At 33.7% G+C, this 57,671-nt stretch carries 54 protein-coding genes (1 of these 54 cut by a window edge); 26 read left to right on the top strand and 28 right to left on the bottom strand.

Annotated features, from left to right (window positions below; translation table 11 throughout):
• Positions 1 to 743 precede the first annotated feature (743 nt).
• A complete protein-coding gene (locus tag GQS07_RS11505; RefSeq protein WP_158210937.1) occupies positions 744 to 1,583 on the bottom strand; it encodes a 1,4-dihydroxy-2-naphthoyl-CoA synthase in 840 nt (279 codons plus the stop codon).
• A gap of 71 nt (positions 1,584 to 1,654) precedes the next feature.
• Between GQS07_RS11505 and GQS07_RS11500 the strand changes: the two genes are divergently transcribed.
• The 4 genes from GQS07_RS11500 to GQS07_RS11485 all read left to right on the top strand — a co-directional run bounded on the left by GQS07_RS11500 (position 1,655) and on the right by GQS07_RS11485 (position 5,919).
• Positions 1,655 to 2,770: a C1 family peptidase gene (locus GQS07_RS11500; RefSeq protein WP_158210936.1), complete on the top strand. Its 1,116-nt coding sequence runs from the start codon at positions 1,655 to 1,657 to the stop codon at positions 2,768 to 2,770.
• 64 nt (positions 2,771 to 2,834) lie between these two features.
• Complete coding sequence (locus tag GQS07_RS11495; RefSeq protein WP_233269271.1) at positions 2,835 to 4,025, top strand: serine hydrolase domain-containing protein; 1,191 nt, start codon at positions 2,835 to 2,837, stop codon at positions 4,023 to 4,025.
• A 9-nt stretch (positions 4,026 to 4,034) separates the two neighbouring features.
• The gene (locus tag GQS07_RS11490) at positions 4,035 to 5,078 is read left to right on the top strand and encodes an NAD(P)H-dependent flavin oxidoreductase (protein ID WP_158210935.1); all 1,044 of its coding nucleotides are present in this window, start codon (positions 4,035 to 4,037) and stop codon (positions 5,076 to 5,078) included.
• On the top strand, positions 5,071 to 5,919 hold the full coding sequence (locus GQS07_RS11485; RefSeq protein WP_158210934.1) for a GNAT family N-acetyltransferase: 849 nt from the start codon (positions 5,071 to 5,073) through the stop codon (positions 5,917 to 5,919). The genes GQS07_RS11490 and GQS07_RS11485 overlap by 8 nt, the downstream gene beginning before the upstream one ends.
• Here the strand turns inward: GQS07_RS11485 and ygiD are convergent.
• From ygiD to GQS07_RS11425, 12 genes are all read right to left on the bottom strand, one after another.
• Complete coding sequence (gene ygiD, locus GQS07_RS11480) at positions 5,916 to 6,749, bottom strand: 4,5-DOPA dioxygenase extradiol (RefSeq protein ID WP_158210933.1); 834 nt, start codon at positions 6,747 to 6,749, stop codon at positions 5,916 to 5,918. The two genes, GQS07_RS11485 and ygiD, sit on opposite strands and share 4 nt — an antisense overlap.
• 2 nt (positions 6,750 to 6,751) lie before the next feature.
• Positions 6,752 to 7,435: a potassium channel family protein gene (locus tag GQS07_RS11475; RefSeq protein ID WP_158210932.1), complete on the bottom strand. Its 684-nt coding sequence runs from the start codon at positions 7,433 to 7,435 to the stop codon at positions 6,752 to 6,754.
• Positions 7,436 to 7,447: 12 nt separating this feature from the next.
• On the bottom strand, positions 7,448 to 9,229 hold the full coding sequence (locus GQS07_RS11470; RefSeq protein WP_158210931.1) for a TrkH family potassium uptake protein: 1,782 nt from the start codon (positions 9,227 to 9,229) through the stop codon (positions 7,448 to 7,450).
• 1 nt (position 9,230) lies between these two features.
• Positions 9,231 to 9,605, bottom strand: a complete 375-nt coding sequence (locus tag GQS07_RS11465; protein ID WP_158210930.1) for a DUF3037 domain-containing protein — start codon at positions 9,603 to 9,605, stop codon at positions 9,231 to 9,233.
• Positions 9,592 to 10,386 carry a HipA family kinase gene (locus GQS07_RS11460; RefSeq protein ID WP_158210929.1) on the bottom strand — a complete coding sequence of 265 codons (795 nt, stop codon included), beginning with the start codon at positions 10,384 to 10,386 and terminating at the stop codon, positions 9,592 to 9,594. The genes GQS07_RS11465 and GQS07_RS11460 overlap by 14 nt, the downstream gene beginning before the upstream one ends.
• Positions 10,387 to 10,517: 131 nt before the next feature.
• Positions 10,518 to 11,066, bottom strand: a complete 549-nt coding sequence (locus GQS07_RS11455; RefSeq protein WP_158210928.1) for a DNA-3-methyladenine glycosylase I — start codon at positions 11,064 to 11,066, stop codon at positions 10,518 to 10,520.
• A 3-nt stretch (positions 11,067 to 11,069) separates the two neighbouring features.
• Positions 11,070 to 11,471 (bottom strand): hypothetical protein, encoded by a 402-nt coding sequence (locus GQS07_RS11450; RefSeq protein WP_158210927.1) that lies wholly within the window; start codon positions 11,469 to 11,471, stop codon positions 11,070 to 11,072.
• A gap of 102 nt (positions 11,472 to 11,573) precedes the next feature.
• The gene (locus tag GQS07_RS11445) at positions 11,574 to 12,164 is read right to left on the bottom strand and encodes a hypothetical protein (protein ID WP_158210926.1); all 591 of its coding nucleotides are present in this window, start codon (positions 12,162 to 12,164) and stop codon (positions 11,574 to 11,576) included.
• Positions 12,165 to 12,316: 152 nt separating this feature from the next.
• Positions 12,317 to 12,922 carry a hypothetical protein gene (locus tag GQS07_RS11440; protein ID WP_158210925.1) on the bottom strand — a complete coding sequence of 202 codons (606 nt, stop codon included), beginning with the start codon at positions 12,920 to 12,922 and terminating at the stop codon, positions 12,317 to 12,319.
• Positions 12,923 to 13,034: 112 nt separating this feature from the next.
• Positions 13,035 to 14,438 (bottom strand): dihydrolipoyl dehydrogenase, encoded by a 1,404-nt coding sequence (gene lpdA / locus GQS07_RS11435; RefSeq protein WP_158210924.1) that lies wholly within the window; start codon positions 14,436 to 14,438, stop codon positions 13,035 to 13,037.
• Positions 14,439 to 14,553: 115 nt separating this feature from the next.
• The gene (locus tag GQS07_RS11430) at positions 14,554 to 15,432 is read right to left on the bottom strand and encodes a diacylglycerol/lipid kinase family protein (protein WP_158210923.1); all 879 of its coding nucleotides are present in this window, start codon (positions 15,430 to 15,432) and stop codon (positions 14,554 to 14,556) included.
• A 150-nt stretch (positions 15,433 to 15,582) separates the two neighbouring features.
• Positions 15,583 to 15,891, bottom strand: a complete 309-nt coding sequence (locus tag GQS07_RS11425) for a rhodanese-like domain-containing protein (protein ID WP_090409777.1) — start codon at positions 15,889 to 15,891, stop codon at positions 15,583 to 15,585.
• Positions 15,892 to 16,013: 122 nt separating this feature from the next.
• Between GQS07_RS11425 and GQS07_RS11420 the strand changes: the two genes are divergently transcribed.
• Positions 16,014 to 16,676 (top strand): thiamine diphosphokinase, encoded by a 663-nt coding sequence (locus GQS07_RS11420; protein WP_158210922.1) that lies wholly within the window; start codon positions 16,014 to 16,016, stop codon positions 16,674 to 16,676.
• Positions 16,677 to 16,792: 116 nt separating this feature from the next.
• On the opposite strand, the gene GQS07_RS11415 is transcribed toward GQS07_RS11420, so the two are convergent.
• The 4 genes from GQS07_RS11415 to GQS07_RS11400 all read right to left on the bottom strand — a co-directional run bounded on the left by GQS07_RS11415 (position 16,793) and on the right by GQS07_RS11400 (position 19,759).
• Entirely contained in the window at positions 16,793 to 17,374 is a 582-nt protein-coding gene (locus GQS07_RS11415) for a hypothetical protein (RefSeq protein WP_158210921.1), read from the bottom strand.
• A gap of 83 nt (positions 17,375 to 17,457) precedes the next feature.
• Positions 17,458 to 18,000: a hypothetical protein gene (locus GQS07_RS11410; RefSeq protein WP_158210920.1), complete on the bottom strand. Its 543-nt coding sequence runs from the start codon at positions 17,998 to 18,000 to the stop codon at positions 17,458 to 17,460.
• Position 18,001: 1 nt separating this feature from the next.
• Positions 18,002 to 18,613 carry a bifunctional nicotinamidase/pyrazinamidase gene (pncA, locus tag GQS07_RS11405; RefSeq protein ID WP_158210919.1) on the bottom strand — a complete coding sequence of 204 codons (612 nt, stop codon included), beginning with the start codon at positions 18,611 to 18,613 and terminating at the stop codon, positions 18,002 to 18,004.
• A gap of 144 nt (positions 18,614 to 18,757) precedes the next feature.
• Positions 18,758 to 19,759, bottom strand: coding sequence for an NAD-dependent epimerase/dehydratase family protein (locus GQS07_RS11400; RefSeq protein ID WP_158210918.1), 1,002 nt, complete (start codon positions 19,757 to 19,759; stop codon positions 18,758 to 18,760).
• Positions 19,760 to 19,914: 155 nt separating this feature from the next.
• Here GQS07_RS11400 and GQS07_RS11395 point away from each other — a divergent pair, with 155 nt between their 5' ends.
• Positions 19,915 to 20,457: a DUF1697 domain-containing protein gene (locus GQS07_RS11395; protein WP_158210917.1), complete on the top strand. Its 543-nt coding sequence runs from the start codon at positions 19,915 to 19,917 to the stop codon at positions 20,455 to 20,457.
• A 57-nt stretch (positions 20,458 to 20,514) separates the two neighbouring features.
• On the opposite strand, the gene rocD is transcribed toward GQS07_RS11395, so the two are convergent.
• Entirely contained in the window at positions 20,515 to 21,756 is a 1,242-nt protein-coding gene (rocD, locus tag GQS07_RS11390; protein WP_158210916.1) for an ornithine--oxo-acid transaminase, read from the bottom strand.
• Between the two features lie 526 nt (positions 21,757 to 22,282).
• Here rocD and GQS07_RS11385 point away from each other — a divergent pair.
• Positions 22,283 to 22,864, top strand: a complete 582-nt coding sequence (locus GQS07_RS11385; RefSeq protein WP_158210915.1) for a porin family protein — start codon at positions 22,283 to 22,285, stop codon at positions 22,862 to 22,864.
• Positions 22,865 to 22,964: 100 nt separating this feature from the next.
• On the top strand, positions 22,965 to 23,417 hold the full coding sequence (gene smpB, locus GQS07_RS11380) for an SsrA-binding protein SmpB (protein WP_090409763.1): 453 nt from the start codon (positions 22,965 to 22,967) through the stop codon (positions 23,415 to 23,417).
• A gap of 61 nt (positions 23,418 to 23,478) precedes the next feature.
• On the opposite strand, the gene GQS07_RS11375 is transcribed toward smpB, so the two are convergent.
• On the bottom strand, positions 23,479 to 24,120 hold the full coding sequence (locus GQS07_RS11375) for a protein-L-isoaspartate(D-aspartate) O-methyltransferase (protein ID WP_158210914.1): 642 nt from the start codon (positions 24,118 to 24,120) through the stop codon (positions 23,479 to 23,481).
• 150 nt (positions 24,121 to 24,270) lie between these two features.
• Here GQS07_RS11375 and GQS07_RS11370 point away from each other — a divergent pair, with 150 nt between their 5' ends.
• From GQS07_RS11370 to GQS07_RS11335, 8 genes are all read left to right on the top strand, one after another.
• Positions 24,271 to 25,236 carry a Gfo/Idh/MocA family protein gene (locus tag GQS07_RS11370; protein ID WP_158210913.1) on the top strand — a complete coding sequence of 322 codons (966 nt, stop codon included), beginning with the start codon at positions 24,271 to 24,273 and terminating at the stop codon, positions 25,234 to 25,236.
• 28 nt (positions 25,237 to 25,264) lie between these two features.
• The gene (locus GQS07_RS11365; protein WP_090409757.1) at positions 25,265 to 26,152 is read left to right on the top strand and encodes a 3-hydroxyacyl-CoA dehydrogenase family protein; all 888 of its coding nucleotides are present in this window, start codon (positions 25,265 to 25,267) and stop codon (positions 26,150 to 26,152) included.
• 243 nt (positions 26,153 to 26,395) lie between these two features.
• Positions 26,396 to 27,613 carry a DUF1015 domain-containing protein gene (locus GQS07_RS11360; RefSeq protein WP_158210912.1) on the top strand — a complete coding sequence of 406 codons (1,218 nt, stop codon included), beginning with the start codon at positions 26,396 to 26,398 and terminating at the stop codon, positions 27,611 to 27,613.
• A gap of 12 nt (positions 27,614 to 27,625) precedes the next feature.
• Positions 27,626 to 28,297: a YggS family pyridoxal phosphate-dependent enzyme gene (locus tag GQS07_RS11355; RefSeq protein WP_158210911.1), complete on the top strand. Its 672-nt coding sequence runs from the start codon at positions 27,626 to 27,628 to the stop codon at positions 28,295 to 28,297.
• Positions 28,298 to 28,314: 17 nt separating this feature from the next.
• Positions 28,315 to 29,664 (top strand): exonuclease domain-containing protein, encoded by a 1,350-nt coding sequence (locus tag GQS07_RS11350; protein ID WP_158210910.1) that lies wholly within the window; start codon positions 28,315 to 28,317, stop codon positions 29,662 to 29,664.
• A 12-nt stretch (positions 29,665 to 29,676) separates the two neighbouring features.
• Complete coding sequence (locus GQS07_RS11345) at positions 29,677 to 30,528, top strand: ion transporter (protein WP_090409748.1); 852 nt, start codon at positions 29,677 to 29,679, stop codon at positions 30,526 to 30,528.
• On the top strand, positions 30,512 to 31,429 hold the full coding sequence (miaA, locus tag GQS07_RS11340; RefSeq protein WP_158210909.1) for a tRNA (adenosine(37)-N6)-dimethylallyltransferase MiaA: 918 nt from the start codon (positions 30,512 to 30,514) through the stop codon (positions 31,427 to 31,429). The genes GQS07_RS11345 and miaA overlap by 17 nt, the downstream gene beginning before the upstream one ends.
• Before the next feature lies 1 nt (position 31,430).
• Positions 31,431 to 32,165, top strand: a complete 735-nt coding sequence (locus GQS07_RS11335) for an acyl-[acyl-carrier-protein] thioesterase (RefSeq protein ID WP_158210908.1) — start codon at positions 31,431 to 31,433, stop codon at positions 32,163 to 32,165.
• A 210-nt stretch (positions 32,166 to 32,375) separates the two neighbouring features.
• Here GQS07_RS11335 and glyA read toward each other — a convergent pair whose 3' ends face one another.
• The gene (gene glyA / locus GQS07_RS11330; protein WP_158210907.1) at positions 32,376 to 33,650 is read right to left on the bottom strand and encodes a serine hydroxymethyltransferase; all 1,275 of its coding nucleotides are present in this window, start codon (positions 33,648 to 33,650) and stop codon (positions 32,376 to 32,378) included.
• A gap of 110 nt (positions 33,651 to 33,760) precedes the next feature.
• On the opposite strand from glyA, the gene fahA reads away from it, so the two are divergent.
• Complete coding sequence (fahA, locus tag GQS07_RS11325; RefSeq protein WP_158210906.1) at positions 33,761 to 35,044, top strand: fumarylacetoacetase; 1,284 nt, start codon at positions 33,761 to 33,763, stop codon at positions 35,042 to 35,044.
• A 56-nt stretch (positions 35,045 to 35,100) separates the two neighbouring features.
• On the opposite strand, the gene GQS07_RS11320 is transcribed toward fahA, so the two are convergent.
• Complete coding sequence (locus GQS07_RS11320; RefSeq protein ID WP_158210905.1) at positions 35,101 to 36,030, bottom strand: hypothetical protein; 930 nt, start codon at positions 36,028 to 36,030, stop codon at positions 35,101 to 35,103.
• Between the two features lie 109 nt (positions 36,031 to 36,139).
• Positions 36,140 to 36,325 (bottom strand): hypothetical protein, encoded by a 186-nt coding sequence (locus GQS07_RS11315; RefSeq protein WP_090408321.1) that lies wholly within the window; start codon positions 36,323 to 36,325, stop codon positions 36,140 to 36,142.
• Between the two features lie 190 nt (positions 36,326 to 36,515).
• On the opposite strand from GQS07_RS11315, the gene GQS07_RS11310 reads away from it, so the two are divergent.
• Positions 36,516 to 36,953, top strand: coding sequence for a hypothetical protein (locus GQS07_RS11310; protein WP_158210904.1), 438 nt, complete (start codon positions 36,516 to 36,518; stop codon positions 36,951 to 36,953).
• A gap of 151 nt (positions 36,954 to 37,104) precedes the next feature.
• Entirely contained in the window at positions 37,105 to 37,647 is a 543-nt protein-coding gene (locus GQS07_RS11305; RefSeq protein WP_158210903.1) for a hypothetical protein, read from the top strand.
• 56 nt (positions 37,648 to 37,703) lie between these two features.
• Here the strand turns inward: GQS07_RS11305 and ytxJ are convergent, their stop codons facing one another.
• Entirely contained in the window at positions 37,704 to 38,042 is a 339-nt protein-coding gene (ytxJ, locus tag GQS07_RS11300) for a bacillithiol system redox-active protein YtxJ (protein WP_158210902.1), read from the bottom strand.
• A 156-nt stretch (positions 38,043 to 38,198) separates the two neighbouring features.
• On the opposite strand from ytxJ, the gene clpB reads away from it, so the two are divergent.
• Positions 38,199 to 40,790: an ATP-dependent chaperone ClpB gene (clpB, locus tag GQS07_RS11295; protein WP_158210901.1), complete on the top strand. Its 2,592-nt coding sequence runs from the start codon at positions 38,199 to 38,201 to the stop codon at positions 40,788 to 40,790.
• A 275-nt stretch (positions 40,791 to 41,065) separates the two neighbouring features.
• Here the strand turns inward: clpB and GQS07_RS11290 are convergent, their stop codons facing one another.
• The 4 genes from GQS07_RS11290 to GQS07_RS11275 form a co-directional block, all read right to left on the bottom strand.
• A complete protein-coding gene (locus GQS07_RS11290; protein WP_158210900.1) occupies positions 41,066 to 43,696 on the bottom strand; it encodes a hypothetical protein in 2,631 nt (876 codons plus the stop codon).
• A 71-nt stretch (positions 43,697 to 43,767) separates the two neighbouring features.
• Complete coding sequence (locus GQS07_RS11285) at positions 43,768 to 46,215, bottom strand: hypothetical protein (RefSeq protein WP_158210899.1); 2,448 nt, start codon at positions 46,213 to 46,215, stop codon at positions 43,768 to 43,770.
• A gap of 18 nt (positions 46,216 to 46,233) precedes the next feature.
• Positions 46,234 to 47,676 (bottom strand): hypothetical protein, encoded by a 1,443-nt coding sequence (locus GQS07_RS11280; protein WP_158210898.1) that lies wholly within the window; start codon positions 47,674 to 47,676, stop codon positions 46,234 to 46,236.
• Between the two features lie 336 nt (positions 47,677 to 48,012).
• Positions 48,013 to 48,204 (bottom strand): hypothetical protein, encoded by a 192-nt coding sequence (locus tag GQS07_RS11275; protein ID WP_158210897.1) that lies wholly within the window; start codon positions 48,202 to 48,204, stop codon positions 48,013 to 48,015.
• Between the two features lie 307 nt (positions 48,205 to 48,511).
• On the opposite strand from GQS07_RS11275, the gene GQS07_RS11270 reads away from it, so the two are divergent.
• Positions 48,512 to 48,730: a putative signal transducing protein gene (locus GQS07_RS11270; protein WP_158210896.1), complete on the top strand. Its 219-nt coding sequence runs from the start codon at positions 48,512 to 48,514 to the stop codon at positions 48,728 to 48,730.
• Positions 48,731 to 49,097: 367 nt separating this feature from the next.
• On the opposite strand, the gene GQS07_RS11265 is transcribed toward GQS07_RS11270, so the two are convergent.
• Positions 49,098 to 51,020 carry an LTA synthase family protein gene (locus GQS07_RS11265; protein ID WP_158210895.1) on the bottom strand — a complete coding sequence of 641 codons (1,923 nt, stop codon included), beginning with the start codon at positions 51,018 to 51,020 and terminating at the stop codon, positions 49,098 to 49,100.
• A gap of 132 nt (positions 51,021 to 51,152) precedes the next feature.
• Between GQS07_RS11265 and GQS07_RS11260 the strand changes: the two genes are divergently transcribed.
• The 5 genes from GQS07_RS11260 to GQS07_RS11240 form a co-directional block, all read left to right on the top strand.
• Positions 51,153 to 52,928 carry an AMP-dependent synthetase/ligase gene (locus tag GQS07_RS11260; protein ID WP_158210894.1) on the top strand — a complete coding sequence of 592 codons (1,776 nt, stop codon included), beginning with the start codon at positions 51,153 to 51,155 and terminating at the stop codon, positions 52,926 to 52,928.
• Positions 52,929 to 53,017: 89 nt separating this feature from the next.
• Entirely contained in the window at positions 53,018 to 53,455 is a 438-nt protein-coding gene (locus GQS07_RS11255) for a MarR family winged helix-turn-helix transcriptional regulator (protein WP_158210893.1), read from the top strand.
• Positions 53,456 to 53,507: 52 nt separating this feature from the next.
• Positions 53,508 to 55,913 (top strand): 3-hydroxyacyl-CoA dehydrogenase/enoyl-CoA hydratase family protein, encoded by a 2,406-nt coding sequence (locus GQS07_RS11250; RefSeq protein ID WP_158210892.1) that lies wholly within the window; start codon positions 53,508 to 53,510, stop codon positions 55,911 to 55,913.
• Between the two features lie 29 nt (positions 55,914 to 55,942).
• Positions 55,943 to 57,124: an acetyl-CoA C-acyltransferase gene (locus GQS07_RS11245; RefSeq protein WP_158210891.1), complete on the top strand. Its 1,182-nt coding sequence runs from the start codon at positions 55,943 to 55,945 to the stop codon at positions 57,122 to 57,124.
• A 29-nt stretch (positions 57,125 to 57,153) separates the two neighbouring features.
• Positions 57,154 to 57,671, top strand: the 5' portion of a protein-coding gene (locus GQS07_RS11240) for an acyl-CoA dehydrogenase family protein (RefSeq protein WP_158210890.1). The gene runs 1,276 nt beyond the window's last position; the window shows 518 of its 1,794 coding nt (coding positions 1–518); the start codon lies at positions 57,154 to 57,156; its stop codon lies off the right edge, out of view.

Genomic DNA, 57,671 nt, shown 5'->3' with positions numbered 1-57,671 from the left:
TAGATATCCCCCTACTTTTAAAAGTATAAATAGGGCGCCTTTTTATGATTCCCTACTCTCCTCTATTAGATATAGAATCTTTTTTATAGAGACTCCTATTTTTCCAGGTTGGATTAAATATTTTAGTTTTTCTAAAAAAGAGCTTGCTTGTGTTTCGATAATGGTCTTGATTTATTTACCTGTTGTTCGAATTTGATAAACTGTTTTTATTTATTGTCTCGAGAGAGAAAGTAGAAATACAACTGATAAATGAAATAAGTACTTCTAGAGGTACTTTATTGTTTAGCTATACGTTTGGGTGTTTTCAAATGGTTTTGCGTGTTTAAACTCTTTATTTAGGGTTTTAGCTATATGTTTACATTGCAAATGAAAAGCTGTTTTCCGTACGAACTAAAAGAACAAACTTTAGAATAACGCTATTTATCCTCTTTTTAGGTTCGTTATACTTATTTGCTTTTAGTTTACTCATAGCTTTATTATGTAAAAAGTATGAAGGTAGGTAACTATCCCTATAATTCTTATTTGCTCAGGAGGTGGGGTTGTAATTTGTAAAACAACACCAGCTATGTTATTTCATTACATTCTGAAGTAGGAAGAAAAGTTTCGTGGAGTATTTTAATATGGGATTATAGACTCAAAGAAGGTTTCTGCATTTGGATTAAAGTAATGTTTAAACAAAAAAAACCGACTTCATAAGTGAAATCGGTTTTAAATATTGTAAAGCAATCGCTTTTATATTCTTATTATGGAATCCATTTTTTAGGGAAGTTAGGTTTACGTTTTTCTAAGAACGCATTTCTACCTTCAATTGCCTCTTCCGTCATATAAGCAAGACGAGTAGCTTCTCCTGCAAATACTTGTTGCCCCACCATTCCGTCATCTGTTAAGTTCATTGCAAACTTCAACATTTTAATAGATGTAGGTGATTTTGCTAATACTTCTTGAGCCCATTCGTACGCAGTATCTTCTAATTCAGCATGCGGAATTACAGCATTAACCATTCCCATTTCAAAAGCTTCTTGAGCACAGTAATTTCTTCCTAAGAAGAAAATTTCACGTGCTTTCTTCTGTCCAACCATTTTTGCTAAATACGCAGATCCGTATCCACCATCAAAACTTGTAACATCAGCATCAGTTTGTTTGAAAATAGCGTGTTCTTTACTCGCTAATGACATATCACAAACTACGTGTAAACTGTGTCCTCCACCAACTGCCCATCCAGGGATAACAGCAATAACTACTTTAGGCATAAAACGAATCAAACGTTGTACTTCTAAAATATTTAAACGGTGCATTCCATCTTCTCCTACGTATCCTTGGTGACCTCTTGCTTTTTGGTCTCCTCCACTACAAAATGAATAAACTCCATCTTTTGGCGAAGGTCCTTCTGCTGATAAAAGTACTACACCGATTGATGTATCTTCTTGTGCATCATAAAAAGCACGATATAGTTCGCTTGTCGTTTTTGGTCTAAAAGCGTTACGAACTTCTGGTCTATTGAAAGCAATACGAGCTACTCCACCACATTTTTTATATGTAATGTCTTCAAACTCGATCGCTGTTTCCCATTGTATCTTACTCATAATCTTTTTGAATTTAGGGTAAAAATAACCTATTTTTTGCATTATATTGCAATACTTAAAGATTATACCTCATGAAAAAACTTATAATTTCTATGTCACTGTTATTTGCAGTGATGAATTCTTACGCTCAACAATATGAATTTCAAAATATTATAGACATTGATGCGAATCCTGTAATCAGTCAAGGAAACACAGGAACTTGTTGGAGTTTTAGTACTTCTTCTTTTTTAGAATCTGAGATTATTAGAATAAAGGGCAAGCATATTGACTTATCTGAAATGTACACGGTGCGTAATACGTACCCAAAGAAAATAGAGAATTATATCTTAAGACAAGGAAAAGCACAGTTTGGTGAAGGTGGTCTTGCTCACGATGTAATTAATAGCGTACGTGATTATGGTATTGTACCAATTGAAGCATATTCTGGCTTAATGGGTGAAGAAACGTATAATCACAGTGAAATGTTTAAAACGCTTCAAAGTGTTATTGATGCTTATGCTAAAAGTAACGGACCTATTTCTATGCATTGGAAAAGTATCACTGAAAACATTCTTGATACTTATATGGGTAAGCAAGTAAAAGAGTTTACTTATGAAGGAAAGAAATATACGCCTGAATCATTTTTAAAAATGACAGGAATTAATCCAGACAACTACGTAACAGTTACTTCTTTTGCAAACCAGAAGAATTATACTCCATTTATTTTAAATATTCCTGATAACTTTTCTAACGGGAGTATGTATAACCTTCCTTTAGACGAATACATCAAAAATATTGACAATGCACTTGATAAAGGATTTACTCTTTCTTTAGATTGTGATGTTTCTGAAGCCACTTTCTCATCTAAACACGGTGTGGCTTTTGTAGCTACTTCTAAAGAAGATGAAAAGAAAGGTTTAACGGAGATAATCACTGAAAAAGCTGTGGATGCTGAGCTTAGATTAAAGGACTTTTATAGCTTTGATACGCAAGATGACCACTTAATGCATATTGTTGGAAAGGTAAAAGACCAAAAGGGAAATATTTATTACAAGGTTAAAAACTCTTGGGGAGGAAATAGTGAACGCATTGGAAACGATGGTTACATTTATATGAGTGTTCCTTATATGAAACTTAAATCTATTTCTGTATTAGTACATAAAGATGCCTTGGTTAAAAGTACAAAAGACCAATTAGGGATTAAATAAAAATAAAAGAATAGACAATTAGCCAGTTGCCTGTAAAAGGGCAACTGGCTTTGTATTTACAATAATGATGATTAAAACAAACAAACTAACAATATCAGTACTAACCGCGCTTTGTTTTTGTGCGTGTAATAATTCTAATAAATCAAAGGATTTAGCGATTAATACGGCAATTAATAAAGAGCATAATATACTTGTCGAAAACCCTTATACTGTAGAGTTTGAAGAACTCTCAAGTAGTTATATTGAAAAACAAAGAAAGGAAGTAGAAGAATTTTATCACAATAATATTAAAACGGGTGATTACACCGGAAGTTTTCTTGTTGCTAAGAACGGAAAGATTATCTATGAAGACTATTCTGGAGTTTATGACCGTACTGGTAAAAAGAAGATTACAAGTGATACTCCCCTCCACGTTGCTTCTGTCGGAAAAGTAATTACGGCTACTACTGTGTTGAGATTAGTAGATCAAGGCAAAATTAGTTTAGATCAGAGTGTTTCCGAGATTATTCCTCGTTTCCCTTATAAAGAGATTACCGTGCGCACTTTGTTGAGTCATCGCAGCGGATTGCGTTATTATGGATACTACGACAATGTATGGGACAGAACTAAAACGATTAGCAATAGCGATGTTATCAAGGTAATTGAAGAACAGACGGTAGCGTTAGACTTTAAACCCAATACTCGCTTTGCATACAGTAATACTAACTATGTTGTATTAGCAGAAATTGTTGAGAGAGTAACACAAAAACCTTTTAAAAAGGCAGTGGCAGAGTTGATCTTTGAACCACTTGGTATGACGCATAGTTTTGTGTTTGATGATATTAGTAATAAAAACAAGGTATCACAATCCTTTACAAGTAAGATGCGATTGATGGATTGGGATTATATGGATGGTACGTATGGGGATAAAAATATCTTTACTACTCCCCGTGATTTCTTAAAGTTTGATACGGCTATGTACTCTGACGAGTTTTTAAGTAAAAAAGTAAAGGATCAAATTTATCAAGGATATAGTTTTGAAAATCCAGGTATAAGAAATTACGGATTAGGTATTCGCCTAATAGAAATGCAAAATGGTCAGTTTTATACTTATCACAATGGATGGTGGCGTGGAAACACTTCGTCATATATTCGTTTAGCTAAAGACAATACGTGTATTATTCTTTTCTCAAACAAATACTCGAGAACTACATATAAGACAATTAGTTTATCTCACCACTTTGGCGATTATCCTGTGGGCGATATTGAATTGTAAACTATTGATATGGAACAAACATCGTCTATATTTAATATAAAATATCCCATAATTCAAGCACCTATGCTTGGCGTTACTTCTCCTGAGATGGTAGCTGCTGTGTGTAATGCAGGTGCAATAGGCACTCTTTCTCTGGGTAGATTGCCTATTGCTATTTGCGAAGAGTTGATCTTAAAAACCAAGTCATTGACCAACTGCCCTTTTATTGTTAATCTATTCTTACATCCTATTGTTACTATTAATAAGGATGAAATGGATGCAATGCAAGATGTTCTAAGTGAATTGTGTTCCACTATCGGCTATGCGTATGATTATAGAGATAACGTTGAACAACCTTCTTACAGTGAGTTATTAGCACTTGTACTAAAGCATAATATTAAACACATTGCTTTTACATTTGGATGTTTTACAGAGGAAGAAATTTTTATGTTACATCAAAAAGGCGTAAATTTAATAGGAACAGCAACAACGCTTGATGAAGCCGTTTATTTAGAGCAAAAGAAGATTGATGCAATTGTTTTACAGGGTATTGAGGCTGGCGGACATAGAGGAAGTTTTTTAAGTGATGATATACATTTGAATTTATCTCTGAACGATTTATTTCTCCAAGTTAAAGAAGCAGGAATAAAAAGTAAACTTATTGTTGCAGGTGGATTGTATAATGGTGATGTTGGTGCAGCTTATTTAAAAGCAGGTGCTGACTTTATTAGTTATGGCTCATATTTTATCACTGCTGAAGAAAGTTTAGCTTTGTCTTACCAAAAAGAGCTTTTAAGTCAAGGTCAACCTGTTAAAACAGTTCTAACAAAAGCTTTTTCCGGGAAGTGGGCTCGAGGAATTGCTAATGATTTTGTGATATTAATGGGAAAAAGTAAGGTTTCTGTGCCAAATTTCCCTATTCAGAATGTTTTAACAGAAAATGTAAGAAAATTTGCAAAGAGAAAAAATATTTATAACTTTAGCTCATTATGGTGCGGTATCAATGCACACCATTCTAAAGTAAATAAAACAAGCTTTTTAATTAATAATTTGATTAAAGAAATCTATGAGTAGCAGTTTTCAATTTAAGTTTTTAAAAAATGTAAAGAAAGAAGAGTTTTTAGAAGTATTTAATAATGCTACTTCAGAATTCTTTGTTCCAACTACTTTAACTAAAGATCAGTTGGGTGAAAAAATTAAAACAGAGGGCATTGATTTAAGTTTATCTGTAGGAGCTTATCATCAAAAGAAATTAGTTGGTTTTATTCTACACGCTAAGAACAATAAGAAACTTTATAACGCAGGTACAGGTGTATTGAGTGATTTTAGAGGAAATAATCTTACCGCTAAGATGTATGATTATGCTATACCCCTTTTTAAAAGTTTTCAAATGGATAAAGTAAGTTTAGAAGTTGATTCTTCTAACGAATCTGCTATGCGTACTTATAGAAAGATAGGTTTTAAAAAATGGAGAACCGTGGAATCTCTTAAAGGGAGAACAAGGATCAAAGTTAAAGATAATTTACACAATGCTTTAACAATGGGAGACTTACCTTATTACGAATATTTAGTGTCTTATATAGAAAAGGATTTAATACCTACGTGGCAAAATAATGAGTTTTGTATTAATAATAATGACCGCGTTGTTATGCGTAAAAAAGTAATGCTTGATAAAACAACTATAGGCTACATTATTTATAATCCAATTGAAAAAAGATTATTGCAAATTTGGGTCAAAGATACCTATAGACGTAAGGGAATTGCCTCATTTATGATGCATGAAGTTTTTGGAAATAATGTTTCTTTTTATGTAACTAATATAGATGGCCAAAACTTTGGAATTCATTCTTTCTTTCGCTCAATCGGTGCTGAGTCATACCAAGAGCAGGTTGAAATGGAACTCTATTTATCTTAAGAATTAAATAAAAAGGATGTCATACTCAAAGAGCCTCCCACATATTTATCATTGAATGTAGTTACTTCATCTTTTTTAGTAACTACGCCTAAAACATATAATAGTGGAAAGTAGTGATCAGGTGTTGGTATAGCAGACTGTACAGCAACGCCAAGCTTATCATAGCTAAGCAAATTAGAAAATTGTCTTGAATAAACAGTTTCTTTAATTAACTCATTACTTTCTATTGCCCAATCAAAGCCATAATTATCTTCGTGCATTTTGTGCCAGTCTATAGCTGATAAATTATGAACTATATTTCCACTTCCAATTATTAAAACACCTTTATTGCGAAGTCGTTGTAATTGCTTACCTATTTCAAAGTGATAGTTTGCTTCTTTGTAGTAATCTATGCTCAACTGTATTACCGGAATATTTGCCTCTGGAAATAGGTGTACAAGTATTGACCAAGCCCCGTGGTCTAATCCCCAATCAAGGTTTTCGTGTATATCAACTGAAGATGTAACAATGTCTTTGGCTAATGCTGGTGACCCCAATACATCGTATTCTACATTAAAAAGTTCTTGAGGAAAACCTCTAAAATCGTGTATTGTTTCCAAGGTGGTATTAGAGGTTATGTGCGTTCCTTGAGTTAACCAATGTGCAGATATAACAAGAATAGCTTCCGGTTTAGGTAATTGTTTACCTAATTTTTTCCAATAAAGAGAAAACTCATTTTCTTCAATGGCGTTCATAGGAGAACCATGCCCTATAAATAATGCAGGCATAGTAAACCCTTTATCCGGAAAGGATAAAAGGTTTTCTATTTCTTGTTTTTGCTTTATTACCATATTTAAGATGCTAAAATCTTTTTAATATCCTTATTGTCACCATAGATTACCATAATGTCTCCTTTGTTTAAAACGGTCTCGTAAGATGCTATTCCTTGTACTTCGTGTATTTTTTTAGATAAACCTAAGAAGTTTGTCTCTTCTCTAATTTTTAAAGTTGTTAGTACAACTAAGTTATAGTTTGTTCTAAAACCAATCTCTCCTAATGTTTTACCTGCAAAACGTTCTGATACAGTGATTTCAACGATACTGTATCTTCCGTTAATTTCGTATGAGTCCACTACTCCTTTTATACACAGTTTTTTAGCCCAACGCTCAGCTGTTTCTTCTTCTGGGTGAACAATCTCATCTACTCCTATCGCTTGTAATACGTTTTCGTGTAAAGGGGTAATTGCTCGACTAATCAAACGCTTTACATTTAGGTTCTTTAATACAGCCGTAGTCATAATATTTGCTCCTTGGTCTTCACCAATGGCTACAATAACAATATCCGTATTTGCTAACGGTAATCCCGACATCATATATTGATCTGTTGAATCAAGACAAATAGTATGTGAGATCATATCTTTATTAGCATCTACACGTGCCATGCTTTTATCTACACCGATAACTTCATTCCCTTGCTCTGTCAATTTTTTTGCCAATGAAGCACCAAAGTTTCCTAAACCAATAATTATATATTTCATTCTCTAAATGTCTTAATTTATCAATATTTCTTCTGTAGGATATCTGTAGTTTACTAAAGTCTCTTTTTTGCTAATTGCAATTAAGATAGTAAGCATACTCACACGTCCTATAAACATAAGCATGATTAACGTTACCTTACTTGGGTCAGTTAATTTAGCTGTAATTCCTGTACTTAATCCTGATGTACTATAAGCTGAAAAAGCTTCATACGCCAGTTTTATCAAATCTATCTTTGGCTCAAAAAAGGAAAGCGCAAATATGGCAATACCAATTACAAATAAAGATAGTATAATAATGGCAAAGGCACGTTGAACAGATAGTTCGTCTACTTCTCGTCTATATACTTCAATACGTGATTTACCTTTCATCAAAGTCCAAATATTCAGTACTGCAATGGCAAATGTACTCGTTTTAATACCCCCACCAGTTGATATTGGCGATGCTCCAATCCACATTAAAAAGATGATTAGTAGAAAGGTAGATACACTAAAAATATTATTATCTACCGTAGCAAAACCAGCAGTACGTGGCGTTGTTGCAGTAAAAAATGCAGTAACTAACTTTCCAACTCCTTCGTGTTCGGCTAAAGTATTGTTGTACTCTAAGACATAAACTAAGAATGTACCACCTACAATTAATGCAATGGTTGTAATTAAAATAATACGTGTACTTAAGTTAATTACCCTTGGTAAGTAAGTACTTGCTTCCTTCATACTAAAAGGAAGAAGTCTGTTTATTATAAGGTGCTTAATGTATTTGTAAACATTGAAAACAATAGGAAAACCAAGTCCTCCCATAATAAACAATCCTGCAATAATTAAGTGTAAAGGGTAATTAAATCTATATTCTAAGGTGTAAAGGTTTTCAGGTAAAGTAGAGAATCCAGCATTACAGAAAGCTGATACAGCGTGAAATATAGAGAAAAATATACGTTGATAGATTGATGTAAATTCTTGGTGACGAATACTGATAAAAATTCCCACCATACCAATGAACTGAATAATACCTGAGATAATGATAATGCGTTTTAAGGTAGCAAATACATCTCCCAATTTGTCTATATAAGACATATCTTTCAGCACTAATTGATTTCCATACGATGCTTTTCCCCGGAAGAAATAACTAAAGTAACTCGCAATAGTCATAATTCCCAATCCCCCACATTCCATCAAGAAGATCATTACTGTTTTTCCAAATATAGTAAATTGACTTCCGATATCCACGGTTGATAATCCTGTTACACAAACAGCACTTGTCGCTGTAAATAAGGCGTCTATATATCGTAAACTACCTGGTGTAACTGTTGCCTTTGGAAAAGATAGCATAAACGCTCCAATAAAAATAATCAGTAAAAAACTGACTATAAATAATTGCGCTGGATTCATTCTTGTTTGCTTAAGGTTAAGCTGAAGCATAGAGAACTCCCGCACAACCATTAAGAATACACCGAAGAATATTACAGCGCTACTGTCAAAGAATCTATTGGTGTGTTCTGGTTGCCACCGCGCTATGATAAGTATTAAGAATAGAACAACGCTAAATATGTCGAATATCTTAACACCTAAACTCTCATAGTTATCTTTGCTAAAATATCTACGAGCAATAGCTATCATCCCTATAGATAAACAGATATTATACAGAGAATTTAGCTGAGCGTGGTAATCGTTTAAAGTATTAAACCCTAAGTCATAAATTAAAATGAATAAGGTTATAAAACTAATGACAAAAGGTAAACGTATTAAGGCATACGTTAGTTTCTTTTGTATGTTATCTTTTAAGTAATATAGTGGCATTTTATAAAACTAATTCTTGATAAAGATTTTTAAACAATACTTCTAAATCCGTTGTCATCCCAGGATGAGGACGCGAAGCCTGAATACACGAACTCTTAACTGCAGTTAACCACCTAAATCTTTCGTCTACTTCAAGAGTAGCGATGGGATTATTGGCTGATGTCCCTAAAGCTATTGCTTCAAAAGCTTTCACGTGCTTCTGAAGTATTTCAAAATCTATTTCACTTGAAAAACAAGTTATCTTCTTTTCATCTAAATGAAACTTTGCTAATAGTTTTCTTTTTGATTTAGAAAAAACAAGCAAGCCTATATTGATAAACTCCTCTCGCTCTACCTTAGGAACAAATCTTATGATTGAATACTCATATACGTGCATCTTGAAATTTTTTAGCTTCGTTAACGAATAAATGAGAATTTTCTAATCTTGTTTTTAAGAACAAAAAGTATACCTCTCTAATTTCTTCTGGAGTTAAATCTACGTCTTCCCACTCTAACCAGTCTGTAGGAATTGTATCTGTTATTTCTTTCAGATCTTTTTCTGTAAGAAGTTGTTTAAAAGCGGTATCTACTTCATCAAGTTCTTTTGCTTGTGGAAGTAAAACGTGATCTTTTATAAATGAAAATGGTGTCAAAGCACTTTTTTCCCAATTGGTAAATGAATGATGAAAATAGAAAGCTGCTCCGTGGTCAATTAACCATAACTCTTTATGCCAAATTAGCATATTTGTGTTTCTAAATGTTCTATCTACATTTGTTATAAATGCATCTAACCATACAATCTGAGAAGATAATTTTGGGTCAATCGTCAATGCTTCCGGATCATAAGTTAATGCTCCTGATAAAAAGTGTAAAGCTAAGTTTAATCCCTTACTAAATTGAAGTAAGTCTTGAATCTCTTCATCTGCTTCTGTTCTACCAAAAGCTTCATCAAGCTCAGCGAATACGAGTTCAGGAACTTTTAATCCTAATTTCTGTGCAATTAAACCTCCAAGTAACTCGGCAATTAGGGCTTTTACCCCATGACCGGCACCTCTGAATTTAAGTACATATTTAAAATCATCATCTGCTTCTGCTAAGGCAGGTAATGATCCTCCTTCTCTCAAAGGAGTGATGTATCTTGTTACCGTTACTGTTCTTAGCTTAGATAAATTACCCATTAATTATCTTGTTTTTCTTTAAAACTATCTTGCAATATTAACCAAAAAACCCTCATCGCAAATCACGATGAGAGTTAATTTTTTTCTTTTTTATTTATTTACTTGTTATATCTAAGTAAAACAATATTATTTTAAAGCTTTTTATGAAATTTTGTATTTTTATATATAGGACAGTTCTCTAAATGTGCTCCATCTAAATATCCTGTACTCATTAAAAATTCATTGACAATTTCTTTACCTACAAACTTGAATTGTCTTTTAAATAATTTTAGCCATTGTTCTAAATCGTATTGTATATGCAAATCTAACCAATTTTTGAAACTTCCAAACTCTTGTTGTAATTCAATGATTTTCTGTGCATTGTAAATCGCAGCATTAACCTTTAAACGATTACGTATGATACCGCTGTCTTGTAAAAGAGTAGCTATTTTCTCTTCTGAAAAATTGGCAACAGTTGGTATGTCAAATTCTTCATAAGCTTTTTTAAAGTTTGCTCTTTTTTGTAGAATCGTATTCCAACTTAATCCTGCTTGATTTATTTCTAAGATTAAACGTTCAAATAATTCAGTATCATCTGATAATTCGAAACCATATTCGTAATCGTGGTAGTATTTGTTTGGATTGTCTGTGCTTTCAGGCAATTCATTACAAAAATCACAATAGTGCTTTTTTACTGCCATATACTAATTTGTTACTTTTATTTTAGCATCAGTTAATACTTTTTTAAAGGCAGTGCGTTGTTCAGCTGTTTTCAAACCGAAAACGTCTCTTGATTTTTTATTGTTTAATTTGATTACTGCTTTTGTAGCTAACCCTTTAGGTAGTTTAACATACTTGATAGCAGTTTTGTCAATCTTATTATCTGCTGTTTTTAATAAGAAATTTTTGACTGTTACATATAAAAAATAAGCGACAATACCAGTAAACACATAGTCCATTTCTTTTGGTGTATTCCAATTGGCAGTAGTAAGTCTTACAATTCCCATAACAAGAATAAAGGTAGACATTATCCTTGAAGAGGTTAATCTACCTTTATAGTTGTCATTTATTTCTAATTGCTTAGTGTCTTTATTAAATGAAATCATTTAGCTGTTTTTTGTCTTTGATTAAAAAACAAATCTAACAATAAATCAGACATAAATTAGCTAATAGAATGTTAGTATTTAGAATATTTAAATTCTGAAGTACTACATTTTTTTAAAGTATAAATATGGTTTTGAAGCTGTCTGTGTCCCATATTTAAAGTTACTTAATCTATCTTCAATTCTTAAATAGCCAGCTTGTTCACCAATTTCTAAGTTACCAGAATAAATACCTTTACGTCTTAATTCTTGTATTGGACCTGAATTTTCATCTGCTCCATAAAATTCATAGTAATCTTCAGTTATATTTGTTTTTATAACACCTATAGCAACAAAATTATTCATTCTTAATACACGAGGCACATCATTTACTAACGGACATTCTAAATCATTAAATTGAGTAATAACTGGAGTATGGCTATAATATAAAATACTGTCAATTTTTTGACTTGTATTTTTATATATATAAATATAATCTCTCTCTTTACAAGTCCCCGAAGCTTTTTTAGCTATACCAACTTTCCCATTTCCAAGATCGTTACCTATATATTGATACTTACCTTCTGATAAATCTTCAATACTTTTTAATGGTGTATATACTTTACTTGATATAGGATCTTCTGGAACACTATTGTCACTATTTGAGCAAGCAGTTATTGCTGCTATAGAAGCGATTAAGAATAAATATTTTTTCATAGTACAATTGTTAAGGGATTGTTAATTGCTAATATATATAAATGTTGTCAATAAAAAAAGGTTTAAACTATTTAGTTTAAACCTTTTGTATGATTAAGAAAACTTATATTTTATTATCATTATCAAAATTTAGAGGATAATAATAATAGTATTTATTCATTTATTTTTTTGAAGTATAAATATGGTTTCCCTTTTATTTGAGATCCTGGTTTGTATCCAGATAAATGATCTTCAATTCTTAAATAACCTCCTTGCTTTCCTATTTCAACTGTCCCTTTATAAATAAGATTACGTTCAACTTTAAACTCTTTTCCTGGGTTTTCTTTTTTTTCTTCTTCAGTCAATGGTATCTTGGCATCTTCAGTCATTTGAGTACTTAAAACTCCAGTAGCGTTTAATCTGTTATTTCTTAATACTCGATCATATTCTCCACCAATCTTTTCACATTTTACTTCGTTTTTTTTACCTAAAACAGTTTTATAATTAGCATAAGTTATACTGTCTAATTTTTGGTCTGTTTTATAAACAATTAATAAATCATTCTCTTTACAAGTCCCCGAAGCAGGGTTCACTATCCCAACTTTGCCATTACCTATATCATTTCCTACATATTGATATTTTCCATTTTCCAATTCTGTTAAACTTGTTAATGGATTATATGGCTGTGAGCTTATAGGATCTGAAGGTGAATTATCATCACTGCTTGAACATGAAGTTATTAAGGCTAATGTGGCCAAGAATAGAATAGACTTTTTCATTGTAATTTCTTAATTAGTTGTTAATGCAAATATAACTAAAACTAAAGGACATAAAAAAAGGTTTAAACCGTTAAGTTTAAACCTTTTTTATATTGACTATAATTTTTTACAATTATGAGTGAATTGCTCTGTTGTCAGTTGCAGCTAATGCAGCTTCTTTAATAGCTTCTGCAAAAGTTGGGTGAGCGTGAGACATTCTTGCTAAATCTTCAGCAGATGCTCTGTACTCCATTGCTACTACAGCCTCAGCGATTAAATCAGCACAACGAGCTCCGATCATATGGATACCTAAGATCTCGTCAGTGTTTTTATCAGCTAAGATTTTCACTAATCCATCAGTGTCAGCACTTGCTCTTGCACGTCCTAAAGCTCTGAATGGGAAACTTCCTGCTTTGTACTCTACTCCTTCAGCTTTTAATTGCTCTTCTGTTTTTCCAACAGCAGCAACCTCTGGCCAAGTATAAATAACACCAGGAATTAAGTTATAGTTAATGTGTGGTTTTTGACCAGCTAAGAATTCAGCTACCATCACACCTTCTTCTTCAGATTTGTGAGCTAACATAGCACCACGAATAACGTCACCAATAGCATAAACATTTGGTGCAGTAGTTTGTAAGTGATCATTAACTTCTACTTGTCCTCTTTCTGTTAATTTGATTCCTGCTTTTTCAGCATTTAATCCATCAGTATAAGGACGACGACCTACAGCTACTAAAGTGTAGTCACCTTCTAAAGTTACTAATTCTCCTTTTTTATCTAACGCAGAAACTTTAACTACATCTCCTTCACGCTCAACACCTTGAACTTTGTGAGTAGTGTAGAATTTCATTCCTTGTTTTTTCAATACTTTTTGTAATTCTTTTGACAAAGCACCATCCATAGTTGGTAAAATTCTGTCAGCGTACTCAACTACAGAAACTTGAGCTCCTAATCTTAAGTAAACTTGCCCTAATTCAAGACCAATTACTCCACCACCAATAATGATTAAGTGTTTAGGTACTTCAGGTAATTTTAATGCTTCAGTAGAAGTGATGATTCTTTCTTTATCTAAAGTGATAAATGGCAATGTAGATGGTTTAGATCCAGTTGCAATAATCGTGTTTTTAGCAGTGATTGTTTCAACAGATCCGTCATTTTTAGTTACATTGATAGTAGTTGCATTTTCAAATGCTCCAACTCCTTCAAAAACAGTGATTTTGTTTTTGTCCATTAAGAACTTAACACCAGCACAAGTTTGATCTACTACCGCTTGTTTGCGCTCGATCATCTTAGCTAAATCAACTTTTAAGTCTCCTGCAACTTCGATTCCATGATCAGCAAAATGTCCGAACTCCTCTACTAAGTGAGAAGAAGATAATAATGCTTTTGATGGAATACATCCTACGTTTAGACAAGTTCCTCCTAATGTTGGATACTTTTCTACAATTGCTGTTTTAAATCCTAATTGTGCACAACGAATAGCAGACACATATCCTCCAGGTCCAGAACCAATTACAACTACGTCAAATGAATTCATAATATATTTTTTTCTTTTTTTGTTGTTTTACTTAATTCTACAAAGTTACACTTTTTATATAAGTAAAGGAAAATAATAGGCTAAAGTTTACCCTTAAATGGTAAGAAAAACCCTATTAACACAAGACTTTCAGTGCTCCTTGTAAAACTTTTATTTCAAATTTATTTGTGTCATATTCATAATACTCTCCATCCATTTGTAAACCATTCTTTTCTTGGTCTACTATCTCTACTTGTATTACATCTGTTTGAACGTAATCTGTCTTTCTAAACTTTTCTGTTTTTTTAAGTAGTACGTACAAACCAAAAGTTAATTGTTTTAATAGCCCAATTCTTGGAACCATTAAATAATCTAATTTTCCATCTGTCAAACTCGCTTTTGGAGTTAACGACATACTGTATCCCATTTCATTCGAATTTGAAATGAACAGTAATAATGGGTTTACTTCTTTTGTCTCTCCATTATAGGTAACAAGCATTTTTTTTGCTACGTATTCTTGTGCTGAGTTTAAGGCAGCATTGATATACGCACCTAATTTGCGTTTCCCTGACTTTTCATACTTATCAATAATAGTTGCATCTATTCCGAAGCCCATATTACTAAAGAAATACTCACCATTAACACTTCCTACATCCATACTAAAGATTTTACCATCTCTAACGCGCTTAATTGCTTGTTCGATGTCTTTAGGAATAGAAAGGTTTGAGGCAAGCCCATTTCCAGAACCAACAGGTACAACACCAAATGCAATATTTGTGCCAACTAATTCTGTTGCTACTTCGTGAATGGTTCCATCTCCTCCACAAGCCACAATTACATCTGCTTGTGCAGCAATCGCTTGTTGTGTTAATTCGATAGCGTGCTTCTTATAAGTAGAAAATGATACGTGTATATCATATTGAGATTCATCAAAAAAAGGCTTGATGTAATCTAATGTAATATTGTGTTTGCCTTTTCCTGATATAGGATTAACGATAAAATATATTTTTGTCATAATTACTAATACTAAAGCATTGAAATCTGTAAAACACGTTTATTTATGCTTTGATCGAGCAAATATACAAAGGCAAAATTGTATATGCTACTTAAAAAAGATAATAGAACTAAAAAGAAAAAAAGTCAACCGAAGTTGACTTTTAATACTTTATTTAATTGGTCCTTCCCACTCTGTAATTCCTCCTAAAAGGTTGAAAGTGCTGTCAAAACCTAATTGTCCCATTAATAAACAAGCTTGGTTACTTCTTCCTCCTGATTTACAGTAAACGTAGTAACTTTTTGTCTTGTCTAATTTTTCGATCTCGTCTAAGAATCCTTGTCCTTGGTAGATATCTATGTTGATTGCTCCAGGAATTGATTTTTCTTCTACTTCTTCTTCTGTACGAACGTCTAATATAACAGCGTTAGCGTCTGCTTGCGCATTTTCCCACCACTGCTCTTGTGATAAATTTGCCATTTTTTCAAATCTAATGTTAAGTATCCAAATATAAAGTTATTCTGTTGTTTGGCGAATTTTTTTTTATTTTTTTGAGTAAATGTTAACCTTTATACTTTAATTTGCTTTTTAAAATTAAGACAATGTCATCACATCATATCGTCAGAGACGACCAAGAGCCTGCTTTAATCATTGCTAATGGAGAGGCCTGCGACCGAAATTTAATGGATCAACTATTAGAATGGTCTCCTCTTGTGGTAGTATTAGATTCTGCTATTGAGAGGGTTATAGAATTAGGGATTAAGATAGATGTTTTAATCGGTGATTTTGATAGAGGGTTTGATGCAGATGCTTATCGCGAAAAACAATACCCTATTGAGATTGTACACGTGGCGGATCAGGAGTCAACTGATTTAGAAAAAGCATTTAGATATTTGATCAAACGCGGTATTCCTGCTGCAAATGTTATTTGGGCAACGGGTAAGCGTGCTGATCACACAATTACGAATATTACGAATATTGTAAAGTTTAAGGATCAACTTAAGATTACGTTGTTTGACGATTATTCAAGAATATATCCTTTGCCAAAATTGTTTAAGAAATGGTATGAAAAGGATACTATTATCTCTTTAATTCCCATTGGTACTGTAAATGGAATTATCACTGAAAACTTGTTGTATCCGTTGAAGAACGAATCTCTTGTTTTGGGTGATCGTACAGGAAGTAGTAATTCTGTTTTGGCAGATGGACTCGTTACAATCGCTTATGAAGAAGGTGATTTGCTAATGATGGAATGCCACGATTAAGAAAGGTTTATTGTATTTTATATAATTTTTCAAGAAACATAGTAGCGCTATAAAACTAAAAAGCCCGACTGCATAAGTCGGGCTTTCTAATAATAGTATTCTATTTATTTCAATAATTATTTCCCTAAGAAAATTTGGAAACCAACAGCAACACCTAAACCACTTTGTTTAGCTACTGTTCCTTTGTCAGATTTACTGTAGTTGTATCCAAGTGTAGCTTCTAAAGCAACGTTACGACTTACAAAGTGAGAATAACCTCCTGCAATTCCAAATGCGAAAGAAACATCGCTATCAGTTGCTGAGTAACCAGTTACACCAACATCACCTTGTCCAAAGAATCTACCTGTAGCACTTGCTCCTTCTGGGAAGTAGTATCTTACAAACGGTGCAAATTTATAGTTCCAGATGTTATCTCCATCTTTTACTGTTTCAATTCCACCACCTACTTCTAAACCAATTGCAATTCCGTCAGACACGAAGTACCCTGCTCTTGGCATAACATCAAGACTGAAGCTTTCTTTTTCGAAGCTATATCCTGTAGAACCAACAGATGCACCAACTAACCAGTTTCCTTTTTTGATTGGAGTTGTTCCAACTTTTTCAGACAATTTTGGAGTCTCTACTGGTAATTTGCTTTGCGCATTAGAAGTTAAAATTCCACCTACTAATAAAGCTGCTAATAAAGTAATTTTTTTCATAAATTTCAATGTTTAGTTTTTAATCTGTGTTTTAAACTTAAAAGTAACGAGTGCTAATTTACTGAAAATAATTGTTAGATTAACTAATTTTGTGACAATAATTCTTTTTTAAGCAATAAAAAGTCCTTATTGGTATTGATTAAACCTTCAATAAAATATGCTCTTGCTTCTTCTATGTCAATGAAGTCAAAATGCTTGTACCATTGGTCTGATTCCACTATTTCCTTGAGTTTTGTTATCCTCTTGGCAGTATCATTTGCAGTCCTTAGCAGATTGTTTTCATTATTAAGACAACCTTTGTGCTTAAAAGTCACATCTTTTTTTACTGAATCATAGATAATTACATATAAAGCTTCGTTTTCATTGTTGGGAAAGAAGCTGTCCCACGTTGCATAAGCTAAGCAATAAACATTGTTTTTTTTCTCTGTACTAATCAACTTCCAACGGCAGTTAGCTGCTCTACCCCAGTGGTTTGCGTATCTGGCTACTCCGTTTTCGTCAAAGTAATACATACTCCCCGCTTTGCTCTTATAACTTGGCTCGCGACCAGCTATAAAAGAATCAGAAATTTCTTTCCATTCACAGTAAGTATGTTTAAAAAAATTGTGTTTATTGTATTTTTTCATTCTAAAAAAGGTCTTTTTTATCTTCAATTATATTAATTCCAAGCTCTTGCATAGTAGCTTTAGCTTGTACCAATCCTTCTGCTGTGATTGGTTTGGTTGCAAAGTCAAGGAAATAGGTGTCTATTCCCGCTTCTTTGGCATCTTTTGCCGTGAAATACACACAAAACTCTGCGGCTAATCCACAGATGTATAATTCACTTATGTTTTTATCTTTTAAATAACCTAATAATCCGGTGTTTGACAATTTGTTATTGTCATAAAAACCGCTGTACGAATCTACTTCTACATTCATTCCCTTTCTAAAGATAGCGGCCACTTTATTGTTGTCCCATGCTGAAGTAAATTCTGCTCCTTTTGTACCTTGAACACAATGTTCTGGCCACAATACTTGAGGAATGCCATTTAAGTCTATTACGTCAAACAATTGATGAGTAGGATGTTGTACAGCAAAACTTTTGTGATTGGCAGGGTGCCAATCTTGTGTTGCTACTATCAAATCAAAGTTGGGTTGAATGTCATTAATAACATCAATAATCTTATCTCCATCTGCTACAGCAAGACTTCCGCCTGGTAGGAAATCATATTGTAAATCAACAACTAAAAGTGCTTTCATTATTTATAATGTATTTGGTAGTTAAATAGTTATTTGCAAATTACTTTAAAATAAAGCCGTCTGAATGCTCAAAAATACGAAAAATAGCTCGTATTTCTATTGTGGCGAGGGCGTCAGCTACGGTGTTTAAAATCTGTTTAAGGGCTATTTATTATATTCCTCTTGTAAGTACACCAAGGCTTCTATAACTGCCTGTGTACCTGATTTAGGATTAAACCCTAATTCTGTTTTGGCTTTTGTAATGTCAAAATCTTGTTGTAGTCCCGCAAACATTTTAATCTCTTTTGGGGTAACCATCGGTGCTTTGCCACTAATTTTAGAGAGCATTTCCAATAGCCAAGCTGATGCTAATAATACAGACTTGGGCACTTTCATCGGTGTTATCAGTTTTAGTTCCGGATAAAGTTGTTGTGCTATTTGTATTGTTTGCGTAAGGGATAAACACTTTTCATTTGCTAAGATATAGCGCTCCCCTGCTCTTCCTTTTTCTGCTGCAAGCCAACAGCCTTCGGCAACGTCTTTTACATCTACCCAATTGACCGTAATTCCAGTATCTACAGGAACGCGATTCTTTAAAATGGTCAGTAATACGTTATAGGAGGTGTTTATCGGCGCAAAGGCTTTGCTTCCAATCATAGCAGATGGCATAACAGCTGTTAGCGCAATACCATACTGTTTGGCTAAGTCAAAGGCGAGCTTTTCGCTATCATTTTTAGAGTTGTAATAAGTATCTAAGCGATTTGTGTTGTACCCATTATCCTCTTTTGTAGGCATTTGATCGTAGTTTAATGCCGCAATTGAGCTAACGTAAACAATGCGCTTTACTCCTGCCTCATAAGCCGCTTCAATCACATTTCGCGTACCCATTAGGTTGTTGTCGTAAATTTCTTTCTGAGGGTCCTTTGCCCAAAGTTTAAAATTAGCAGCAACCGCATAAAACACATCAACTCCTTCTAATGCTTTGACAAAGGATGTCTTGTCTAACAAATCTGCATAGACAAGTTCACAATCCAATCCCTCAAATGGTTTCGTATTGTTTACGTTGCGAACTGTTGTCCTTACTTTGATTCCCTTTGATAAGAGTAGTCTTATTAGGTTATTGCCTAAATGTCCGTTTCCTCCTGATACGAGTGCTAATTGTTGCATTGTGCAGTAAATTGAAATAGTGTTGCCAACAAAGATAATGTTGTTTTAATTAGTTTGCGCGTAAAACAATCCAGCTTGTAAGTAATCACTTTGTTTTATCTGCTACTATAACCTATTGCTTTTTTCAGAAAGAGAATTACATTTGGAAAAAAAATATGCCTGTTTACATCTCTCTATTAAGAGCAATCAACGTCAGTGGTAAAAATACCATCAAGATGAGTATGCTGAAATCGTTATATGAAGAAATTGGCTTTACTGCTGTAACTACTTATATACAAAGTGGTAATGTAGTATTTAAAAGCCAGCACGCTGACACTGAATTTATCTGTTCACAAATCAAAGCAGGTATTCTCGCTGCGTTTGGATTGGATATTACGGTGATTGTTTTAACGGAATCACAATTAGCAGAGGTTATTAAACAAAATCCCTTTCAAAACGTAGCCGATGAGAAACAAGTGTACATTACTTATTTCGAGAAGGCAGTACAAGCTGTTTCAATGGCGGAAATAACAAGTAAGGCAACGACAGGTGAACAGATTGAATTTACGTCTGAAAATGCCTATCTCTATGCTGCCAATGGATATGGAAAAACGAAACTGACGAATGTTTTCTTAGAAAGGAAATTAGGTGTATTAGCTACAACGCGAAACTGGAATACCACGCGTAAACTTTATGAAATGACTCAGCTAATTAAATAGCATAAAAAAACTCGCACCGTAATAGTGCGAGTTTTCTATATCAGAGACTGTTAAGTCCTATTTTTCAAATTCTTTTAATGTTTCAGTGATGATACGTACACAGTCCAATAACTGCTCTTCGTTCATTACTAAAGGTGGCGCAAAACGGATAATGTTTCCGTGTGTAGGCTTAGCTAATAAACCGTTATCACGTAATTTTAAACAGATATTCCAAGCCGTATCGCTTTCTTCTGTATCGTTGATAAGGATAGCGTTTAATAACCCTTTACCTCTAACCATTGAACAAATAGTACTATTTGCAATGTATTTGTTTAATTCTGCTCTAAATAATTGTCCTAATTTCTCAGCGTTATCAGCTAATTTCTCATCAAGAACAACGTCTAATGCAGCAATTGCAACAGCAGCAGCAGTTGGGTTACCTCCAAAAGTAGAACCGTGTTGTCCTGGTTTGATTACGTTCATAATCTCATCATTTGCTAATACAGCAGAAATAGGATATGCACCACCAGACAATGCTTTACCTAATACAAGGATATCAGCTTGTACATTTTCGTGGTCAATAGCCAACATTTTTCCAGTACGAGCAATACCTGTTTGTACTTCGTCAGCAATGAATAATACATTGTGTTGTGCACATAAAGCTTTAGCTTCAGCTAAATATCCAGCGTCTGGTACATATACTCCAGCTTCTCCTTGAATTGGTTCTACTAAGAAAGCTGCAATATCAGCACTATTTTCTTCTAAAGCAGCACGTAATGCATCAAGATTGTTGTATTCTACTCTAATGAAACCATCTGTATAAGGACCGTAGTTTTTACGAGCATCAGGATCATTTGAGAAAGAGATAATTGTTGTAGTACGTCCGTGGAAGTTGTTTTCACAAACGATAATTTTCGCCTGGTTTTCAGCAACTCCTTTTTTCTCGTAAGACCATTTTCTTGCAAGTTTTAAAGCTGTTTCTATAGCCTCAGCCCCTGAGTTCATTGGTAATACTTTGTCAAAACCGAAAAGTTTTGTGATTTTTTCTTCATATACCCCTAATTTATCGTTGTAGAAAGCACGTGATGTAAGCATTAATGTGTTTGCTTGATCCGTAATTGCTTTTACGATAGTTGGGTGACAGTGACCTTGGTTTACAGCTGAGTAAGCAGATAAGAAGTCATAGTATTTTTTACCTTCAGCATCCCATACATATACCCCTTCTCCTTTAGCTAATACTACTGGTAGTGGGTGATAGTTGTGTGCTCCGTATTTATTTTCTAATTCAATCGCTTGCGCTGATGTAAGTTTTTGTGACATGATAATATAGTTTTTCGTGTGTTTTTCTTCTTGCAATGTAATTCTTTTTTCATCAAATCTGCAAATGAAAGGTATAAGAATACATAAGAAATAAGATATTCTTAGTAAAAAGCTCTTTCAACTAATTAATAAACAATAAGTAAAGTTGTTTTAGTATTTGTGTTATAAAATTGTTTATTGATTCCTTTAGGACTATTATTATTGACTTCGTCGGACTTAGTTCGAGACAAGTACCACATTGGTACCACACTCCTTCGGTAAAAAAGCTTATTTCCGAGGGAATGTGGTACTTATGTCGAACTAATGTCGAACATAATATAAACAAAAGTAGATTAAATATAGTGGATGGTTAAAGGTTTAAAAATCTAAGAGAGAAGAAAACTTGAATCGCAAGGTCGATTATGGTAGTGCTTTGACAGGATATGAAATGAGGCCTCTTGTGCATAAAATGTAAAATATGCAATAAAAAGGTACATTTACCTTATATTTTAATTAAATTAGCCCTGAAATATAAAAAACACTAACTATGAAAAACTACTTTTATGCATTAGTTGCGGCAGTATCTTTGGCTGGTTTTGGTGCTCAAGCTCAATCTCCATCACCACTACACGTGGGGATTAAAGCAGGTGCTAACTTCACAGATATGTCAACTTCTTTAAAAGACTACAACAGTAAAAGTTCTACGGGGTTTGCGGTTGGAGCAATGGCGCGTTTTGATATTAAAAAAACGTATTTACAAGCAGAACTTCTTTATTCTGAGAAAAATGTAAAGTTTGAGGGAACTTCTGATGTGACTTCTAAAATGAAGAATTTAGAAGTACCATTGGTAATTGGTCATAAATTTATCAACCTTCCTTTACTACATTTAAGAGGTTATGCGGGTGGAGTTTATACAAATATGGTTGGAGATAACTTCAAAGCGAAACAAGTTGGTGAGGTGTTTGACAACTTTGATAAGAACAATATCGGATACCGCGTTGGTGTTGGTATTGATGTTTTAAAGTTTACGTTAGACGTTTCTTATGACGGTGGTTTCAACAACGTAAGTAAAGATTTCAAGACAAAACCAAATACTTGGATGGTTTCTTTAGGATATTTCTTCCTATAACTGAACGAGTTAAATAATAATTCAAAGAGCTGTGTGTAAATACAGCTCTTTTTGTTTTAAATATATTCTACTCACATTAAAAATTTCTTATTTTTGTGCTATGCAAAAGAATATAAACATATTAAATAAAAGAGCAAGGTTCGATTACGAGATACTGGACAAGTACACGGCTGGTATTGTATTAACGGGAACTGAGATTAAGTCTATCCGCTTGGGTAAGGCTAATATTGCTGAAAGCTTTTGTGAGTTTCAAGGACACGAATTATTTGCTATTAATACACAGATAGAAGAATACGCACATAGTAAACATTTTAACCACAAGGCTAAGACTGAGAGAAAGTTACTTTTGAATAAAAAGGAATTAAAATCTCTTTTGAAAAGTGTGCAAAACAAAGGACTGACCATTGTTCCATTGAGACTATTCTTAAATGAACGTGGATTGGCTAAATTAGAAATTGCTCTTTGTCGTGGTAAGAAAAACTACGATAAACGTGAAACTATAAAAGATAGGGATACTAAGCGCGATATTGATCGATTGAAAAAATCACATTAGTATTGACTTATTGTAATACAAAAAAGAGGCTGTAATTTTTAAGATTACAGCCTCTTTTTATTTAGTTTTTATTTTCTAACATGGGAACAAACTTGAAATCACCGTGTTCGTATTTCTCAAAATGCGTTTCACTGACGCGGATTAATTCCGTCATTGTTTGGTCATTATCGCCAATTGGAATAATTAACCTCCCTCCTACGTTTAATTGTGCCATTAAAGGTTGTGGAACAAAAGGTGCTCCTGCTGTTACGATTACACCATCAAACGGCGCGTAATTCGGCAGTCCTTTATAGCCATCTCCAAATGTCATTAACTTAGGTCTAATACCTAATTTAGGCAATAAAGTAGATGTTTTTCTAAATAATTCGTTTTGGCGCTCAACACTGTAAACTCTTGCCCCCATTGCTACTAAAACGGCAGTTTGGTAGCCACTTCCCGTTCCTATTTCTAATATTTTATCGTCTTTCTTTACTTGTAGTAGCTGAGACTGAAAAGCTACAGTATAAGGATGTGATATGGTTTGTCCAGCTCCGATAGGAAAAGCAGTGTCTTGATAAGCGTAATCCTCGAAGCTTGAGTCTAAAAATAAATGTCTTGGCACTCTTCTAATGGCTTCTAAAACATTTGAATCAACAATTCCTTTTTGTCTAAGTATTTCAACTAACTGGTTCCTAAGACCTTGGTGTTTTGCAGAATCTCTCACTTTTAAATGGTTATTTCCTGCAAAATAAGCAATATTTTATATTAAAAGCAATGTTAAAAGCGTTCTTAAAAAGAATTGGCGAAAAGTTTACCCTAATATATTCAAACATTCGCTAAATAAATTATATTTTTGTTTTCAAAATCTGGTTTTATGCTTAAAGTTGGAGTATTGGGAGCAGGACATTTAGGTAAGATTCACCTTCGTTTGCTTAACCAATCTGAAAAATATGAATTAGTAGGATTCTATGATCCTTTCAAAGAGAATGCAGAGAAAGTTGCTGCTGAATTTGGATATAAGAATTTCGAATCAATACAAGAATTAATAGATGCTGTAGATGTTATTGATATTGTAACTCCTACACTATCTCATTTTGACTGTGCTAAGTTGGCTATTGAGTCAGGGAAACACGTATTCCTTGAGAAGCCAATTACAAATACAGTTGAAGAAGCAGAAGAAATTATTGCTTTAGCTAAGAAGCACAATGTTCTTGGGCAAGTAGGTCACGTAGAGCGTTTTAACCCTGCTTTTCAAGCGATAAGTTCAAAAATTGAAAATCCGATGTTTATCGAAACGCATCGTTTGGCAGAGTTTAATCCTCGTGGAACGGATGTGCCTGTAGTATTGGATTTAATGATTCACGATTTAGATGCTATTTTAAGCGTTGTTAAATCGCCTGTGAAACACGTTAGTGCTTCTGGGGTATCTATTTTGAGCGAGTCTCCAGATATTGCTAATGCACGTATCGAATTTGAAAACGGATGTGTGGCTAATGTTACTGCAAGCCGTATTTCAATGAAAAATATGAGAAAATCTCGTTTCTTCCAAAGAGATGCTTATATCTCTGTTGATTATTTAGAGAAGACTTGTGAAGTGGTTAAAATGAAGGATGCTCCTGAAGTTCCTGGTGATTTTGACCTTATTCTTCAAAATGCAGAAGGTGTTAAGAAACAAATCTATTATGACAACCCAGAAATTTTAGCGAATAATGCTATCTTAGATGAGTTGGAAACTTTCTACGATGCTATTGTAAATAAAACAACTCCAATTGTAACGTTAGAAGATGGTACGAAAGCTTTGCGCTTGGCTCACCAAATTATCGATGCTTTTGGTAATTAATATTAACTAAAAACTAAAAACAATCATTATGAAAAATATTGCCGTTATTGGTGCAGGAACTATGGGGAATGGTATTGCTCATACTTTTGCTCAAAAAGGTTTCAAAGTTCTTTTAATTGATATCTCTGATAAAGCGATTGAAAGAGGAATGAATACAATCTTGAAAAACTTAGATCGTATGATTTCTAAAGGAACAATTACTGAAGCTGATAAAAAAGCTACTATTGAAAACATAGTTACTTTTACAGATGTAAAAGATGGTGTGGTTAACGCTGACTTAGTTGTAGAAGCTGCTACTGAAAACGTACAATTAAAACTTAATATATTTAAACAATTGAGTGAAGTTTGTGATGAGAACGTTATTTTGGCGTCTAACACTTCTTCTATCTCTATTACTCAGATTGCTTCTGTGGTTAAAAATCCAGAGCGAGTGATTGGTATGCACTTTATGAACCCAGTGCCTATTATGAAATTGGTTGAAATTATTAGAGGTTACAATACTTCTGACGAGGTTACAAAGAAAATAATGGACTTGTCTAAGGCTTTAGATAAAGTACCTACTGAGGTAAATGACTACCCAGGATTTGTAGCTAATCGTATTTTAATGCCAATGATTAACGAGGCTATTGAAACACTTTATAATGGTGTAGCTGGTGTAGAGGAAATAGATACAGTAATGAAGTTAGGTATGGCTCACCCAATGGGACCATTACAATTAGCTGACTTTATTGGTCTTGATGTTTGTTTATCTATCTTAAACGTAATGTATGACGGATTTAAAAATCCTAAATACGCACCTTGTCCATTGTTAGTAAATATGGTAATGGCAGGTAAATTAGGTGTGAAATCTGGTGAAGGATTTTACGATTACAGTGAAAGCAAAAAGGCTGAGAAAGTAGCTAAAATGTTTTCTTAAGTAAGAATTGAAGAAACAAAATAATTTATAAAACAGAAGAGTGTTTGCCTTGGTCAGACACTCTTTAACCCAAATTGCACAGGAGATGTATAGGTGAGATTGTGATGCTTGGTAGTTGTTACGGCTAAATAGAGATAACCCCTTATTTCTGATTAGCTTAGGAGCAACTGTAAAGTATTTCTAACTACCGGTAAAAAGATCTGTTGTGCAGTTTGGGTTTAATATTTTTGATACCATATTAGAATGGCAAAGATTATCCCTTTTAAAGGTTTGCGCCCTACGCGTGATAAAGTTGGTTTGGTTAGTTGTAGATCTTTTGAGGACTACAATGCAGTGGAAATAGCGTATTTATTAGATTACAACCCGTATTCTTTTTTACACGTGTTGAACCCTGCTTATGTTAATCCTCAGAAAGTTACGTATGATAAGAGGTTTAAAATGGTGGCTGCAAAGCTAAAGGATTTTAAAAAAGAAGGTATTCTTGTAACGGAGGATAAGCCTATCTTTTACTTATATCAGATAACTACTAAATCATGGCAATTTACGGGTATTGTGGCGGGTACTTCTATTGAGGATTATCAGAGTAATGTGATTAAAAAACACGAGGATACACTGGAATACAGGGTTAAATTGTTTAAAGAGTATTTATACCACAGTAGATTTAACACAGAGCCTGTATTGATGATGTACCCTGATCAGAAAGATATTGATCAGTGGATTACTAATCACAAAGCGAATAAACCTTTGTATGACTTTACTACGGTTACAAAGGAACGCCATACTATTTGGAAGATTGATGAGGACACGGACATCAGTTGGTTGTGTCAACAGTTTGATAAAGTGGATGAAATCTATATTGCAGACGGACATCACCGTTGTGCTTCTGCTGAATTGTTGCAGACGGAGCACAAAGACAATCCTCAAGGACACGACAACTCTGTTATGACTTTCTTAATTGCGGAAAACAATATTAAGATTTATGAGTTTAACAGAATTATCCACGATTTGAATAATCATACAAAAGAGGAATTCTTAGCCTTGTTACAAGAGAAGTTTGTTGTTGAAAATAAGGAGCAACAATTGTGGAAACCAACCAAAAAGATGGAGTTTGGTATGTATTTAGATGGAGATTTCTATGCTTTGAAATTGAAGGAAGTGAAAGAAACGTCTGATATATTACAACAATTGGATGCACAGATTTTATATGATGAAGTGCTACACCCTATTTTAGGATTAGACGACTTGCGTAATGATGCAAGAATTGACTATGTTCCTGGTAATGAGTCGATCGTAAATATCAAAGAATTAGTAGATGATGGTGAATATGAAGTTGGTTTTATGCTCTACCCTACTAATGTTGAAGAGATTAAAGAGGTTGCTAATAACGAACTTATTATGCCTCCTAAGAGTACATATATAGAGCCGAAGTTTATGAACGGGTTGCTTATTTATGAAATTTAAAATAAAAAGATTATGTCTATTACACAGAATTTAAAACACGTTAAAGGGGCTTTACCTGCACACGTTACGCTTGTAGCTGTTTCTAAAACTAAACCTAATGAGGATATTTTAGAAGCTTATGAAGCAGGACAAAGAATTTTTGGTGAGAATAAGATTCAAGAGATGACGGAAAAGTATGAGGCTCTTCCAAAAGATATTGAGTGGCATATGATTGGCCACGTGCAACGTAATAAGGTGAAATATATGGCGCCTTTTGTTTCGTTGATTCACGGGGTTGATAGTTTTAAGTTGTTAAAAGAAATCAATAAACAAGCAAAGAGCAATAACCGCGTTATTAATTGTTTGCTACAAGTGTTTATTGCACAAGAAGAAACAAAGTTTGGACTTGACCAAAATGAATTAGACGATATCTTTTCAAGTGAAGAATTCGAAGCTCTTGAGAATGTGAAAATAGTGGGACTTATGGGTATGGCTACTTTTACTGATGATCAGGAAGAAGTGAAAAGAGAGTTTACTTCTTTGAAAGAAACTTTTGACCATTGTAAAATGTATTACAACGAGATGGATAACGTGGAGTTGCAAACAGTATCAATGGGAATGAGTAACGATTATCCTATTGCAATAGAATGTGGAAGTACGATGGTTAGAATTGGAAGTAACATTTTTGGAAGTCGTAATTATTAATAAATAGAGAGAATAAGTTGTACGCGATTTTAGATATAGAAACTACTGGTGGGCAGTTTAATGAAGAGGGAATCACAGAGATTGCAATCTACAAGTTTGATGGTAATCAAATTGTAGATCAGTTTATCAGTTTAGTAAATCCAGAGAAGGAAATTCAACCGTTTGTTGTGAAACTAACGGGAATCAACAACGCAATGCTGCGATTAGCACCTAAGTTTTATGAGGTGGCTAAGCGTATTATTGAGATAACAGAGAATTGTGTTATTGTAGCACATAATGCTGAGTTTGATTACCGTGTTATTCGCAATGAATTCAGGCGTTTAGGATATGATTATGCTCGCAATACTTTGTGTACAGTCGAATTGTCTCAGAAGCTTTTACCAGATATGCAGTCGTATAGTTTGGGAAAATTGGTGCGTTCTTTAGGTATTCCTATTGCTGATAGACATAGAGCAAGTGGTGATGCCTCTGCTACGGTTAAATTGTTTGAGTTATTATTATCTAAAGATCACGAAAAGACAATCTTAACTTCTATGATTAAGTCTGATATAAAAGTAGGCTTGAATCCGAAGTTCTTAGATATTGTAGATACATTGCCTTCAAATGTTGGTATTTACTATATACACGACAACTTAGGGAAGATTATTTATATCGGAAAAAGTAGGAATATTAAGAAGAAGGTGTTGCAACACTTTACAAGTAATTCTCCTACGTTTAAAAAGGTTCAGCAAGAAACATATACTGTTACTTTTGAAAAAACAGGAAATGAGTTGATTGCACTATTAAAAGAGGCTGAGGAAATTGCAGTAAATAAACCGAGGTATAATAAAGTGGCAAAGAAGAGTGTATTCCCCTACTCTTTGTACTTGAAATATAATCAAGCTGGTTTTGTTTATTTGGCAATTGAAAAAACAGATGGAAGAAAGAAAAACTTAATGGCTTTTACTTCTCCTAATGAAGCACGTAAGTTTATTACTAAGGTATTTAGTAAGGATGAAGTGCAACCATTTGTAGATTTTATTTATGAAAAAAAATCAAATAAAGTAACGGAAGAGAATTTCTCAGATACTTTAGAGATGACATTTGAAGAATATAATATGCAAGTTACCTCTTTGTTGAATACGTATAATATTGATGATCACAATCTATTGATAATTGACAAGGGAAGAAAAGTAGACGAGAAAAGTGCTGTTGCCTTAGCAATGGGTAAACTAAGTGGTTTTTGCTTTTTTAACTTGAATTATCAGGTAAATGATCCAGGACGTATTGCTGCGAACTTAACGCCCATTTCTTTTAATAGAAATAATCGCAATATCATTCTGAACTATTTGAATAAGAAAGTTGGTTATAAATTAATACACTATTAAAAACTATTATTAGTGAGACGGAGATTAAAAAACAAATGGGATATTTTAAAGCAGAAGATTTATATCATTATTTATGGTTCTAATACTTTTGCGGGTAAATTGTTTGACCTTGCACTTTTAGGAGTAATCCTATTGAGTGTTTTATTGGTAATGCTTGAGTCAATTGAGAGTTATGATTTAAAACACCATAAAGGACTTCTGATCTGTGAGTGGGTTATTACAGTTTTCTTCTCTTTAGAATATGCTCTTCGAATTTTATGTAATAAAAAGCCGTTAAGGTATATTTTTAGTTTCTATGGTATTGTGGATTTAATATCTATTCTACCGATGTATTTGTCGTTCTTTATACCTGGTTCACGTGTGCTTACAGTAGTAAGAGCACTGCGTTTACTTCGTTTATTTGGTATTCTAAACTTAGTACCTTATATCGGACAAGAATCACATTTAAAGTTGGCGATTAAAGCAAGTAGAACTAAGATTATTGTATTCGTTTACTTCATTTTGGTTGTTTCTATTTTATTAGGAGCCTTGATGTATGTAATTGAAGGAAAAGATAGTGGCTTTAGTAGTATTCCGCGTAGTATTTATTGGTGTATCGTTACGATGACAACGGTAGGATATGGAGATATTGCTCCACAAAGTACCTTAGGTCAGATGATTGCTTCTTTGATTATGATTATGGGTTACGGTATCATCGCCGTGCCAACAGGAATTGTAACAGCTGAGTTTTCAAATATTAAACGAAATAGATTAGATGCTAAGAAAAGAAGAAACTGTTCTTCTTGTACTACTACCATTTATGATGAGGATGCTAACTACTGTTATAACTGCGGTCAAAAATTAGGAGATGTTTACGGAAAATAAGAATTATTTAATTGTAGTTATAGGTCCTACTGCTATTGGAAAAACGGCTTTAGGAATTAAAATAGCTAATCATTTTAACTGTGATATCATCTCGTGTGATAGTCGCCAGTTTTATAAAGAAATGGCTATAGGAACTGCTGTTCCAACAGAAGATGAATTAAAGGCTGCAAAGCATCATTTTATACAAAATATTAGTATTGAAACTTCTTATTCTGTTGGGGATTTTGAGCGAGATGCTATTGTGAAGTTAAACGAATTGTTTAAGGAGAATCCCGTTCAAGTAATGGTGGGTGGTTCTGGTTTATTTGTGAATGCTGTTTTAAATGGTTTAGACGAGTTTCCAGATGTTGATCCGGCTATACGCGAGGGTTTAAACAAAGACTTAGCTGAAAAGGGATTAGTGTACTTACAAGAGATGTTGAAGGAGTTAGATCCTGTACACTATGAAAAAGTAGCTATTGATAATCCACAACGTGTTACACGTGCTTTAGAGATTTGTATTGGTACAGGACAACCTTATTCATCGTTTTTAAACAAGAAAGAGAATACGCGTAACTTCACTCCTATTGTTGTCGGATTGGAGGCAGATAGAGAAGAAATGTACAATAGAATCAATAAGCGTGTTGATATCATGATGGAGAAAGGTTTGCTGAAAGAAGCAGCTGAGATGTATCCACATAGAGCAATAAATGCGTTACAAACTGTGGGATACCGCGAATTATTTGCGTATTTCGACAAAGAGTACGATTTAGATTTCGCTATTGAAGAAATAAAAAAGAATACACGCCGTTTTGCTAAAAGACAGATAACTTGGTTTAAACGCACAGATGGAGTTGCCTGGTTTAATTACCTTACTCCTACTGAAAAGATTATTGATGCTATAAACCTAAAAATGAACTAATATGCCTATTTCTCCTACTTTTACATCTATTTATGAGCAACGCTTTATAGTTGATTATTTTGATTGCGATACTGAAGGAAACCTTAATATTGTTGATTTCTGTAAGTTAATACAGATTGCATCTGCTCAGCATTCAGTTTTAGGAGGAATTAGTTTTTGGGACTTACAAACCGTTAACCAAGCTTGGGTTGTAAACAAATTCAGGGTTGAGATAACAAGAGTTCCTAAATGGCAGGAAGAGATTAGAGTTGTTACGTGGATTGAGAAATTAGATGGTATTCGCTCTGTTAGAAATTTTGAAGTGTTCATTGGAGATGAGAAAGTAGCTGGGGCAAGTTCGCTTTGGGTAATTTTGAATACGGTTAGACGTCGTCCTGAAATGATGACACTACCACACGATCACTTTATCAAATACACAGATAAAAAGGGTATAGATGGAGAGTTTTTCAAATATGGAAAGCCTGAAGCCTTAGATAAGTTAGTTGATTCACAAGTGCAGTATTCTGATTTAGATATGGTAAATCACGTAACCAATATTAAATACTTAGAGTGGATTGTAGATGCCGTTAAAATGAATGATATCAATATTGACTCTATAAAAGTAGTTGATATGGTTTTTCAAAAGGAATTGCGCTTCAAAGAAGAGTATTCTGTATTCCAAGCAGAGGGTAATAGCAATCATTATATGATTAAAAACAAAGAAGATCAGATTAGTTTTCAATGCATCATTGAATAATTAATTTGATATTATAGTATAAAAGGGCTGTTTTGAGTTTTCAAAACAGCCCTTTTTTTTGTAGTGCTCTAAAGATTTACTTTAATCCTTATAGCAGTTTTATATCTTGTACAGTATTATAATTTATTACGTATGATACATAACTAAACAATATAAAAAAAGCTACTCAACGGATTGAGTAGCTTTTTCAAAATATAAATACTTAATTTATTACCATACAAACATTGGACGTTCTTCCATCATTTCATTTACTTGATCAGCAATTTCTTCGATGATAGCTTCGTCAGTGTGGTTCATAATTACTTTGTCGATTAAAGCAACGATAGTTTCCATATCCGCTTCAACTAAACCTCTTGTAGTAATAGCAGGCGTACCAATACGGATACCTGAAGTTACGAATGGAGATTTGTCATCAAAAGGAACCATATTTTTATTAACAGTAATTTCAGCTTTAACTAAAGCGTTTTCAGCATCTTTACCAGAAATATTTTTGTTTCTAAGGTCGATTAACATCATATGGTTATCTGTACCACCAGAGATGATATCATATCCTCTTTTTACGAAAGCCTCAGCCATAGCTTTAGCATTCTTTTGTACTTGTAAAGTATAGTTAAAGAACTCATCAGAAAGCGCTTCACCAAATGCAACCGCTTTAGCAGCGATGATGTGCATTAATGGTCCTCCTTGGTTTCCAGGGAAAACAGCACTGTCTAATAAAGAAGACATCATTCTAACCTCACCTTTAGGAGTTTTGATTCCAAATGGATTAGGGAAGTCTTTACCCATCATAATCATTCCTCCACGAGGTCCTCTCAACGTTTTGTGAGTAGTAGTCGTGATGATATGACAATGAGGAACAGGGTCATTCAATAAACCTTTAGCAATAAGTCCTGCAGGGTGAGAAATATCAGCCATTAAGATAGCACCAACGCTGTCAGCAATTTTTCTGAAACGTTCGAAATCCATATCTCTTGAATAAGCAGAAGCACCAGCAATGATTAACTTAGGTTGCTCTTTAGTAGCGATTTCTTGAATCTTGTCGTAGTTCAACATTCCTGTCTCTTGCTCAACACCGTAAAATACAGGGTTGTATAATTTTCCAGAGAAGTTTACAGGTGAACCGTGAGTTAAGTGTCCTCCGTGAGATAAGTCAAATCCTAAGATTTTATCACCAGGTTTAAGACACGCTGCAAATACCTCAGTGTTTGCTTGTGAACCAGAGTGTGGTTGTACGTTTACGTATTCTGCTCCAAATAAAGCTTTTGCTCTATCAATAGCAATTTGCTCAACAACGTCAACTACTTCACATCCTCCGTAGTAGCGTTTGTTAGGATATCCTTCCGCGTATTTATTTGTCAAACAAGAACCAGCTGCCTCCATAGTATCTTCACTTACGAAGTTCTCTGATGCAATTAATTCAATACCATGAACTTGTCTGTCTTGCTCTTCTAAAATTAGATCAAAAATTTCTGTGTCTCTTGCCATTTAGTTTGTGTGTTACGTTAAATTGCTTTCAAATGTACAAAAATCGTTTGTTAATTTCAGTCTTAATTATATATTTGATATATACTATTAATACAAATTAAAAAACGATTATGATAATTAGTGCAAATGATCCTAAAAGGAAAACGTGGCTTGAGGTAAGTAATGACTCTGATTTTCCAATCCAGAATATTCCTTTTGGAGTTTTTATTACCAAAGACGACGTGATTACAATAGGTACGCGTATTGGAAATTATGCGATTGATTTGAGTGCTTTACAAATGTTGGGGTATTTTAAAGGTATTGAATTAACCGATGACGTGTTTTTACAAGATACACTAAATGACTTCATCTCTAACGGAAAAAAGACTTGGCGCGAGGTTAGAAATCGCATCGCAGATATATTTGACAACAATAATGACGCTTTAAAGAATAATGCAAAGCACAGAGAGGCTGTTATTTTTGATATGAATGAGGTGGAAATGCAATTACCTGTTTATATAGGTGATTATACAGACTTCTATTCAAGTAAAGAGCACGCTACTAACGTTGGTATCATGTTTAGAGATCCAGAAAATGCTTTAATGCCAAACTGGTTACACATTCCTGTAGGATATCACGGTAGAAGTTCTACAATTGTTCCGTCTGGAGTAAATGTGAAAAGACCAGTAGGACAAACATTACCAAAAGGTGAAAAGACTCCTATTTTCGGTCCTTCACAACGTGTAGACTTTGAATTAGAAACTGCTTTTATTACTACAGACGCTAATTTATTAGGAGAGAATATTTTGGTTGATGATGCGGAAGAACACATCTTTGGTATGGTATTACTAAATGACTGGAGCGCACGTGACATTCAAACGTGGGAATACGTTCCATTAGGGCCGTTTTTAGCTAAGAACTTTGCATCTTCGATATCTCCTTGGATTATTTCAATTGATGCCTTAGAACCGTTTAGAGTGGCTAGTCCTGAACAGAACCCGCTACCTCTTCCCTATTTACAACAAACGGGAAATAAAACGTTTGACATCAACCTGGAGGTTTACTTAAAACCTGAGAACAGTACAGATAAACTGATTTGTACTTCAAACTTCAAATATCTTTATTGGACAATGAGTCAGCAACTGGCACACCATACTATCAACGGATGTAAGATTAACTCTGGTGATTTAATGGGGTCTGGTACTATTTCAGGAAAAGATCCTTCAAGCTTTGGTTCGATGTTAGAATTAGCTTGGGCAGGTTCAAAACCAATTGAAATGCCTGATGGTAGTACGCGTTCATTCATTCACGACTACGATACTGTAACAATGAAAGGATATTGTCAGAATGACGAAGTAAGAATAGGTTTTGGTGAAGTTAGCAGTATGTTATTGCCTGCTTCAGTTAAGATCTAATTAACTATAAAAAGAAAAACTCCTTATAAATTTACTTATAAGGAGTTTTTTTATGTTTAACAACCAACAGTTTCGTGTGCTGCTACTGGTTTTAATGTTACTTGATTTTGGTTTTGTTTAGACAAGTATAAGGTTGGTCTTGATACGTTGTAATGCGTTGCTGTATCTAAGATTAAGTCAACTACATTATCATTGTTTATATCTCCTCCAAACATAATCTTAGGAACTACACCTTCTTCAAAAAACTTTTGTGATAACAAGACAATCTCATTCTTCATTTCTGTGTCTTTTACCTCTAAACGAAGTGTATAGTCTTTCACATAAAATTTAGGCATCTCAAATCCGTTTACAATAGACTCTTGTATATCTTGTTCTGAAATACCACTTGATTTACGTGTTCCTGTTGCAAAAAGTGTATATTCTTTACCTTTATAAGTGAATTGTACTTTTTCTCCTGGGTAGATATAACTCGGTAAAGTAGCCGTTTCAATAGCTGAAGTAGTTAAGTCTATATTACTTTCTACAAAGGCTAAGAAAGGTTTCTCTTGACTTTGAGCCACCTCTACTCCTGTCATTTCTCCATCCTCATCTAAAACAGGGTCAAACACTTGGCTTACTTCAGGTTTTGCCTCCGTAATTTTATAAGCTTGATCCGTATCTTTATATAGTCCGTACCATTTGATTTCGTTTACCTCAGTCGGAACTTCATCACTGTGGAAGGTACCTGGAGTAATCATTTTTGTTTTGAAATCATAATGTTTAGGATATTCCTTCATATTTTCAAAACCACTTAAAACACTATAGTGTTCAAACCCATCTTCATCTTCACCTAAATTATTGAAAGTAATTTCTTCATTTGTATCAATAACTTCTTCCGTTGTTTGGGGAACTATAGTAACAGGTTGATCTTCTTGTTTGTTTTTACAACTATAAAAAGACAGCAAACCTGCCATTGTGATAGTTGAGTAAAGTAATCTTCTTTTCATGTAATTTTATTATGTTATAAAAGTGGCGTCAAAAGTAATTAAACAAAGGACATCTTATATTTTTTAACACAAAAAAGTTTTGACTAACAACTGCAACTAAATCAGATAGTTATATCTTGCAAGAGTCGTTTTTACATCCGAAGTTAAAGAAAGCTTGTAATAATAAGTACACAGCAGGGATTGCAAGCACCCAAAGTTGTGCATCTATCGCTTGAAAAATTAGTAAAACAGCAAGACCTAATCTCACCCATCTCATTGGAGTCCACTTCTTAAAATAACCTATTATCTTATTCATCTTCTATCATTTTAATAATGATACAAACATACATTTCTATTCTTTTAGTTAAAGTAACAATAGTTACACTGCCCTATTTAAAAGAGATAATACAGCAAATAACACCTTTGTGTAACAATTGTTACTGCCAAGGCATAAATACTACTCTATTTTCGCTTCAGATTTAATAACAAAAAATAATTTATTAGGTATGAAAAAAATAGTGTTAGCCTTCGCTTTAGTTTTATCAGCAAACGCAGCTACGTATGCAGCGCCAATGACAACTAACAATTCAGAGAGTGTTTTGTTTCAAGAAACAAAAGGGGAAAAGTTTGCTATTCTTGTTCAGTCAATAAAAAACTTACGTGCTTCTATCATGACTGCGTCAGAAATGAAACAAGCCAATCCTAAAGTTGACTTCGAAATTGTAATTATGGGGCAAATGGTACAAGAACTTCACAATAAAGAATTCCGCGCTGAATTTGATGCTGCTAATAAAGCAGGAATCAAATTAGTAGTGTGTGAGTTTGCTTTAAAGGTTTACGGTGTAGACATGAAAGACTTGCCTTCGTACTTTATAGGTACACCTAATGCTCATAAATACATGTTCCAATTAAACGAGAAAAATTACAATACATTGTCAATTTAACTTTGATTTAATAGCAGTACTTTCCATAACTGTGAACACATAAATTATGTAGTATAAAAAGAGATTTCTGATAAAGGAATCTCTTTTTTTATGCTTTGTGGTTAGTTTTTCGTAAATTAGAGATAACAAAAAATCTAAAAATCAGCTATTTATGAAAAAATTAATGATCACAGTTATGTGCTTATGCTCTACTTTAAGTATGGTGTATGCTAACAATACAAGTCTTTCAACAAGTATCGAATCTGTTAAGCCAATTAAAACGAAACAATTTAAAATCGCTTATACAGGTACTGACTTAGGAAGCGAAGCTAACCTTCAAAAGTTTGAAGAAGTGTATAAACAACTTATTAAGTTCGTTGAACTTGAAAGAGAAGCAAACAGTTTTAAGAGCGTAACTTTTGCTACGCAGATTGATAGTAAAAACAAAGAGATTCTCGTTTCTGATATAAAGTTCCACGATGACAACTCTTTTGCTGTCGGACTACTTAGAATATTTGAGGTGAGTAATACGGGGGAAAAAGAAATAGATATTGATGGTATTGCTATTGAAGGAACAGTTGCTAAAGAAGCTGAAGATATGAAACAAGCAGAAGTATTAGCTACTGCTGTAGTAGAAACTATCCAATCAAGTGAATATAGTCCCAATGCAAAGATTGTATCATCTATCGACTTGAATTACCAAAAAATAGAATAATATTAAATAAAAGAGGCCAGATATTATTCTGGCCTCTTTTACTATTGTAATAGCGATTATAAACGCAACAATAATTTCTCTGTATCCTTTCCATCTATACTCTCATGAGAAGTGTGGAATACAGCTTTTCCTTTAGAGATAATCAAAAGCTGTGGTGATTCATGGTGAATCTGAAACTTATCAGCAATCTCCATTGACACCAAGCGATTAGCTACTACATCTACCATATAGCAAGGCGCTTCTGTTGGATTAGTAAAACTACTTTCAAAGTTTTTTAAAGCAAATTTACTAATATAGCATCTGTTGCTACTTTTAAAAATAACTACAGCCTTCTCTTCAGACTGTTTGATTAGGTCCTCTATTTGTGTACTTTCTGTAAGTTGAATCCAGTTCATAAGACAAAATGTTATCTGTTTTAGTATAATAAGGGCTAAATTATGACTTTTTGACATCAATAACCACTCCAAATAAGAAAATTATTGACAAAAAGTCGCAACAACTACTTTGGAACATAAATTGACTATCACTAAACAACCAAAAATATTACACAAATGAACTTAAATAATTTTACAATAAAATCACAAGAGGCTCTACAACGTGCGCAAGTTATCGTACAGGGTTTAGGGCAACAGCAAATTGAGAATGAACACATTTTCAAAGCTATCATGGAAGTGGATGAAAACGTAACACCTTTCATCTTAAAAAAATTAAACATAAACGTTGATACTTTTAAATCAGTTTTAGATGCTACTATCCAAAACTTTCCAAAAGTATCAGGTGCAGATATAGGTTTGTCTCGTGAAGCAGGTACTGCTCTTACAGAAGCACAAGCCATTGCTACAAAGATGAAAGATGAGTTTGTTTCAATCGAACACTTAATCTTAGCCATCTTTAAATCGAGAAGTCGTGTTGCTCAAATCTTAAAAGATCAAGGAGTAACAGAAAAACAATTAGAAGCGGCAATTAACGAAATCAGAAATGGAGCAAGAGTTACCTCTGCTTCTGCTGAAGAGACTTACAACTCTTTAAATAAGTATGCGAATAATTTAACACAGTTGGCTAACGAAGGGAAATTAGACCCTGTAATTGGTCGTGATGAAGAAATTAGACGTGTATTGCAAATTTTGAGTCGCCGTACTAAAAACAACCCAATGTTAATTGGTGAGCCAGGTGTTGGTAAAACTGCTATTGCAGAAGGATTAGCACACCGTATTGTACAACAAGACGTGCCAGACAACTTAAAAGATAAACAGATCTTCTCATTAGATATGGGGGCTTTGATTGCTGGTGCTAAGTATAAAGGTGAATTTGAAGAGCGTTTAAAAGCGGTAGTTAAAGAAGTTACTTCAGCAGAAGGAAACATAATCTTGTTTATTGATGAGATTCACACTCTTGTAGGTGCTGGTGGTGGTGACGGAGCTATGGATGCTGCAAACATCTTAAAACCTGCTTTAGCAAGAGGAGAACTTCGTTCGATTGGAGCAACAACTTTAGACGAGTATCAAAAGTATTTTGAAAAAGACAAAGCATTAGAACGTCGTTTCCAAAAAGTAATTGTAGACGAACCAGATACAGAGAGCGCTATCTCTATCTTACGTGGTATTAAAGAGAAATATGAAGCTCACCACAAAGTGCGTATCAAAGACGAAGCGATTATTGCAGCAGTAAACTTGTCTGAGCGATATATTACTAACCGTTTCTTACCAGACAAAGCTATTGACTTAATGGATGAGGCAGCAGCTAAGTTGAGAATGGAGATTAACTCTAAACCAGAGGAATTAGATGCTCTTGACCGTAAGATTATGCAGTTGGAAATTGAGATTGAAGCAATTAAAAGAGAAAATGATGAAGATAAATTAAAATCATTAGGACTTGAAGTTGCCAACTTAAAAGAAGAAAGAAATGATATTTTCACTAAATGGCAATCTGAAAAAGAGGTTGTTGATCAAGTGCAAACTATCAAACAAGAAATAGAGACTTACAAGTTAGAAGCTGAAAAAGCTGAACGTGAAGGTGATTACGGAAAAGTTGCTGAATTGCGCTATGGTAAGATCAAAGACGCACAAGAGAAACTTGATGCTGCTCAAAAACAAGTAGAAGCTAATCAAAGTGGACACTCGCTTATTAAAGAGGAAGTTACAAGTGATCATATTGCTGAAGTTGTTGCTAAATGGACTGGTGTTCCTGTAACAAAAATGTTGCAAAGTGAAAGAGAGAAATTACTTCACTTAGAAACTGAGTTACACAAACGCGTTGTAGGACAAGAAGAAGCAATTGAAGCGATTAGTGATGCTGTACGTAGAAGTCGCGCTGGACTACAAGATCCTAAAAAACCAATTGGTTCGTTCCTATTCTTAGGTACTACTGGGGTTGGTAAAACGGAGTTGGCAAAAGCTTTAGCAGTGTACTTATTTGACGATGAAAATGCAATGACTCGTATTGATATGAGTGAGTATGGTGAGCGTCATAGCGTAAGTAGATTAGTTGGAGCGCCTCCAGGATACGTAGGATATGATGAAGGAGGACAATTAACAGAGGCTGTTCGTAGAAAACCGTATTCTGTAGTCTTATTAGATGAGATTGAAAAAGCGCACCCAGATACGTTTAATATCTTATTACAAGTATTAGATGAAGGACGTTTAACAGATAATAAAGGCCGTTTAGCAGACTTTAAAAACACCATTATCATTATGACTTCTAATATGGGTAGTCATATTATACAAGAGAAATTTGAGAATATCTCTAATATAGAACAAGCTTCAGAAGAAGCAAAAGAAGGTGTTTTAAACGAGTTGAAACAAACTGTACGCCCAGAGTTCTTAAACCGTATTGATGAGGTAGTAATGTTTACTCCATTGAGTAAAGATAACATCTTGTCTATTGTAGATATACAATTACAGGGAGTGTTTAAAATGTTACAACAACAAAACATTCATATGGAAGCTACAGCTGAGGCTAAAGAGTTCTTAGCAAGTAAAGGTTTTGAACCAGAGTTTGGAGCTCGTCCTGTAAAACGTGTTGTACAACGCGAAGTATTAAACCGCTTGTCTAAAGAGATATTAGCTGGTAAAGTAAAAGCAGATAGTATGATTTTATTAGATGCTTTCAACAACGAGTTAGTATTCAGAAACCAAGAGGTTTAAAAATATAAAAGAGTAGTTAGTTATAATTTGATTAGTCGGAGTCGCCTTAGGGTGGCTCCGATTTTTTTATGTCTATACCTCCCTCCTGCTATTAGCTAAAAAGCATTTCTATTAGTTGTGTTTACAACCTATAGCAAACAAATTATAAACATATGTAAGAAGCTTAGTCGATATAGGCTACATAGTTTTTCAGTGATTACAATAGTGTAATTAATAGCAAAAAAATAACCCCTCAAGGATATCCTTAAGGGGTTTTGTTATACTTAGTTTAAGTTTTATTGATTCGTTGGTTTAGCTTTATTTTCCTGATTAGCCTGTGCATAATCAATAGCCCAATATACCATATTTAAGAAATGGTATGAGTTATGAGTTGAAATACGAGAGTTATTTGACATACCATAGTAAGCATTTATAGCAGGAAGGTCCAAAACTTTTTGTTCTTGTGTCCTTGTTGTTTGTAAAGGGTTGTTCATCGAAGCTCTATTCCAATTTGTATTATTTGATGACCCCATAAAAGGAGATTCATTAAACAATAATATAATTCCCATTGTATTATGAATTAAACCTGTAACTGCATTAGAATCATTAGTACGACTGTATAAGGCACTGAACCCCTTAGGAATACTTGTTTTTGATAGTGAAAAACTATAGTTTCCATTATTTCTATCTAAGCCACCAAACTTTGTATTTAATATATTTTCATTAGCTTTAGTGTATTTTGAGAAGAAACGATTATCATATAAAGTTTCATGTTTTTTACTAATATTATTTTTTGATTGAATTACCCATCCATCTTGATGATCTAATTGAGATATAGAAGACAAGTAAGGAGTTATTGTAACAAAATTCTCAAGATAGCTTTCCATTCCTTTATAAAAATTAATTTGGGAAGGTGTTGCCGAGTTATAACGTTCAGTATAAATTAAAACTAAATTGCTTTTTACATTTTCATTATAAATATCTTTTAATCTATCAGCATTTTTAGATTGTTGTCCACTTATAAAAACTATATCGGAATTTGGCAAAAACTTCATCATATCAGCATTAGTACGATTATTAATTGAAGTTGTATATGTCCCTGCTTGATCTAACATATTAAGACCGGCAACTCTGACTACTCCATTCCATCCAAATAAGTCAGTATTTCTTAACATCATATTTGCATAAGTACTATTTGTAGAACTTGTTAAATTTGTATTAACAGTATATTTTCCATATCCCATAATATTCATTGGACGATAAACGAAGTCCACATTAAATTTAGTTTCTTCTTTTCTACCACCTGGATGAGTAGTAGTAAGCGTAAATAAACCGTCTTTATTTGGTAAGTCTGTTAGAGAGGTACCTTTCGCTACTAATGTCATCTTTCTATTTTGTCCTGCAGTAAGATTCTGACTACCTTCAAAATAAATACCATTCACCGTGTTCGTTTTCATAGTAGTTGTACCACCTGTCGGAACATCTAAACTAACAATCACTTCAAATCTATTATTTCCACTTGTTGCCATAACAGTACGTGGAGTAATATATGGTGTATTGTTATATAAGAAATTACTTTTTAATTCAATTCCTTTAATTGTTTTATTAATTATAACTGGCATAATAGGTTTACAACCTCCAGTTTCAGTAACATCACTTGCCCAAGCAGTCATTGTTACATTTCCAGCAGTAGCAGGTGTTCTTTTGTTAGAAGCAACTTTAAGGTCTACCTCTTGTATATTACTTGTTTTATTTCGGTCAAATTTAAACTCTGTTACATCTGATTGAAATTGAACAGAAATATTACTTGAATTATCAACCATCGAAAAAGTACCTGTACCAGGAGCTTTAACATCAACCTTTACCGTCATAGTTGCATTCGGTGTTAGCGCTTCTCCAAGTGCCGCTTCTTCAGAGTACTTCGTGTTTCCACAATCAACTAAGCTAATTTCTGCTTGTGGTGTGTTATAAGTACCCTCAGCAGCTTTAGTAGGCTTTCCACTTGCATATTGTGGGTTAGCATAGACTTCAAAATTAGAATTACCAACTTTATTAGGTCTTCCTTTTGCCTCTAATTTAACTGTTTGTTGTGTTGTACTTGTAAATTCACCTTCACCTTCAAACCATACTCCATTTACAGTGTTTGTTTTAATTACATAATGTCCGCCTCTTGTTACGTTAACAGTAAGATTAAGGTATTCTTTATCAGAAACATCTAATCCCAAAAAGTATTTACCGATTGTGTTAACAGCGGTAATTGTATAGATAGGTAACTGTGTATCCACAAAAATATTTTTCACACAGTCGCTCACAACTCCGTTTAGTTGGAATTTTATTTCATCACCCTTTGCTCCAGCAGCGTATCCATTTGTTGGTTTACCCTCTGCTTTTAAGAAAATTGTATAAACTCCAGGAGCTGGAAATTTTCCTTGGTGAGAAAAGCTATAACCATTTTTAGAATCTGCATAAATTGAGTAAGTACCTGATGTTGCAGCCGTAACTTTAATTAAGATACCATTGGTTTGATTTAAAACAACATCTTTATAATACCCTCCAATAATTTTAATATCATCACATTGAACAGGTAGAATAGAAAACTCAGCAGGTAAATCATCCCCACATAAGCTCATCCACATATCTAACGAAAGGTTGTAGTATTCAATACAATCTGTTGTTGTATTAAAAATAGCTAATCCGTTATTTGTATTCTTATCAATTTTAATAGCATTTCTCTCCGCTGTTGACATACGAGGTAATAAAAAACCTTTGTCAGCACTGCTAAGATCTAAAATAGCGAAGTTGCTTGGCGCTTTTGTACCAGTTACTTCATTTGTTATTCTTGCCCCACGTTGCGCTTGCACTGAAAAAACAGAACAAAGCATAAACAATGCAAGTAAGAATATATGTTTAAAGTTTCTTTTTTCCATTTTAATTATTATAAAAACAGATTGAAGAATTTGCTGTTCTTCAATCTGTTGTAATTATCTAATTAATTTATTTATTGATCTTGTCTATACTCAATTGCCCAAGCCATTAAGTTAGCAAATAGGTATGAGTTATTTGCTGTGAAACCATCGTGAAAAATACTCCACCAAATATTCTTAAAAGCATATCTTGGTAAAGCTCTACCATCTGCCAATGCTCTAAAAGGCGCGTTATCACCACTATCAGACATCCATGAACCATTTCCTATAAATGCAAAACCAGTATATAGAGAATGTGCAGCCCAAATATTATCAGGATTAGCACTACTTCTTGCAATTGTTGAATATTCACCACTTGGTAAGTTACGCCAATAGAGATTATTATTATTATTTGTTCCAATAGCTTTACCCTCTAAATTTATGAACTTTCCATTCACAACTGTAGATAAACTAGCCATAGGTATATCTTGTTTATAAGAATTATTAGTGCTTGTAGAATAAGGTCTTGTATTAGTTAAACTTTCTATCATTGCACTGACTCTTGCTCCTTGATCATCTGTTGAGTAGATTACGACACCTTTGTCATCTTTAATGTATTTTACTAATTTATTAATGGCACTATCACCAAGACGTGCTCCTCCTACAACTAATACAAGGTCAATATTTTGGTTTTCTAAATAAGTAGCCAATGCTTCTGCTTCTCTGTCTGTAGTCAATGAAATTTTTCCGTAATGTTGTAGCTTAATTTCTTTTACTTTTACTTCCCCTCTTGGTGAAAAATAATCTCTGTTATTTAAAATTCTTTGACTCGCAGAGTTATACTTTGTAGGACCATAGTAAGTCGCTCCAATAACTAAAATATTAAAGTCACGTATTTTTTCTTTAACACTTAATGTTATATAACAATCTAAAGGACCTCCTAATTCATCAGAATGCATTCTTAGCTTAACATTATTTTGTACTTTTTTTGGAGTACCTGTTATGTTAAGTTTTATTTTTTGTTTACCTTTTTTAACATTTCCTTCAAATAAAGCTGATAAACCAATAGCTTTATTTTCAGCAGTTATTTTAATATTTCCTGCTACTTGAACATCGATTTCAACTTCAGCAAAATGTTTATCAGTTGTTGGTGTGTCTATTGTAAAAGTAGCACTTGACGTCTTAACTGAAGAACAAAGTATTTTAGCATCAACTGGTGGGGCACTTAATTTTAAATCATATGAATTATAATATGAACCATCAGCTTCCAAAGTTAAAACAGATTGGTTAGGTAGTGTTTTATCCTCTGTAACGTTTCTATAACGGATTTTATACTTATTTCCTTGTGAATTAAAAGTATAACTACTTTTTTCAGCTTCAAACTTGAAACCTCCTCTTGTTACTGAAATGGTTCTATTATTATAAGGTGGCGCTAAAACTTCAACTTCTAAAATCAGGTAAGAATCTGCTGGAATTGTTTGTCCTTGAACAAAAGCTCCATGTTGTGTAGTTTTACTCCAGTCAACCCTAATCTTAAATTGCTCAAAAGTAGTTTTAACATTGAAATTATGCGTATTCGCAGTTGTTCCATTTGAGTTTGTCACTAATTCAAAGGTAGTATCTGGTATGTTACTTGATGATTTTGGTGTACCTTCTGCTAAAAGCTTAACAGTCTGGGCTCCTGTTTTTGTAAATACACCCGAACCACTATAAGAAAGTCCAGCTTGAGTTGCTTTTGTTTTTATAGTATAAGCACCAACAGTCTTTACATTTACATTTACATTTATAAAGTTCGTTTTTTGATCAACAGGCGTATTCCAATAGTATTTCCCCTCACCAGTTCCTATTCCTGTAGAAGTAATATCAAAGTCAATACCACCTCTTTCAACTTCAATTGTAAAGCTTGAACAAGCTACTTGAACTTTACCATTAATTGAGAATTTAACAGCATCTTTAACCCCTCCTTTAATTGGCACTCCAACTCCAGTAAGCGGAATTCTAACAGAACCTTTAGAGTTGAAGGTACCTGATCCAGAAAAATAATATCCATTATCAGTTACAGCTGTAATATCATAATGTCCAACTTCTCCAACAGTTAAGTTCACATATAAAATGTCACTTGGCGTTAAGTACTCACCTTGCATTAGTTTATTTGACCCATTTCTACCATTAACTAATAGTAAACTGTTACAATTACTTGCGTCAACGTTTACTATAGAAGGAGGTAATGTACCACATAAACTCATCCATCTATCATTTGCTGTACTCCAATAGTTAATACAGTCCGTATCTGTATTATAAATAGTTAAACCATTTCCAGCAATTTTATCTGCCATTGGTATTTCATTACGCTGTACATTAGTCATTCGCGGCATTAAGAATCCTTTCGAAGTACTTTCCAGCTCAAGAATAGAGTTTTCTACTGCAGTCAATGAGCTACCAGCAATGCTTTCATCCTGTATTTTTGTACTTTGGGCACTCATAGAAAGTGTTCCCAAGAACAAAGTAAAGAAGAAATATATTATATAGTTGATATGTTTCATAGTAAATTTTCTTTTTTATTATTTAGACAGATTAGCTTTTACTAAATCTTCAATTACTTGAAGTCTATTTTTTAGCTCTTCATTTTCTTTTTGCAAGGCGTTAATATCTTTTGCTTGCTCAATTGTATGCAAGTATAACTCCTCTGTTTTTTCTAATAACTGAATAGAAAGTTCAGACATATTAAAAGCATACCCGTTTTCAGTTGTTGTTAATTCACTAATTGGAGTAATACCAGGTAAATGTTTATTTGTTTTAATGAAATTATCTACAGCATCTAAACTTTTAAAGTTGTAATCATACTTAAGAGCTGATGTACCATTAAAATAAGCATCAAACACATAATCGGCATAGTAACTATTTACAGCAGAAACACTTCCGTTTACACGTAGCTTTTCATTTGCTAAACCAGTAGTTTTGTCATTGTACCCGATACCTACCCAACCTTCTGTATAGATGTCATTTCCTTGCACAGCATTTACACCATTTGCACCACCTCCTACTTTATGCCAAGCAGTTCTAATTAGAGAACTTAAAGTAATCTCAGTTTCATTACTTTCTTCATCAGTATAAATAAGTAAATCTTTACTTTGGTCAAATTCTAATTTCGTAAGCGTTTCTGTTTGCTCTAAAATTTGTTTTAGAAATAAAACATTTTCTTTTTGTTCTTCATCTCTATAAATAAGAGCGGGACCTTGACCATTATAATCTAAGGCTAATTGTAACTCTGTTAGAGTTTCTGAACTTGCCATTACAGATTTTAAAGTAAACACCTTCTCAACCCCCAACTCATTTGTATAAATAAATGAATCTGTTGATGTTGTTCCTATATATCTATAACCTGTGGGTACTTTATCCTCAGGAAGTATTTCGTCTTCACTTGCTGCAGGAAGGAAAATTATTTTATCACCATCAACAGGCGCTTCAGTAGATTCAGGATCTTCATCTTGTGGAATAATTTTATGTAACTCGTGAATGAACTTTTTCTCAACAGTAAATCTTGTCAACGTTTCATTGAATTTTCCAACTTCAGTTTCTCCATTTTTAAGGTTGAACCCTGCTGTTGTTTCATCTTCTACATTAGCCTGAAATAAATCCAGTATTAATTGATTTTCAGAAATAGTTGTTTTTAACTCATTGTTTCCAACAAGTTTATTCCATTCAAAAACAGGTCCGTTATCGTCTTTTCTTGTAGTACCCCAGTAATAAAAACCTTTTGTAAATTCATCATTTTCAGCCGTGTTGAAAATAATAAGTCCCTCTTTAGGATTTTCTCCAGCAATAACAGATTTATCTGTTAAACCTTTTAAAGCCACATTAGGAATCAAAAGACCTTTATTGTTATTCGTCTCATTTCCTATATGCAATATTGCAGACTCGTGTGGTAAATCATTCCCTACTCCTATTTGGGCAAAAGATATCCCGCTTAAAAGTAATGTACTTAGTAAAATTTTATTTCTCATAGCATTTGATTATGTTAAAACTTTATAATTAACTCTGCTACAAATTTACAATTTTTATAATTAATTACATTATCAATAATTAATTTAGTTAATTTACAAGTAAAAGATTGTTAATTTAGATAAAATCATCAATACTGTGTTTTTAAAATAGTGTTTTACTATAAATATGCTGTTTTAGATTAAATATATTCATTGAAGTAATTGCGTTAATTAGTGTGAAATAGTAAATATTGAGTGTTTTATTTTCTTAAAAAGCAATAAATGAGAATATTAACGGATTTAAAATATAGGTTTAAACTATGCGTATTTTTTGGTCCAAAAAAAAGAGCTTGCTGTTTATACAGCAAGCTCTTTTACAATATTGTGCCACAAGGTGGGCAGATTTGTAATTCGTTCCCATTTTTCTACTCCTATGGTTCTGACCATAGTAACAGCTTCTTGAATTCTCTTTTTAGAAGCACTCTTACTCACAATTAATTGAGATACTTCTCCCAATTGACGATACGCCTTAGTTTCTTCTATTTTCATAACGCATTGAATTTGTTCAAAATCTTTTTTAAGATACTAATTTTTTACCAGACTATAAAAAATTACACTACAGGCTTTTCTAATATTTTTCATTTAATTGCTTTATAATGTAGCTAAAGCATCACTTTTACTATAATTAAAAAAACAGTTTACCGTCTCTTTTGAGTAATTTATTTTATTTTAAAAATGGAAACACGAGAAATTTAGAATAAGAGAGTAGATTAAAATCAAACAGAACACTTTATATACAATATTATTTCTTTTTAAAAACAAATAGTTATAATTTAGAGGTATAAATAAGTGTGTTATGAGTCATAAAAAACTATTTGCAGGAAGTGAGATCATGGTTCTTGCAGTAAAAGACGTATTAGAAGAAAACAATATTAGATATATTGTTAGAGATGATATTGATTCTGCCATTACAGCAGGTTTTGGATCTGCAGATAAGGCAGTTCACGTTTTTGTTGAAGAAGAAGATTTGGCAAGAGCAAAAGAACTATTGAAAAATAATGACCTTGAAGAGTAATCTTTAATCGTTTTAAAAATTGAAAGCCTTTATACCTCGTATAAAGGCTTTTTTTGTTCTGTCTTCTTTAGTTTCACACAACGTTTAAAGGGATCAAAAAGGAAACTAATACCACATATAGTCGAGTTTTGTTCGGAAAACACCCCCTTTTTCCGAACATCTTCCGAGTATGTCTCGAACTTCTCTCGAACAAGGTGCCTATTAATATACACCATATTAAGAACTGAGCCTCTTGTTGTTCTACCTGATTAATTAGATGAAATAGACTTTATAAATGATATTACTGATAAAAGAGAGACGTGAATTAACAAATAAAAAAGGCCCTTGAATGTTTTATTTCAAGGGCCTACTCTATTTATAAGCGACTTTAGTCTAACTTTTTATCTATAATGCGATCAAAGTAATCTTGAATGAAAGCTTTGCATTTCATCTCAATAGCTTCCATTTCTTTGTTTTTATTTTTGATTAAATTCTTTTCTAATCCTTTGTCGGTAATAGCATAGAATCCAGTTACTTCCTTACCATTAAATCTACAGATATAATTACCTTCTTGGTATGTGTATTCATTAGCTCCATAATTAACAGTAAATGGTTTTGTAATCGTATCATTGATTAAACTACGTCCCCAACTTCTAAATGGCTTGTCATAACCAATTAAATCTAATACAGTAGGGTAAATATCAATCTGCTGTGCTAAACGTTTATCTACGCCCTTTAAATTGCCTTTAGGACTATAAAACAAAATAGGAACTGCGGTGCGATTTACAAGTTTTCTATATTCGTCATAATCAATTTGATTTGTATGGTCTGCTGTTATAATAAATATAGTGTTTTCAAACCAAGGTTCTTTACTGCTCTCTTCAAAGAAGCGCTTGAATGCATAATCAGTATAACCTACTGTTTTGTGTATTTGCTGATTCCCAACAGGAAACTTACCTTCATATTCTTTAGGAATATTAAAAGGTTCGTGTGAAGAAACAGTAAACAAAGTGGCAAAGAATGGTCCTTTTTTATCATTCAATGTTTTTCTCATATATTGAAAAAACGGCTCATCCCAAATACCCCATGTACCATCAAAGTCAGCATCATTGCTGTATTCTGTTTTTCCGTAATAATGATCATATCCTAAGATATTACCAAATCCTAAGAATCCCATTGACCCATTTGGAGCACCGTGAAAGAAAGATGTATCATACCCTTTCGATTTTAAAGTAGATACCAATGACTCAATCTTTTGTTTTGGAAATGGAGATGATGTAAATGCATCTTTAAACGATGGAATACCTGCAACTACAGAAGAAACTCCGTGAATAGATTTATACCCGTTAGCAAATGCATTTGGAAAAATCAAACTCTGTTGAGATAAAGAATCTATAAATGGTGTGTAACTTTTAAAGTTCGGAATATTCATATCTTCATTAAAAGCACCAATGTATTCTCTGGCATAACTTTCTGTGATAAACAATACGATATTTGGCGTTGAAGGCTCATTAGTATTGTATTGCTTAACAGCACTAACATTTTGAGCTAAAGTTTGCTCATCCATATAATCAACCTTCTTAAAACTCGTTTTACCAATAGTACGCAAAATAGCAAAAGGTGTATTTAAAACGATATCGGCGTGTTCCGGTTTAGATACATTTCTATTTGCGTCAATGATGTTTAAAGGACGGGTTGTTTTCTTTAAATCGCCACGTACACCAGCTACAAATCCCACTCCAACTACCACTGTTATTAAAGCAGTAGATAACCAATAAGGTTTTTTAGCTTCTACTTTTAACGGTGTTGTAAACTTAACTTTTTTGTACAGGTAAACCCAAGAAGCACAAAGTAAAACACATAGAACGAAAACGTGCCAATAGTTTACTAAGAAATTGAAAAATAATTGACCCTTATTAGATTCGTGTTCTAAACTGTCAAACACTGCAATAGTCGTTCTTGCATAGATAAATCTGTAGTAAATAAAGTCGATAAAATTGGTAGAATATGCGATTAAATTAGGGATAATATAAGCATAGAAAACTGCTTTTTGGTAACCTTTTTTAGTGTTGATAAACAACGGTAAAATAGACAATATGATGAATAAACTATTAACATAAAAAATAGCCATTCTGTCAAAAGTTAAACCGTGGTAAGCTAAGGTTAAAAATTGACCAATAGAATCTACATTTAATAAATCTGTATTGTAAACATAGAATAAAGTTCGCGCAATGAAATAGAAGAAAAAAGCCAACAACAATCGGTAGCCCATCACTAACATTTCATTTAATCTGAATCGATTAGATAACATATAACAAGTGTATTTTGAAATATTTTAGTAAAACCACAAATTTAATTAAATCTTTAGATTATTATCTTTTTTAACTCATTATAGTTTATATAGTTTTTTTTTTATACTTTGCGTAAGCTAATTAATGTAAACATGGTAAATCCTACAAGACTTTTTGATATTCCTTACCTACAAAACGCACAATTTCCTTTAGAGGATGCGTTAGTTACGAAAGTAAATGGAAAATGGGAGAAGACTTCTTCTCAGGAATATATAAATAAAGCGAACGCTCTTTCAAGAGCCTTATTGCGCTTAGGAATAAAAGAAAATGAAAAAATAGCTGTTATTTCTGGTGCTAACCAGACTAAATGGCATTTGCTTGATATTGGTTTATTGCAAATCGGAGCACAGAACGTGCCAATCTACCCTACTATTGCTGCTGAAGATTATCAGTATATCATCAGCCATTCTGAAGCTACATATTGTGTGGTTTCTGATCAAGAGATCTATGATAAATTAATGTCTGTTAAAGCAGAATTACCGCTTTTAAAGGAAGTCTATTCTTTTGATCAAATAGAAGGTTGTCAGAATTTTGATGTATTATTTGAACTTGGTGCTGATGAGAGTAATCAAGCTGATGTAGACCGTATTAAAGATACGATTACAGGAGATCATTTGGCTACGCTTATTTATACATCAGGAACAACAGGAAGACCTAAGGGAGTAATGTTGTCTCACACGAACTTGCTTGCAAACGTTACTGGAAGTTGGGATAGGGTTCCTTTTACAAGAGATGAGAAATATAGAGGATTGAGCTTCTTACCTATTTGTCACGTTTTTGAACGTATGATTACTTATCTATACCAATACAGTGGTGTTTCTATTTATTTTGCGGAGTCAATAGAAAAGATGGGGGAAAATATGAAGGAAGTTAAACCTAATGTAATGACTGTTGTACCTCGTTTACTTGAAAAAGTGTACGATAAAATCTTTACAACAGGTTCTGCATTAACTGGGTTTAAAAAGAGAGCTTTTTTCTGGGCATTAGAACTTGGTTTTAGATACAAACCATATAATAGAGGTTTATTTTATAACATACAGTTAGGAGTAGCAAGAAAGCTTGTTTTCAAAAAATGGCAAGAAGCACTGGGTGGTGAAATGAAGATTATTGTTTGTGGTAGTGCCGCATTACAACCTCGTTTATCTAAAGTGTTTAACGCTGCTGGACTTCCTGTTATGGAAGGATATGGATTGACAGAAACATCTCCTGTTATTGCTGTAAACGACAAGAGAAATGGTGGTTTACGCTCGGGTACTGTTGGACGTCCAATTGGTAACGTAGAAGTTAAGATCGCTGAAGATGGTGAAATCTTGTGTAAAGGTCCAAACGTAATGTTGGGATATTACAAGGATGAGGAAAAAACGCATTCGGTTATTAAGAATGGTTACTTCCATACAGAAGACATCGGACGTATAGACGAAGATGGTTTCTTACATATTACAGATCGTAAAAAAGAGATGTTCAAGACTTCTGGAGGGAAATATGTAGCTCCTCAGATGATTGAGAACAGAATGAAGCAATCTCGTTTTATTGAGCAGATTATGGTTATTGGTGAAGGTGAGAAAATGCCTGCAGCTTTTATTCAACCAAATTTTGAATTCGTAAGAGAATGGGCAAGAAGAAAACGATATGATATTGGTACGACTAATGAAGAGTTAGTTAAAAACCAAAAAGTTATTGATCGTATTATGGAAGAGGTTACTTACATCAATAAGAAGTTCGGTAAGTGGGAACAAGTGAAGAAATTTGAGCTTACACCAGAAGTGTGGAGTATTGATAGTGAGCACTTAACTCCTACTCTTAAACTACGTCGTCGTATTATTTTAGAAATGTACAAAGACTTATACGAGAAGATTTATAGAGGGTAAAAGTTAAAATTTTATTAATAAAAAGAAAAAAAGAAGAAATAGTATGCGTGCATACTATTTTTTTTTATATTTGATTTAATCAATAAGGTATGAAAAACAAAACTATAGATTACGTTTTGAGAGCAACGTGGCAAGCTGTGTCGAGAATGTACAATGAAGAGGCTGCTAAATATGATGCCAGTATGGCGCTTGCTTTTGCTTTATTAAGTATTGATAGAGAGGGTACTCCTTCTACCCTATTAGGTCCTAATATGGGAATGGAAGCTACGAGCTTAACGCGTACGCTTAAAAAGATGGAAGAAAAGGGTTTGATTACTAAAGAGAAAAATCCTAATGACGGACGTGGGGTCATTATTAAACTTACTCCACTCGGTCTTGAAAAAAGAGAACTATCAAGAGCCAAGGTTAAACGATTTAATGAAAAGATTAAATCACAGATCTCTGAAGAGAAGATTCGAAATTTTATTGAAGTTACAGATGTTATCAATCAACTGATTAACGACAAGAACATTTTTGAAGAAAAATAATCTTATCTTAAGGCTTGAAAATTAGACTATAAACCAAAGAATTATTTAAAGTATGAAACGTATTATTAAAAAAGTAGCGGTAGTGGGTTCTGGTGTTATGGGATCAGCTATTGCTTGTCACTTTGCTAATATTGGCTTAGAAGTGTTGCTTCTTGACATCTTGCCTCGTGAGTTAACTCCAGATGAGGAAAAGAAAGGCCTTACTTTAGAAAGTAAAGTTGTAAGAAATAGAATTGCTAATACGCACTTGGCAAATGCGTTGAAATCTAAACCGTCTCCTATTTACTTGCAGAAATTTGCTGAACGCATTTCTACTGGAAATATTGAAGATGATTTAGTAAAAATAAAAGATTGCGACTGGGTTATTGAGGTTGTAATTGAAAGATTAGACATTAAAAAATCTGTTTTTGAGCAGATTGAAAAATATAGAAAACCAGGTTCATTAATTACTTCGAATACTTCTGGTATTCCTATGAACTTAATGGTTGAAGGTCGTTCTGAAGATTTCCAAAAACACTTCTGTGGAACGCACTTCTTTAATCCTCCAAGATATTTACAATTGTTTGAAATTATTCCGGGACCACAAACGTCTCCTGAGGTGATTTCATTCTTCCAACGTTATTCAAGCTTATACTTAGGAAAAACTCCTGTATTGTGTAAAGATACTCCAGGGTTTATCGGTAACCGTGTAGGAGTTTACTCAATGGCTATGGTAATGCAATTGGCTCAAGAACTTGGATTAACTATTGAAGAAGCGGATACATTAACAGGATCTATTTTAGGAAGACCCAAAACGGGTACGTTTAAATTAGGAGATTTAGTAGGGTTAGATACTGCTATTAATGTTACTACTGGTTTAAAACAAAATTGTCCTAACGATGCAATGATTCAAGAGATTAAAGACAGTAAGCCTTTAAACTTCTTATTGGAAAATAAATTCTTAGGAGATAAATCGCGTAAAGGATTCTATTACAAAGAGGTAGATAAAGAAGGGAAAACAAACCGTTTTGCTCTTGACCTTGAAAAATTAGAGTACAGACCTTTAGAGCGTGCTAAAATTACAGCAGTTGAAACGGCTAAGCAAGCAGGGGGTACAAAAGCTAAATTAGCTGTATTACTTGCGGATCAAGGAAAAGCAGGAGATTTAATTCGCAAACACTTTGCTTCTCTTTTTGCTTATGTTTCACAACGCGTACCTGAAATTACGGATACCTTCTACCCTATTGATGATGCAATGCGTACTGGTTATGCGTGGAAATATGGTCCGTTCCAAACTTGGGATCTTGTAGGTCTTGAGAAAGGTATTGCAATTGTTGAAAAAGAAGGATATCAAGTTGCTGATTGGGTAAAAGAATTAGCAGCTACAGGTGCTAAAAGCTTCTATAAAGTTGAAAATGGCAAGAAGTTATTCTACAACCAAAATACAAAAGCATTTGAAGCAATTCCTGGTCAAGATGCATTCATTATTCTTGATAATATTAGAGCAACTAATAAAGTTTGGGGTAATAGCGAAGCTTCGTTAATTGACCTTGGAGATGGAATTGTGAACTTAGAGTTCCACTCTAAAATGAATACGATTGGTGGTGGTGTTTTAGCAGGATTAAACAAAGCTGTTGAAATTGCTGAAAAAGACTTCCAAGGATTAGTAGTTGGAAACCAAGGATCTAATTTCTCAGTTGGAGCTAACTTAATGATGATTTTTATGATGGCTGCGGAGCAAGATTACGATGAGTTAAACATCGCAATTAAAATGTTCCAAGATACTATGATGAAAATGCGTTACTCTGGTATTCCTGTTGTAGCGGCTCCACACGGAATGACTTTTGGTGGTGGATGTGAGTTGAGCTTACACGCTGATAAAGTTGTAGCGGCAGCTGAAACCTATATTGGATTAGTAGAGTTTGGAGTTGGTCTAATCCCAGGTGGTGGTGGTTCTAAAGAAATGACTGTTAGAGCAGCAGATCTTTACCGCAAAAACGACGTGGAGTTAAATACACTTCAAGAGCACTTCTTGACTATCGGAATGGCTAAAGTGGCTACTTCTGCACAAGAAGCGTATGACTTGAACATTTTACAAAGAGGAAAAGATATTGTAGTTGTAAATAAAGATTTACAATTAGCTCAAGCTAAACGCGAGGCTTTAGTGATGGCAGAAGCTGGTTATACACAACCTGTGAAACGCAAAGACATTAAAGTACTTGGACGTCAAGCATTGGGTATGTTCTTAGTAGGAACAGATAGTATGATGGCTGGTAAATACATTTCAGAACACGACCGTAAGATTGCTAATAAGTTAGCTTACGTAATGGCTGGAGGTGATTTATCTGAAGCTACATTGGTAACAGAACAATATTTACTTGACTTAGAAAGAGAGGCTTTCTTATCTCTATGTGGGGAACGTAAAACATTGGAAAGAATCCAATTTATGTTGAAAAATGGTAAACCATTGAGAAACTAATCTTTAATCTAATTTAAACTACTGAGAAAATGAAAACTGCATATATAGTACAAGGATATAGAACGGCTGTAGGTAAAGCACCAAGAGGTGTGTTCAGATTTAAAAGACCTGATGAACTTGCGGCTGAAACAATAGAGCACTTAATGAAATCATTACCTGAATTTGACAAAAGTCGCATTGACGATGTTATGGTAGGTAATGCTATGCCTGAGGCAGAACAAGGATTAAACATTGCTCGTTTAATCTCTTTAATGGGATTAAAAGTTGAGGATGTACCTGGTGTAACAGTAAACCGTTATTGTGCTTCAGGAATTGAAACAATTGGTATGGCTGTAGCTAAGATTCAAGCTGGAATGGCAGATTGTATCATTGCTGGAGGTGCTGAAAGTATGAGTTACATTCCTATGGGTGGGTACAAGCCTACTCCTGATTATGGTGTAGCTAAAGAAGGACACGAAGATTACTATTGGGGAATGGGACTTACTGCAGAAGCAGTAGCTAAACAATTCAATGTATCTCGTGCTGATCAAGATGAGTTTGCTTTTAACTCACATATGAAAGCTTTAAAAGCACAAGCAGATGGTAAGTTTGACAATCAAATTGTACCAATTACAGTGAATGAAGTATTTGTTAACGAAAAAGGGAAACGCGATACTAAATCATATACTGTTACTAAAGATGAAGGGCCAAGAGCAGGTACGTCAGTTGAGGCATTAGCTAAATTACGTCCGGTATTTGCTGCTGATGGATCTGTAACAGCAGGTAACTCTTCACAAACAAGTGATGGTGCTGCTTTTGTTATGATTATGTCTGAAGAAATGGTAAAAGAGTTAAACATTGAGCCAATTGCAAGAATGGTAAATTATGCAGCGGCAGGTGTAGAACCAAGAATTATGGGAATGGGTCCTGTTAAAGCTATTCCGAAAGTATTAAAACAAGCAGGATTACAAGTTAAGGATATTGATTTATTTGAATTAAATGAGGCTTTCGCTTCTCAATCATTAGCAGTAATTCGCGAATTAGATTTGAATCCAGAAATTATCAATGTAAACGGAGGTGCAATTGCACTTGGTCACCCACTTGGATGTACAGGAGCAAAACTATCTGTTCAATTATTTGATGAAATGAAACGCCGTGGTTCTAAATACGGTATGGTAACTATGTGTGTAGGTACTGGACAAGGAGCTGCAGGAATCTATGAATTGCTATAAAGACTATTAACCAATAACGAAATAAAACTATGAGTACAGATATCACAAGAGGAGGTCAATTCCTTGTAAAAGAAACTAAATACGAGAATGTTTTTACACCAGAAGATTTTTCTGAAGAGCAAGTAATGATGCGTGAGTCAGTAAAGGAATTTATTGACAAAGAAATATGGCCAAACAAAGAGCGTTTTGAGAAAAAAGATTACGCTTTTACAGAATCAAGTATGCGTAAAGCAGGAGAACTTGGTCTTTTAGGAGTAGCTGTTCCAGAAGCTTACGGAGGATTAGGAATGGGATTCATTTCTACAATGTTAGTTTGTGATTACATTTCTGGAGCTACAGGGTCTTTCTCTACTGCTTTTGGTGCACATACTGGTATTGGAACAATGCCTATTACACTTTATGGTAACGAAGAACAAAAGAATAAATACGTTCCTAAGTTAGCTTCAGGAGAATGGTTTGGTGCATACTGTTTAACAGAGCCAGATGCAGGATCAGATGCAAACTCAGGAAAAACAAAAGCTGTTTTGTCTGAAGATGGTAAGTACTA

Source organism: Myroides phaeus (genome assembly GCF_009799805.1).
Taxonomy (GTDB): domain Bacteria; phylum Bacteroidota; class Bacteroidia; order Flavobacteriales; family Flavobacteriaceae; genus Flavobacterium; species Flavobacterium phaeum_A.
The sequence above is the reverse complement of the archived record's forward strand: the minus strand, read 5'-3'. Positions and strand labels throughout refer to the sequence as shown.

What these genes read in the sequence shown, in the direction of transcription:
- GQS07_RS11285 (WP_158210899.1), bottom strand. Translation starts at nt 46,215, where the DNA reads ATGAAACATATCAACTATATAATATATTTCTTCTTTACTTTGTTCTTG.
- GQS07_RS11255 (WP_158210893.1), top strand. Translation starts at nt 53,018, where the DNA reads ATGAAAAACAAAACTATAGATTACGTTTTGAGAGCAACGTGGCAAGCT.
- GQS07_RS11245 (WP_158210891.1), top strand. Translation starts at nt 55,943, where the DNA reads ATGAAAACTGCATATATAGTACAAGGATATAGAACGGCTGTAGGTAAA.
- GQS07_RS11425 (WP_090409777.1), bottom strand. Translation starts at nt 15,891, where the DNA reads ATGGCAAATTTATCACAAGAGCAGTGGTGGGAAAATGCGCAAGCAGAC.
- GQS07_RS11385 (WP_158210915.1), top strand. Translation starts at nt 22,283, where the DNA reads ATGAAAAACTACTTTTATGCATTAGTTGCGGCAGTATCTTTGGCTGGT.
- lpdA (WP_158210924.1), bottom strand. Translation starts at nt 14,438, where the DNA reads ATGAATTCATTTGACGTAGTTGTAATTGGTTCTGGACCTGGAGGATAT.
- GQS07_RS11415 (WP_158210921.1), bottom strand. Translation starts at nt 17,374, where the DNA reads ATGAAAAAAATTACTTTATTAGCAGCTTTATTAGTAGGTGGAATTTTA.
- GQS07_RS11305 (WP_158210903.1), top strand. Translation starts at nt 37,105, where the DNA reads ATGAAAAAATTAATGATCACAGTTATGTGCTTATGCTCTACTTTAAGT.
- GQS07_RS11320 (WP_158210905.1), bottom strand. Translation starts at nt 36,030, where the DNA reads ATGAAAAGAAGATTACTTTACTCAACTATCACAATGGCAGGTTTGCTG.
- GQS07_RS11400 (WP_158210918.1), bottom strand. Translation starts at nt 19,759, where the DNA reads ATGCAACAATTAGCACTCGTATCAGGAGGAAACGGACATTTAGGCAAT.
- GQS07_RS11290 (WP_158210900.1), bottom strand. Translation starts at nt 43,696, where the DNA reads ATGGAAAAAAGAAACTTTAAACATATATTCTTACTTGCATTGTTTATG.
- GQS07_RS11365 (WP_090409757.1), top strand. Translation starts at nt 25,265, where the DNA reads ATGAAAAATATTGCCGTTATTGGTGCAGGAACTATGGGGAATGGTATT.
- GQS07_RS11395 (WP_158210917.1), top strand. Translation starts at nt 19,915, where the DNA reads ATGCCTGTTTACATCTCTCTATTAAGAGCAATCAACGTCAGTGGTAAA.
- GQS07_RS11440 (WP_158210925.1), bottom strand. Translation starts at nt 12,922, where the DNA reads ATGAAAAAGTCTATTCTATTCTTGGCCACATTAGCCTTAATAACTTCA.
- GQS07_RS11310 (WP_158210904.1), top strand. Translation starts at nt 36,516, where the DNA reads ATGAAAAAAATAGTGTTAGCCTTCGCTTTAGTTTTATCAGCAAACGCA.
- GQS07_RS11495 (WP_233269271.1), top strand. Translation starts at nt 2,835, where the DNA reads ATGATGATTAAAACAAACAAACTAACAATATCAGTACTAACCGCGCTT.
- GQS07_RS11360 (WP_158210912.1), top strand. Translation starts at nt 26,396, where the DNA reads ATGGCAAAGATTATCCCTTTTAAAGGTTTGCGCCCTACGCGTGATAAA.
- GQS07_RS11455 (WP_158210928.1), bottom strand. Translation starts at nt 11,066, where the DNA reads ATGGCAGTAAAAAAGCACTATTGTGATTTTTGTAATGAATTGCCTGAA.
- GQS07_RS11410 (WP_158210920.1), bottom strand. Translation starts at nt 18,000, where the DNA reads ATGAAAAAATACAATAAACACAATTTTTTTAAACATACTTACTGTGAA.
- clpB (WP_158210901.1), top strand. Translation starts at nt 38,199, where the DNA reads ATGAACTTAAATAATTTTACAATAAAATCACAAGAGGCTCTACAACGT.
- miaA (WP_158210909.1), top strand. Translation starts at nt 30,512, where the DNA reads ATGTTTACGGAAAATAAGAATTATTTAATTGTAGTTATAGGTCCTACT.
- GQS07_RS11275 (WP_158210897.1), bottom strand. Translation starts at nt 48,204, where the DNA reads ATGAAAATAGAAGAAACTAAGGCGTATCGTCAATTGGGAGAAGTATCT.
- GQS07_RS11505 (WP_158210937.1), bottom strand. Translation starts at nt 1,583, where the DNA reads ATGAGTAAGATACAATGGGAAACAGCGATCGAGTTTGAAGACATTACA.
- GQS07_RS11420 (WP_158210922.1), top strand. Translation starts at nt 16,014, where the DNA reads ATGTCATCACATCATATCGTCAGAGACGACCAAGAGCCTGCTTTAATC.
- GQS07_RS11250 (WP_158210892.1), top strand. Translation starts at nt 53,508, where the DNA reads ATGAAACGTATTATTAAAAAAGTAGCGGTAGTGGGTTCTGGTGTTATG.
- GQS07_RS11490 (WP_158210935.1), top strand. Translation starts at nt 4,035, where the DNA reads ATGGAACAAACATCGTCTATATTTAATATAAAATATCCCATAATTCAA.
- GQS07_RS11485 (WP_158210934.1), top strand. Translation starts at nt 5,071, where the DNA reads ATGAGTAGCAGTTTTCAATTTAAGTTTTTAAAAAATGTAAAGAAAGAA.
- GQS07_RS11430 (WP_158210923.1), bottom strand. Translation starts at nt 15,432, where the DNA reads ATGACAAAAATATATTTTATCGTTAATCCTATATCAGGAAAAGGCAAA.
- GQS07_RS11450 (WP_158210927.1), bottom strand. Translation starts at nt 11,471, where the DNA reads ATGATTTCATTTAATAAAGACACTAAGCAATTAGAAATAAATGACAAC.
- ytxJ (WP_158210902.1), bottom strand. Translation starts at nt 38,042, where the DNA reads ATGAACTGGATTCAACTTACAGAAAGTACACAAATAGAGGACCTAATC.
- GQS07_RS11465 (WP_158210930.1), bottom strand. Translation starts at nt 9,605, where the DNA reads ATGCACGTATATGAGTATTCAATCATAAGATTTGTTCCTAAGGTAGAG.
- GQS07_RS11260 (WP_158210894.1), top strand. Translation starts at nt 51,153, where the DNA reads ATGGTAAATCCTACAAGACTTTTTGATATTCCTTACCTACAAAACGCA.
- GQS07_RS11445 (WP_158210926.1), bottom strand. Translation starts at nt 12,164, where the DNA reads ATGAAAAAATATTTATTCTTAATCGCTTCTATAGCAGCAATAACTGCT.
- pncA (WP_158210919.1), bottom strand. Translation starts at nt 18,613, where the DNA reads ATGAAAGCACTTTTAGTTGTTGATTTACAATATGATTTCCTACCAGGC.
- GQS07_RS11475 (WP_158210932.1), bottom strand. Translation starts at nt 7,435, where the DNA reads ATGAAATATATAATTATTGGTTTAGGAAACTTTGGTGCTTCATTGGCA.
- GQS07_RS11335 (WP_158210908.1), top strand. Translation starts at nt 31,431, where the DNA reads ATGCCTATTTCTCCTACTTTTACATCTATTTATGAGCAACGCTTTATA.
- GQS07_RS11460 (WP_158210929.1), bottom strand. Translation starts at nt 10,386, where the DNA reads ATGGGTAATTTATCTAAGCTAAGAACAGTAACGGTAACAAGATACATC.
- glyA (WP_158210907.1), bottom strand. Translation starts at nt 33,650, where the DNA reads ATGGCAAGAGACACAGAAATTTTTGATCTAATTTTAGAAGAGCAAGAC.
- rocD (WP_158210916.1), bottom strand. Translation starts at nt 21,756, where the DNA reads ATGTCACAAAAACTTACATCAGCGCAAGCGATTGAATTAGAAAATAAA.
- ygiD (WP_158210933.1), bottom strand. Translation starts at nt 6,749, where the DNA reads ATGGTAATAAAGCAAAAACAAGAAATAGAAAACCTTTTATCCTTTCCG.
- GQS07_RS11470 (WP_158210931.1), bottom strand. Translation starts at nt 9,229, where the DNA reads ATGCCACTATATTACTTAAAAGATAACATACAAAAGAAACTAACGTAT.
- GQS07_RS11265 (WP_158210895.1), bottom strand. Translation starts at nt 51,020, where the DNA reads ATGTTATCTAATCGATTCAGATTAAATGAAATGTTAGTGATGGGCTAC.
- GQS07_RS11270 (WP_158210896.1), top strand. Translation starts at nt 48,512, where the DNA reads ATGAGTCATAAAAAACTATTTGCAGGAAGTGAGATCATGGTTCTTGCA.
- GQS07_RS11500 (WP_158210936.1), top strand. Translation starts at nt 1,655, where the DNA reads ATGAAAAAACTTATAATTTCTATGTCACTGTTATTTGCAGTGATGAAT.
- GQS07_RS11280 (WP_158210898.1), bottom strand. Translation starts at nt 47,676, where the DNA reads ATGAGAAATAAAATTTTACTAAGTACATTACTTTTAAGCGGGATATCT.
- GQS07_RS11370 (WP_158210913.1), top strand. Translation starts at nt 24,271, where the DNA reads ATGCTTAAAGTTGGAGTATTGGGAGCAGGACATTTAGGTAAGATTCAC.
- GQS07_RS11315 (WP_090408321.1), bottom strand. Translation starts at nt 36,325, where the DNA reads ATGAATAAGATAATAGGTTATTTTAAGAAGTGGACTCCAATGAGATGG.
- smpB (WP_090409763.1), top strand. Translation starts at nt 22,965, where the DNA reads ATGCAAAAGAATATAAACATATTAAATAAAAGAGCAAGGTTCGATTAC.
- fahA (WP_158210906.1), top strand. Translation starts at nt 33,761, where the DNA reads ATGATAATTAGTGCAAATGATCCTAAAAGGAAAACGTGGCTTGAGGTA.
- GQS07_RS11355 (WP_158210911.1), top strand. Translation starts at nt 27,626, where the DNA reads ATGTCTATTACACAGAATTTAAAACACGTTAAAGGGGCTTTACCTGCA.